The following is a 57671-nucleotide window of genomic DNA, read 5'->3' as shown; positions in this document are numbered from 1 at the left end:
TGGCTAAGCAATTTCATCGCCTTAATGCCCTGAGGAGTCACCGGCACCTTAATATAAAGATCTTTATCGATGGCTCTCAGCGCTTTTGCCTCTTCCAGCATAATCTCAGCGGTTTTGCCCATCACCTGCACGTGAAGCAGTCTTTCCTGACCGATAATCTCGCGAATGCTAAGAATAATTTCCTTAAGAGGCTTGTTCTCTTTAGCCACAATAGACGGGTTGGTCGTTACACCATCCAGCGGATATAGGTCTACGGCCTTTTGTATCGCTGTCAGGTTTGCCGTATCCAGAAAGTAAATCATGTAAATTCTCCACTCAATCTTAAAACTATTTCTTAAAACCAAATTCTTGCAGGCAGCGGCTAATGGCGGCCTTACTTTCGGTAAAGACGATACCTTGCTCTGCAAGCTTAGAAGTCTCTAAGCGCACATCGCGGGTTTTAGGTGCATCACAGGCTTCGAGGATCTCGCCCCAGCGCACTTCCTGCCCCATTTCCGTCAGGATATGACGGGCAATGTCAAAGCGGCTGTCCGGGTTATGCGCCCCCGTATGATAAGTGCCGTAAGGGATGGCAAATATCTTCTCAAACTGATCAATCAGTTCGTGAATGTAAGTCAGGCCGCGAAACTCATTGCGACGCTCTTTCATTTTCTCGCCATTCATCAATGCCTGTAGTGTGTTCCACACTACGTTCGGATTAATGCTGGTGTTGCGCTCAGGCAGGCCAAACATCCAGGTAAACCTGAGTATCCAAAGCTCGGGAAGAATGCCTTTCAGCTCATGTTCCGCTTCCAGTTTGTTCTGGCCATAAACCGTATCCGGAACCGGAGTGTCCGACTCTTTATACGGGCCGCTCTCTTCATTGCCGTTAAACACCTGCTCGGTACTGATAAATACCAGCTTTGAGCCATGTTCCTTACACGCTTTAGCGATATTAATGGCGCCCTGCACATTCACCTTGTGGGCAATGTCCGGATGCTGATTACAGAAGTCAGTCACTGCAATCGCTGCTGCGTGAATAACATAGTCCGGTTTCACGTCAGCAAAGGTTGCAGAAACCTGTTTAGCATCGGTGATATCTAACTGCTCTACGTCGGTAGCGGTAATCTCATACTGGCTCTGATACCGGTTAATAAAACGGGTACCGAAAAAGCCATTCGCTCCGGTGATCAGTATTTTTTGTTTCATCATTAACCTCCGATGATGACGTTATAGCCGTGGGCTTCCACATGCCTGCGCACGGAAGCGATCTCATCTTTTGCCGGAACCGCCACCTCTTTCATGGCGTATTCCATATTCAGTGTCTGATACTTACTTGCGCCATACTGATGAAACGGCAGCAAGTGAACCTCTTTAAGGCCGAACGGGGCAATAAAATTCAGTACCTTGTCGACATTAATAATATTCAGGGTGTAACCGGGGATCAGCGGCAGGCGCGGAATCACCTTTACTCCCTGCTCCGTCAGTTGGCGGAAGTTATCCAGAACCCGTTGCAGGTTGATACCGGTGACCTGTCTGGCCAGCTCTGCATCCATGATTTTAAAATCAAACAGCACTTCATCACACAACTGCCCTATTTTGAGTAACTGGCTGGTACTGCCCTGACCCGATGTTTCGATAGCCGTGTGATAACCTAACTGGCGCAGCTTGGTCAGAAGCTTGATAACAAAAGGCGCCTGACTCAGTATTTCTCCGCCGGAGAGGGTCACTCCGCCGCCGGAAGTACGGTAAAACACATCATCTTTAGCAATGGCACTGAGCACTTCCTCCAGCGTCATATCTTTGCCGACAATTTCTACCGCACCGGTCGGACACTCTTCCACATCCATATCGCAGTGATCGCAGTGGATACACTTAGCCTCACGTTTGATGGTATGAGACTTCAGCGAGCGCGATTCCGGATTTGCACACCAGGGACATTTCAGCGGGCAGCCCTTAAAAAACACTACCGTGCGTATTCCTTCACCATCATTGAGTGAGTAACGCTGGATATTGAAGATATGCCCGCTATCCATAACTGAATCACAACTCATGAGCAGTTCGGTGAATGATGTCGTCCTGGATCTCTTTCGACAGCTCCACAAAGAAGGCGCTGTATCCGGCAACCCTCACCACCAGCCCGGCATAATCTTCCGGCTTCTGCTGTGCTTTTCGCAGCGTGTCGGCATTGAGCACATTAAACTGAATATGCTGTAACTTCAGCTTCATAAAGGCACGCAGGAAGTCGCCCAGCTTGTTCAGCCCCTGAGCACCTTCAAGGGTGGACGGAGTAAACTTCACGTTCAGCAGGCTACCGTTTGACAGCAGATAGTTATCCAGCTTGGAGACAGATTTCAGTACCGCCGTCGGTCCCTGATGATCCTTGCCCAGCATCGGAGACAAACCACCATCAGCCAGTTGCTCACCCGACAGACGGCCGTCAGGTGTCGCACCAACAACTGCGCCTAACGGAACGTGAGCAGATACGGTATAAGAACCCGGAGTAAACTGTCCGCCACGGGGGTTCTGATACTGCTCCACTTCTTTGCAGAACAGACGAAGAAGATCGGCACCTATGCTGTCCACTTCATCGATATCATTGCCGTACTTTTCATACTTATGCATCAGACGGGCACGGATCTTACTGCCCTCTGCACCTTCAAAGTTGTTATCCAGCAGCTCAATAAACTCTGCAAAGCCGGCTCTTTTTTCTTCGAACACAAAGCGTTTCAGAGCCTGAAGTGAATCGGACAGGTTGGCGATACCAATACCCTGCACGCCGGAGAAGTTGTAACGACCACCGCCGTAAGTAATGTCTTTTCCGTTTTCGATACAGTCACTGATAAAGGATGACAGTAAAGGCACCGGTGCCCAGTCACGATGGCCGATATCACAGATATTTGAGCCTTCCACCATCAGCCTCACATAGTGACGGATATCGGTTCGGATCTGCTCCAGTAATTCATGGTAGCTGATGTTTTCTGTATGCTGATTTCGCTTCAGCACCAGCTCCATCACCTTAAGCAGGTTAAACATGGCAATATCGTGCAGGCCATAGGTTTTGCCCGGAATAGAGAGCTCAACACAGCCGACTACGGAGTAGTCCCTTGCATCTTCCAGCGATACCCCGCGGTTAAGGAAGGCCGGCACCACTACTTCATCGTTAAAGATCTGCGGAATACCGGTTCCCAGACGAATGGTCTCTGCGGTTTTGTACAGAAATTCCCGGTCGATAAACTCGTTTACCCGCACACCACAGATTAGGCTGAGGCAACTGAACACTCTGATAGGCATCCAGACATAGGGTAGACAAAACATTCACCGCGCTCTGACCCGTTTCATTCAGTCCGCCCAGCAGAATGGTGTAGCCGGTCGGGAATCCGGCAAAAAACTTGGCACTACTGGATGAACGCAGCAGTACGATGTCGTTTGTTTTGATCCAGAGACTTTCCAGATACTCTTTCAGGAAAGCAGCATCCTCGCCCTGTTGCAGTGAACGCTGATAGAAAGGCAGCATATACTGGTCAAAGCGCCCCAGAGACAGGGAGCTGGCGTTGGATTCATACTGCAGGATAATGTTCATGTACCAGAACAGCTGACACGCCTCAACAAAGTTATCCGGGCGTTGGCCGGCGATTTTGGCCGACACCTGAGCAATATTCTCTAGCTCTTGCTTTCTTTGGCTGTCATTACAGCTTTCGGCCATCTCTGTTGCCAGTTGCTCATAGCGGCGGATATGGCGGCTGGAAGCTTGCAGTAATATCAATACTGACTGATAAAACGGGTTTTCAGGATAAGAGGCCACCAGCTTCTGCATCTCGTCCGTTAACTGGTTCAGACCACTGCTTAGCAGGCGGTCAAAATCGATAATGATATGCCCCTGACCTTTGTCGGTCTGGTTAACACTAAACACCTTCTCGCCAACAGCCTGTTTAATCTCTTGCGGGATCTGGCTGTTAATAAAGTCTTTCATTGAACGCTCAGACCAGTAAGGCAGAAGCTGTTCGCGGTAAATAGTTTTGTCCTGCTCCGAGATAAAGAATTTGTCCTGCGGACGAGTGTCAAAACTGTCCAGCTCTTTTTCAATCCAGTATGGGTCCATCTCAGGAGACACGATACCCGCACGTGGTTCAATGGTGCGGTTACCGGCAATAAGTTCGTCGTCACGGATAGAGATAGCAACATTATCCAGAATGTGTGCCGTCGCTTTGGCGCGGCGGATCAGAGTATGCTCTCCTTCCGTCTGCTTGTGACTTTCAGTATATAAAAGCGCTCTCTCAAGGGAGATGGCTCTTTTGGCATTAAACAGTGCCGACTTTAATTTTTCGATTCTGGCTGTGCTCATGGCAAGCTCCGTTCTATGTTTCTGTTTTATCTGTTGAGCAGTGTTGCCTAAAGGCGAGTTTATTATTTGCCCCGGCTTACCGGGGCAGGCTAACGGGCATCTGTCGCCCATTGCTTTTTACATCAGATTATGTGCACCTTAGATTATGCAGTAGCAAGGTGTGCTTCAATTTTATCCATTACCGCAGCAGCGCGTTTTACTGCATCGCTGACACCAATGCGAACCACCATTTTGCCTTCGAATCTTTCCTGATTCTTGATGTCGATATCTTTGGTCAGAATCACCACATCAGCAGAAGCAACCTGTTCAGCCGTCAGCTCGTTTTCAATACCGATAGAGCCCTGAGTTTCCACAGAGCAGTTCCAGCCCTTCGCTTTAGCAGCCGCTTCGATAGCTTCTGCCGCCATATAAGTATGAGCAACACCTGATGGGCAAGCTGTTACAGCAACAACATTTGTCATAATAATCTCCAAAATAAGTCAGATTCTTAGTAATTAGGGTGGGTTACCAGCCTGTACCGGAATGGCTGATAACCCGGATTAGGAAATGGCGTTTAGCCGATAGAGATATCCAGATCGATATCGTCAGAAGCGTTCTCCTTTGGCGCTTCAACCTTACGGCGGGCTTTCAGGAAGTTAACCAGCAGAGCCGTGACCAGAGAACCGACCGCCAGTGCAATCAGGAAGCCAAAGCGACCTTCTACTACCGGCAGAACAATCAGACCACCCCATGCAGCGAAACACTTCACACCCAGCAGGGCAGCGGTTACAGCACCACAGGCAGTACCGATCATGATTGAAGGCAGTACGCGAAGCGGATCAGCAGCAGCAAACGGAATCGCACCTTCAGTAATACCCATGGCACCCATCAGGATAGAAGCACGACCTGCTTCCTGCTCATCAGCACCATACAGTTTTTTGTTCAGGAAGGTCGCCAGACCCATACCTACAGAAGGAGTCGCTACCGCGACCGCAGAGATACCTGCAACGTTATAGATGCCTTCACCAACACACAGGATAACGAACGCATAGGCCACTTTGTTAACCGGTCCGCCCATATCAAAGGCGATCATCAGACCCATTACAATGGCAAGTACGACGATACTTGAATCCTGCATACCTTTAAGGAATTCAGTCAGGGCAGCTGTACCTGCGCCAATCGGCTCACCAATACCCCAGACAATAGCACCGGCAGTAATAAAGGTACCGATAATAGGGATAACGAAGATAGGCATAATAGAACGGGCAAAAGCGGGAACCTTAATCTTCTTCAGATAGTGAACAACGATACCACCCAGCAGACCGGCAAAAATAGCGCCGAAGAAGCCGGTGTTGTACATGTTAGCACCAATAAAGGCGGCAATAGCAGACGGGGCAAGGGCTGAGCGATCAGCAATAGAGTAACCGATATAAGCGGCCAGAATAGGGACCATCAACTGGAAACCGGCAACACCGATAAAGAAGAGATCGTGTAGCCAGGTACCCTCTTCCGGCACGGCGCCTTCACCATAAAGCATAACCGACGCAGCAAGTAAGATACCGCCTGCTACCACAAACGGGATCATATGAGATACACCTGTCATCAGATGAGAACGGGTGTTTTTCAGTATGGAAATGATGTCATTCATAACACTGTTCCTTAAAGCACAAAGTTTAGTTAATAATTAAGCTTCAAATTGTTCACGTATACTCGCTGCGCAGCGATTTTTTCTCTCCCGGCATGCCGGGCAGTAAACCTTTTGGGTTGTGCTGATAATATAGTGAGTAAATGTGCTAACCAGTTAGAGGACAAAACTTCTATTTACTGGACTTTTGTAAGATCACAACAGAAAAGTGATCCAAAACACAAAAAAGTTAATAAGCGCTCGAATAACAACATTAACACCATAATTGGTTGTTTTAATTAACTTTAATAGAAAAGCAGCTAAGAAAATCAAAAATAAAACCTGATCTCAGTCACGGAAAACATAGTAAATTTGATGAGATTCACACTTTATTTTCAATCTAACATTTATCCAGTAATTCGAAGAAATGTCCAATAGAGGGGCAAAACGATAAGCTCTATTGTGTATGGAAAGAAATCCAGAAGACGATGCCAAAGGCCAGTATTTATGAAAACTTTCTCCTTCTCATGCGAACTCCCTAATGGTGTTCACGCCCGTCCGGCAAGCCATGTTGAGTCTCTATGTAATGAATTTACCGCAGATATACAGTGGCAGAACGAGCGCACCGGTATTTCCGCCAACGCCAAAAGCGTCCTTTCTCTTATCGGGACAGACACCTTACTGGGCGACAAATGTCTGATTACTATTGAAGGTACAGACGAAGAGAGTGCATTGGAAAAAATCCGCAGCTTTATTACTAATGAGTTCCCTCACTGTGATGCACCACTGGAAACGACTGAAGCCAAGTCCGGCGAATTCGCCCCGCTGCCAAGAAACTTTAGCAACCTGCAACTGCCGGTCGTGCGTGGCAATGCCGTCAGCAGCGGTTTCGGCTTTGGTACCCTGACAAGAGTTGGTGCCATTAACTTTGATACCCTGACTGACTTACCGGCAAAACGTCCGCTGGCAGAAGAGCAACCTGCTATGGATAAAGGTCTTCTTCAGCTGGAAAAAAGCTTTGAACTGCAACTTAAGACCGCAAGCCATACTGAAGCAGAAGTAGTAAACGCTCACTTCTCTATTGTTAAAGATGCTGAGTTTAAGCAGACCCTGAAAAGTAACCTTGTCGACGGCCGCAGCTGTGCTGACGCAGTCATTGCCACTGCCAAGCACTTTGGTGAGCAGCTACAGAAATCCGCCTCTGCCTACATGCGCGAACGCGAACTGGATATCCGCGATGTCTGTTTCCAACTGCTGCAAAGCCTGTATGGCGAAGAGAAATTCTCTAACCAGCTTAGCCTGACTGAGCCAACCATCTGTATTGCTGACGATCTGACACCAAGTCAGTTTCTGGAACTGGACAAGAGCCTGCTGAAAGGTCTGTTACTTACCCACGGTGGCAGCACTTCTCACACGGTTATTCTTGCCCGTTCATTTGCTATTCCTACTCTGGTTGGCGTAGATGAGAACCACCTGAGCAGTTTCCTAGACTCAGAAGTACTGATTGACGGTAACTTAGGGCTGGTTGCCACTGAGATCACCGAACCACTGCGCCGTTACTACCAGCAGGAACAACGTGTTGCCGATACCATACATCAACGTCAGAGTGAGTTTATCAATCAGCAGGGTAAAACCGCCGATGGAAAAACACTGGAAGTGGCTGCTAATATTGCTCACTCCGTCGAAGCTCAGGCCGCTTTTGATAACGGTGCCGAAGCCATTGGCTTGTTCCGTACCGAGATGCTTTATATGGATCGCACTAGCGCACCTGATGAAGATGAGCTGTACAACATTTACTGTCAGGCAATGGAAGCAGCTGATGGCAAATCCATCATTATCCGCACCATTGATATCGGTGGTGACAAGCCGGTGGATTATCTGAATATCCCGGCAGAAAACAACCCATTCCTTGGCTACCGTGCCGTGCGTATCTATGAAGAATTTATAGATATGTTCAAAACCCAGCTTCGCAGCATTCTGCGTGCATCGGCGCACGGTGCCCTTAAGATTATGATCCCGATGATCTCTTCCCTTGAAGAAATCCTCTGGGTGAAAGACTTGCTGGCAGAAGTACGTAAAGAGCTGCGCGCCGAGCACATCGCCTTTGATGAAAAGATCCCGCTAGGCATTATGCTGGAAGTTCCGTCTGTGGCGTTTATTATCGACCAGTGCTGTGAAGAGATTGATTTCTTCAGTATTGGTAGTAACGACCTGACTCAGTACCTGATGGCGGTTGACAGAGATAACGCCAAAGTCACCAAGCACTACAACAGCCTGAACCCTGCCTTCCTGAGAACACTGGATCACGTGGTTCGTGAAGTACACAGACACGGTAAATGGATCGGTCTGTGTGGCGAGCTGGGTGCTAAAGGCTCGGTACTGCCTCTGCTGGTTGGCCTTGGTCTGGATGAAATCAGTATGAGTGCACCAAGTATTCCTGCCACCAAAGAGCGCATTGCGAAACTGGACAGCCGTGAGTGTCGCCAGTTACTGAACAAAGCCATGAACTGCCGTACTTCTCTGGAAGTGGAGCATCAACTGGCTCAGTTCCGTATGCAGCAATCTGATGCACCGCTGATTTCTGAACAGTGCATTACGCTGGACAATGATCTGCGCAGTAAAGAAGAGGTGATTAAAACTCTTTCGGACAATCTGTTCCTTGCAGGCCGCTGCCGTTATCCGCAAAAACTGGCCGATGACTTGTGGGCGCGTGAAGATGTGTTCTCTACCGGTCTTGGCTTCGGTTTCGCCATTCCTCATACCAAGAGTGAGCATATTGAGCAGTCGACCATCAGCGTTTCCCGCCTTGCCAAGCCAATACAGTGGGGTGATGAGGAAGCTCAGTTTGTGATTATGCTGACCCTGAACAAGCATGCTGCCGGAGACCAGCATATGAAGATCTTCTCTAAACTGGCACGCCGCATTATGCATGAAGAGTTTCGTAACAACCTGATGAGCGCCGCCTCAACACAGGAAATCGAAACCATGCTGAAATCGGAACTAGAGATATAGCAGACACGCGTAGCAGACGCGTGTAACTAATGCGAGGGACAGGCACATAAACAGAACAGGCGGTGATATTCACCGCCTTTATTTTGACCGGGAAACAGATTATGACTTCATTACTTGAGCAGATTTTACAGCAGGAGCAGAAGCTGCAGTTCAGCCACTTTTCTCACCAGAGAGCATGGCAACTGGGCTGCGCCATTAAACAGGCCGCAGAACAACGAGATGCCAGCGTGGCTATTGATATTACCGTGAACGGCTTAACCCTGTTCAGCCACGCAATGCAAGGCACAAGAATTGATAACCTTGAATGGATTCGACGCAAGAAAAATGTAGTAGACCGCTATCAGAACAGCTCATGGTATGTGGGTAACTACTACAAAAACAAAGGCGTACCTTTGGCAGAAGCCTCATTGGTGGACGGCAAAGAGTTTGCCCCATATGGCGGCAGCTTTCCGCTTGCCATACGACAGGTGGGCATTATTGGCAGTATCTCGGTTTCCGGCCTGCATCAGGCAGAAGATCACCAACTGATTGTTGATGTACTGGAACAGTTTCTGACAGATCAGGAAAAATGCGCCCAGTAATTCATAATTTCAGTTTATGGAAACTATAATAAATCATAATTTCTATTTTAGTTTCAAACCTCTATTCTGATCAGATACCAAACCTTATGGTCTGCACCGGCTGAGTGCTCTCTCAGCCGGTCGTTGCTATTAGATTCAGAGGACAAGATGAAAGCCATTACCTACCAGAAAGCCCGCGATACCTTCACCCTGAGCGAACTTAACGTACCTGAAATTGAACAACCTTTTGATGTACTGGTAAAAGTTCACGCCGTAGGGCTCAACCCGGTTGATGCCAAAATACATCTGTGGAATGGTATGGTGCCCGATATGGATGACAGATTTGTCGCCGGGCTGGATGTATCGGGTGAAATTGTTGCCCTTGGCGACTCTGTTACCGGCTGGCAGATAGGAGACAAGGTGCTTTACCACGGCAATATGCGCCGGACACATGGCGGTTTTGCTGAGTTCGCAGTTCAGGACTCCCGCTCATTGGTTACTCATCCGCAAACCCGTGCGGAAGTAGCAGCCGCAAGCCCATGTGCAGCATGAACCGCCTATCGCGCTCTGTTTGACAAGCTTTCAGCAGACAAACGCAGCTCCGTCTTTATTGCCGGAGGCGCGGGTGGTGTCGGCAGTTTCGCTATTCAGTTGGCAAAACTGGCGGGTATCAGCACCATTATCACCACGGCTTCTGAAGCCAATCATGACTTTCTGAAAACACTCGGTGCCACCCACACTATTGACTATCGTCAGGGCAAAGTCGCTGAACAGGTTATGAAGATCACCGGCGATCAAGGCGTAGAGATCGCACTGGATTGTGTCGGTGGTGATAACGATATTCTTTGTGCATCGGTACTGGGTTATGAAGGCGAAATGGTTGAACTGGTTAACACGGTCAATCCGCAAAACTACAACAACGCTTTCCTGCAGGGATTAAGCTTCCACCAGCTAAGCCTTGGGTCAGGGCATGTGAATGGCGCAGCAGGCAGGGCAACGCTTTTTGACAGCGGCACTAAAGTTTCCGCACTACTTTCCGACGGCTCACTACAAGTTCCTGAACTCACGGTAATCTCAATGGAGCAGATTGGTGATGCCCTGCTGAAAATGCGGGATCAACGCACAGTAGGCAAAATCGTCGCTAAGTTTATTTAGTCGGTTTCACTCCCCTTCGAGGGAGTGAGCTACTTTTTCTCTTCAGCAAGAAAAAACAGCTCCATCCTCGCGAAGAACAAATCACCCCAACATCTCGTTTCGATGCTCCGCGTCGAAATGCATACCTTATGTTGAAGAGAATTACCGGAGTTTAGGTATGGCAAAATAACCTTGGTAAACTGACCGTACTTTTTGGAAGAGTTCTGATTGTCAGTTTGCACGGTTATGGACAGAACTGAACATGCTATAGCTCTGGTACTCCATTTGGTACTCGCATTACAATGTTGTAAATATGCATTTCGATTCATTGGAAACAGCGAAAGCCTTAAGTTTTACCATACCATGACAGTTTGTCCCTTCTAATGTACAATTAACTTCATGAGCCCCCTTAAGGAACTACTTCTATGGCATCAGTCTCGAATCCATCTCCACGGAAAGGCAAGTTCATCCCAAACCTTGAAAACTACAAAACAAGCCTCAGTTATGAAGGTATAACGCAAAAAAACAAAAGCAAAAATCATTCTATTTCTGAACTGAAACGCAAATATGCGCGATAAGTACGGTGCGAATAACGATAAGTACTGCTACCAGGATACTGGTACTTTAATCAATATTCTGAATATACGTGACGCTGAGGAATTAGAAGAGGCAGAAGTCGCTTTTACCACAGAAAGATATCGCACCTACCAAAGCGACATCAACGAACTTAACCAGCTAGACTTTTCTCACTTAAAACGCTTACATTTATATCTATTTCAGGATCTCTATTCGTGGGCAGGAAAAGTGCGAGAAATCGATATTTCAAAGGGTAATACTCGCTTTTGTACCTTTTCCAGAATTGAACCAGAAGCAGAGAAACTGTTTAAGATTATCCCAACATTAAGCAACATCGCTTCTACAGCAGAACTAATAGAAAACTTAGCAAGCCTGTTTTGTGAACTCAATTTACTTCATCCGTTCAGAGAAGGTAATGGCCGAACATTACGATTCTTTTTTGAGGAGTTACTCTTCGTTTTAGGGTATGAAGTAAGGTGGCCGCAACTAACTCAGCAAGACTGGATAGATGCAAATGTTGCTGGAGTATATCTCGACCTTAAACCACTAGTCGCTATTTTTGAAGAAGCAATACTTCCTCAATGAAATAATGCTTCAATGCGTAAGTGGATTCTATTACAGCAGCCAGCAAAACAATCAAAAAGCATTCCCATAAACCTACGAGAATGCTTCATTCTCTATAACTACTTTTCTACTCCTCTTCCTGCTTTTTATGGTGATTAAGCAAGGTAAGCAGGAAAAGACGAGTTTAATTGTTCAACTCCCGATATTTGTCCATATTGCTGTCAATTGGCTAGTCGTCTTGAGGTGTATTTCTGATGGTTTTGAGACGGGTTTAGTTATTAAAACGAACTCTGGTATGCATTGCCACGCAAAACATGGCAACGAGAGCAGAGAGGGCTCTCAAACTCAATCAGTTTTGTCGTGTCTGAGCCTTTCGCCAGAAAGGCGAGTTACAAAACGGTTGTGAAGAAGCCAAAGCAAGACAACTCACTATCCACCATTTTTCATAATATCTAAATCTATTGGCTTATCGCTGACTCTGTTTCGTCCGCTACGTTTAGCATAATAGAGGCAGCGATCGGCTAAGGAGAGCAAGTCATTACTGAGTACGGTTTCTGAGCTGTGTCTGATACTGCTAACACCTACAGAAATGGTTACATTGAGTGATGATTTTTCATGAACTACTGTTAACTCTTCAATGGCTAGACGCAACCTGTCAGCCATAGTTAACGCATCATCATGGGCGGTGTTAGGCAATATTATTCCAAACTCCTCCCCTCCTAACCGGCCAACCATATCAGTGGTGCGGATAAACCCCTTCATCGCTTCTGCAACGGCTTTAAGAACTTCATCACCTACTTCATGACCGTACAGATCATTGACGGCTTTAAAGTTATCCAAATCGACCATACAAAACGACAACGGTGTTTTATAACGTTTCGCCCGTTCTATTTCAGAGTCGATGATCGCTAAGAGCTGGCGCCGGTTGGCTAAAGAGGTCAGTTCGTCTGTTGTTGCTAAACGTATCAGTTCCTGCTCGGCTCTCTCTCCTTCAAGAAGAAGGCTAATAAAATCAACGGTACGTTCGATTAAATGGATATCTTTTTTACTTGGGGCGGTTGGCCTTTGGTGATAAATCGCGAAAGTACCCAACAGCCGCCCTTTTTTACCAAAAATCGGCTCAGACCAACAGCTTGCTAAATCATGCTGAGCCGCCAAGCCTTTAAAATCAGCCCAGAAAGGATGCTCTTGGATATTTTCTACTATAACGCGCTGCTGCCGATAGGCTGCGGTGCCACATGAGCCTATTCCATCACCTATGGCAATGCCATCAATGGCCTGACTATAGGCTTCGGGCAGAGACGGGGCTGAACGGTTAAAGAGATGTTTTCCTGACTTATCCAGTAACAATATGGAACATTGTGTTTCAGAGCTTAATAACTCAATATCTTTAAGGATCTTATCTAACGTCTCACTTAAGGGAGAACCCTCTATTGTTGACTGCATTGCATTGGAACGAATATCTTCAATAGAAGAAAAGAAAAGCTTTTGAGTAATATCAGAAAGTAACAGTACGTGACCTTCCATTTCACCACGATTTGTTTTAATAGCTCCAACCATCAATTGAACAGCATACTTCTGGCCATTTTTGTGTTTACACCATAACTCTCCCTGCCAGCCTCCGCTCTGCGCTAAGCTGTACCAGATCTCTTCAAAAGAGGTGTCACTATGAAAGCCGGGCTCCACTAAATCATAACGTTTACCTACGGCTTCTGAGCGGGAATAACCTGTAATCTCTTCAAACGCACTATTTACATCCAGTATCTTGCCATTGCTGTTTGTTATAACGATGCCTTCGGTGGCGTTGGAAAATACACTCGCGGCTCTTCTGAGTTTTTCTGCGTTATGTCTTAACTGGTTATTTCGATGTAAAAGCAGGGAGAGTAAAAACACAATGATGACTATCGTTACCGCTATCACCAACAACCCAGCCAGGTGCTTGTTCCAGATATCATAGAGAGTAAACTCAGGTGCTTGATCATAAGGAGAAACCCTTAGTGTACGTGCTAAGGTATCTACCTCCTGATAATCTGCCGGAGGATTAAACCCACCAATATTAGCCGCACGGGCTGCCGGATGACTGATATCTAAATCTAACAGCGCAGAGGCTACACGCCTGACATCAGAATCTGATAGCTGCGGCAGTGCAAGTAACGGCCACTCAGGATATAAGCTTGTCGAGTGGGCAAATGGAAATGCCGGATTCATTTTTTGATTAATCAGCTTGATTTGCCTTACGTCCAGTGCACCACTTTGAGCCATACTCTCAATGACACCGCTGCGTACGAAACCAACATCTGCATCACCTGTTAACACGGCATTTATCACAGCATTGTGTTTTTTCAGAAATGAAAACCTACCCCGTAACTCAATCCCTTGCTTATAAATTTCATAGATCTGAGCCTGATAGCCCCCTAAAGATCTTAAATCCGCTGCAGCTATATGGACGTCGTTAAGATCCTCCAGCGTAACTATCTGTTGGTTGTCCGCTAGCGTCACTATTACACCGCCAAAGGAGCTGACCGCTTCGCCGGAACGGAGAACGACCTGAGTGAGCATTGCACCACTGAGTTTGTGCGTGGTACGAAGCTTAATATAGTGGCTCGGATTGGTTAGCAATAGATCAAGGCGGTTTTCCGTAATGGCATTCTCTATCTGATCACCTTGATAGCTTAGAGGAAGAACACGCACTTCTCTGTTTTTCAATGCGTTAGTCAGATAATCCGCCAGAGGCTGATAACGTTCCAGCATCTGTTCTTCAGGAAGGTAAGCCAACACACCTAAGGTAATAGGCTGATTTGCCAGTGCTATTTTGTGCATCAGGCAAATTACAGCAATTAAAATGAATTTTACTACCTGACTCAAAGGTTGTTGGCTCCATAACCGGTTTGAAACAAAGGTTGTATTATACGAATAGTTAACATAGAAACATCTAAAATATAGTACATTCCTTAAATTATTAGCAAAAAGCCTGCCAATGACGCTCGGTAAAGAGATTTATCGTTTTAAGTTGAGGTTTAATTACCAAAATATAATGTGCAGTTTAATTAGTGCACCAAATGACTACGAGTATAGACGATATTTGTCCGGGGGATTCTGGGCTGCCATTGGCGGAAGAGTAAGGAGGCTCAGAGGTAAGTCTGAGCCCGGATAGACACTCCCACGCAGAGCATGGGAGCGATTGCTTATAAGCTTAATCCCCCATTACTGTGCCTTCACGACGGGGATCGGCACCGCCAATGAGTTTGCCGTCGCTAAACACAACACCGTGCAGGCCGGAGTTAAGGTCACGGATATTGACCTTAAAGCCCATCTTTTCCAATGCCGGTTTAAAGCTGGCGGCATCGCTGTCCTGCTCCAGATCATAGGTACCAAACCGGTTTACCAGATGGGGCATATTGATGGCGTCCTGAATATCCATTCCCCAGTCTAAATGAGCAATCAGAGTCTGGGCGACATAACCGATGATTCTTGAACCACCCGGAGAACCGACCGCCATATAAGGTTTACCCTTTTCCATCACTATGGTTGGTGCCATTGAAGAACGTGGACGTTTACCCGGCTCTACCCGGTTAGCAACGGGGTAGCCATTTTTATGGGACGAGAAGGAGAAGTCCGTCAGCTCATTATTGAGGATAAAGCCGTTACTCATCACCCTTGAACCAAAACCATTTTCGACAGTGCTGGTCATAGAGATGATATTGCCTGCCTTATCGACTATCACAATATGAGTGGTACTTGGTAGTTCAATGGAATCATCATCAGCCAGCGCGATTTTGTTGTCCCACGGTGGATTACCGGCAGATACCTCAGTCAGAGCCTTGCCTTTGATAATCAGCGATGCACGTTCAGCCAGATAAGCTTTATCAAGTAACCCTTGCGGCATTGGTACAAAATCACTGTCCGCCATGTAGCGGCCGCGATCAGCGAAGGCCAGTCTGGATGCATCTCCAATGATCTGCCACGCTACCGGATCATTTGCACCCATCCCTTTCAGATCAAAATGGCTGGCGATACCCAGTATCTGACCGACTGTCAGCGCGCCCGAGCTTGGAGGTCCCCATCCCACAAATATCGTACTGATGATAACCGGCGCAAACCGCTTCTCTCTCTTTTACCTTATAGGTAGCAAAATCTTCCATTGCCAGAAATCCGGGGTTATCACTGATTCCGGTAACCTTTGCGACGATATCTTTGGCTATCTGACCGCTATAGAAAACCGATTCACCCTGTTCCGCCAGCATTCTCAGAGTCTGCGCGTAAGGTTTGTTTACCAGCACACTACCTTCTGGGCGAGGCAACCCCTGCGCAGTAAAGAAGTAAGATCGGGTATCGGGATACCGGCTTAGTCGTTTTTTATCACGGGCAATAGCTGATGCGAGACGTTCTGAAACCGCAAAGCCTCCGTCAGCCAGAGCGATAGCCGGTTGCAGTAGTTCTGCCCAAGGCTTTTTGCCATATTGCTGATGCATAGACGATATTAGTTTCACCGTTCCCGGAGTGCCTACTGAGCGACCACCTACAACAGCATCATAGAACTTCAGTGGTTTACCGTTACTATCCTGAAACAGTTCAGGCTTCGCCGCCAGAGGGGCAGTTTCCCTGCCATCAAAAGTAGTGAGTTTGCCGTTTTCTGCATTGTAATAAACCAGAAAGGCGCCGCCTCCCAGCCCTGATGACTGAGGCTCCACCAAACCCAGTACGGTTTGCACTGCCACCAGCGCATCAGCAGCGGTTCCGCCGTTTTTCAGTACCTTATAACCGGCTTCAACAGCAAGGGGGTTAGCCTGCGGCCACCATAAAAATCATCAGCCGTAACGCTCTTTTTCTGACTGATTTTACTGGTGAATTCTGGACAAGCAACACTGTCAGCAACATCCGCTGCAAAAGAGAGTGGAGAAATAAAGGCCACAGACTTAACGTCATGTTGTTTTTTTAATCATAGAAATCCCTGTGATTGTACTGTGAATGACAACAAGATAACAAGCTGTTGAGAAGCCGTTACTACTGCAGGTTTTAGGGCAGGCTGACAAAGCCTGAAGAAAACTACTCTAACCTTTTGAAAAATAAAAAATCGACCCAAATGCATATTTTGTGAATCTTGTTGTAATTATGTCTGTGAGTGAACCAAAGCCCAAGACAGCCTGCTAAGTACGCTTTGTCACTATTATCAAAAAAAACTAAAAAGTGTTTATTTAAATCGACCAATTATCAACGCGAAAAAACAAGTTAAAGTAGCCCTCATTGTGACTGACAACATAAAGTCCGACGACTTCCAAGGAGAAAAGTATGACTCATCAAATTATTCAAGATCTAAACAACCGTTACACCACAAAGAAATACGATCCGTCAAAACGTATCTCTGACACAGATATGGAGGTTATCAAAGAGGCATTGCGTCTTTCCGCTTCTTCGATTAACTCACAGCCGTGGAAGTTTATTGTTGTAGAAAGTGACAGTGCCAAACAACGCCTACACGATAGCTTTGCTAATAAGCACCAGTTTAACCAGCCACATGCCAAAGAAGCGTCTCATACTCTGCTTCTTGCTTATGATCCGAACTTTACCAAACAGAAATACGCTAAGCGTGTTGATGCTGAAGTAAGCTCCGGCCACCTTCCTGCAGATCGCTATGAAGCCATGCTGGATGGGGCTTACTCATTTGCAGAAGCCAACACCAATGAGCAAGGTTTTAACGGCAACTGGACCAAAGCTCAGGTCTATCTGGCACTGGGTAATATTCTTCATGTGCTGGCACGTCTTGGCATTGGTTCTACCCCGATGGAAGGTATCGACAGCGAGCTCATCGGTGAACTGTTTAAAGAAGAGCTGGACGGTCATATTTGTGAGGTAGCGCTGGCAATGGGTTACCACGATGAACAGCAGGACTACAATTTCGGTCAGCCTAAAGCCAGACTGGCTCAGGCTCAGGTGATTGAAACTATCTAGCTCATATAGGGTTAAGCTGATTCATCTTGTTCACTAGCGTGATTCAGCTTGGCTCCCGGCCGGTTGATTGCTTTGCTGTCATCCGGGTTGTACAGTGAGCAGCTTTCCAGTGACAAACAGCCGCAGTTTATGCAGCTTCCCAACTGATTCTGCATCGCCTGAAGGCTGCTGATTTTTTCTTCCAGCCTTTGCTGCCAACCCGCTGCCAACGCTTCCCATTCCTCTTTTTTCGGAGCCTTATCCTTTGGCAGAAATGCCAGTGCTTCTGAAATCTCCCCCAGCGTCAACCCCACATTCTGTGCCGCCTTTATCACCGCAATGCGACGCAGTACATGACGACTATAACGACGCTGATTGCCCGCATTACGGCTACTGCTAATCAGCCCTTTCTGCTCGTAAAAATGCAATGTGGGTACACTTACTCCGGCTCGTTTCGCTACCTGACCAACACTTAAATCCATCTGAAAACCTTGAATACGCCTTTACCTAAAGCTTACTTTAGGAATAAAGCAGGTGATTGTCTACTCTCCCTTACTAACTGTTAACAACATTAATATAAGATATTAATAATTTAGAAAAATGTGAAGTTAAAGACAGATTAGAGATAACAGCTTTTTATAATGAAACTGAATGCTGAGCAACACGGAGATATTCATGCGCGTTAACAAACCTGTGACCACAACAGAACAGATGTTTAGATCGTCAGAAGATTTGGTGTCAGTTACCGATCTGAACGGCAAAATTCGTTACATTAATGATGCTTTTTTAGCTATTAGTGGCTTCACTTCTGAAGAACTTATCGGACAAGATCACAACATTGTCCGCCACCCTGATATGCCTGAGGCTGCATTTGAAGATCTCTGGGGCACAGTTAAACAAGGCGTTGCCTGGCGTGGTCTAGTAAAAAACCGTTGCAAAAACGGTGATTATTATTGGGTTGAAGCCTTTGTCACCCCCGTGTGGAAAAAGGGTGAGGTGATTGGTTATCAGTCTGTCCGCTCTGAACCTTCTAGGGAGCAAGTCCAGCAGGCAGAAGCGCTATATGCCAAAATGAGTCAGGATCGAAATATCAAACTGCCTAAGCTAGGCCTGCTGAAACGATTCTCCTTTAAAGCCCAGTTTAACTTTATCTCACTGGTTAATATCGCTGTTCTGGCAACCGCCGTTTTCTTCAGCATTGTCGATGACCATGCGGTATTAACCGCATTTCTGACTCTGTCCATATTGCTCACCGCTATTGGCTGGTGGCGCTCCATTGCCGGCCTTCTTGAACCTTTGAATGATATCAGAACCAGGCTCAGGGAAATGGCCAGCGGCGACTATAACCAGAGCATTGAAATCGACAGCATGAATGAAGTAGGCCGGACTCTGGTTGCGGTTAAGTTACTGCAGGCAAGGAGCAAAACCATTCTCGGGCAGGTTGTCTCTTCTACTCAGGATCTTATTGCCTCAGCGGATCAACTGTCATCGGCCAGCTTCAGTATGCAAAAAAATATGGACAATCAGGCATCCCACACCACTCAGGTTGCAACGGCAATGAGCGAAATGAGCACCACGGTGGAAGAGGTATCAAAAAACGCGGTTAACTCTTCCGATACAACCAATGATGCCACCAATACAGTAACCGAAGGCGACCATGTAGTATTAGATACATTGCACTCAATGGAAGCCTTTTCTCAGGAACTTACCCAGACAACAGAACAGATTAAAACCCTCTCGGCCGACAGTGAGCAGATCAGCAACATTACTGATGTGATCAGCGGTATCGCCGATCAAACCAACTTGTTGGCTCTGAACGCAGCTATCGAGGCGGCCCGCGCAGGAGAACAAGGCAGAGGTTTTGCGGTGGTTGCTGATGAAGTGCGGGGACTGGCGGTGCGCACTCAGGAAGCGACACAGGAAATTCGTAGTATGCTGGATGACTTGTCTAAAGGCATTGTCAGCTCAGCTCATACAATTGAAGCCAACAATCAGGAAGCTCAGAATGCACTGGCTAAGGTGGCATCCTCCCGGGAGATCTTCGCCAAAGTGGCAGAGGGGATGACTCAGATTAACGATATGAGTACTCAGATTGCGACGGCAGCAGAGCAGCAAAGCCTTGTTGCTGTTGAGATGAGTCAAAGTATCGAAACCATCAGCGAGCAAGCCTCACTGACTCAGTCAGAAGCCAATGCACTTCAGCAAAGAGCGGAGACCATCAACTCAGGAGCAATCCATCTGCAAGGGCTGTTAAGTGATTTTGATTTGGGCAGATCAAAAAATGTCGATTTTTCTAATGCAAAACAGGCACATCTGGCCTGGAAAACAAGGGTTCGTTCTTACCTGAACGGTGACACCAGTGCTATCACTCATCAACAGGCCTGCTCTCACCATGAGTGTAAATTAGGAAAGTGGTACTACAGCGAAGGAAAGCAGCAGTACGGCAACTATCAGGCTTTTCAGCAGATGGAGCAACCCCATGCCCGGCTACATGAAACCATTAAGCTTATCCTGACTGAAACGGAAAAAGGTAACCACGACAAAGCAGAAGAGCTGTATAGAGAGGTTGAGCCCCTGTCCCAGCAAGTGGTTAACCACCTTAGCAGTCTGGAACAAGAAGCCAGTAAACGCGTAGCCTAACCACTTGCTGAAATAGAAAATGCCGTCCAGCCGGACGGCATTATTGTTTCTACTGCAATAAGTTCTGCCTGATCGCCTTTAGCTCATGATCATCTATCTTCAGCACATTTTTCAGGTAGTTATCAAATGAGCCAAATTCAGTATTAATTTGTTTGAGTGCCGCCTTCATCTGGCTCTGATGAGCACCGACAGAAGGGAAAATCGCTTTAGGTGCCGTATTTCTCATCTCAACAATGGCTTCGTAGGTATACAAATTAGTGGTGAGATAGTCATTCATCACGTCATCAACTGTAAACCCGAGAGCTAACAGAGTGATTGCCGCCATATAGCCGGTTCTGTCTTTTCCGCCCGCACAATGAAAGGCGATCGGATAGTTATCTTTTTCCGCCAGCAGGTGTAAAAAGCGCGATGCCTGGGGGATAAACTTGGTGGCAAAATCCTGATAACGCTCAATGCGGATTTTTTATAAATCAACGCCATAATCCTGCATTAGTTGATCAATCTTGTGAAACTCACCGGCATACCATAGCGGCCGGAGTTGCTTTGCTACTTCAATAGGCATCAGTTTTTTAATATCAGCGGGATCCGATCCGATTGGCAGGTTTACTTGCTGTTCAAGGGTTGGAATATGTTTATTGGGGCTATCTGTTATTTCATCATAAGATCTAAGATCTATCAGGGTTTTAATACCTAGTTTGCTCAGTTTCTCCATATCCTGAGTGTCAATTTCACTAAATTGGTCAGAACGGAAGAGAACACCGGATTTAAGAGTTAACTGGTTTGATTGTGGGTTGAGTTGGCGAAAGTTATGCAAGTTTTGATAGTCATGACGAACAGAAATACTGGCACACTTCTCCGGTACTTCAATGCCAAGTTCGTTCTCACAATTATCATCAGATGCATTTACCTGATTACTTAAAAACATGGTCAGTATTGCCGTTAATGTGATTGCTGGTTTCATCATTTTTCCCTGAGAGTAAGTGACCCGTTTATTCTCCCGCTGCCGCAGAGGGAAATCTTGTCATATGATTTATAAAGTGTGACAAATTGTGACTTTTTGCCTGCGCAGATTAACAACACCCCCTTCAGGTGTTTAACTAAGGTAAGACGCGGGGAGTGATATGAAAAAGCTACTGATAATAGAAGACGACATTAAACTGGGGCAGGTTCTGCAAACCAGTTTTAAAAACTATGGGTTTGACTTGCTACACGCTACCCACGCGGAACAAGGTATAACGCTGCTGGAACAGCATGATATTCAGTTGGTGATTCTGGATGTGATGCTACCGGGAAAAACCGGCTTTGATATCTGTAAGGAACTAAGGGCACGCAATGACCGCTATTCGGCCATACCCATTATTATGCTCACTGCCCGTGGTGATGTGGTGGATAAGATCATAGGGCTGGAGATCGGGACCGATGACTACCTTCCCAAACCCTTTGATACCCGTGAACTGGTAGCTCGCATCAACAGCCAGTTACGACGCAATGATTTTTATGACTCAGCTGATTCTGCCGTTACAAAAGGTATTTTACTATCAGGAGATCTGATGCTGGATCAACAAAAACAGCTCGCCACTCTCAGCCAGCAAGACCTTTGCCTCACCAGCATGGAGTTTGCCCTGCTTGAGCTGTTTATGACCTCGCCTGGCTTGCTGTTTAGCCGTGATGATCTCACCAGCAGCCTGCGTGGTATAGACAGCGAAATATACTCCCGCGCAATTGACACACTTGTCTCCCGACTGCGCAACAAAATCCATGATATCGACAAACCTTCCCGCTATATTAAAACTGTCTGGGGGCGGGGTTACATGTTTATCGGCAATATCACAAAGGAGTGACCTGTTATGTATCCCGCCGCAAAATGGCAGCAAAAACTTTCCATTCGTATAACTGCAATCTTTATCGCCAGCGGCTTACTGACCATAACCCTGTTTCTGCTGATCGTGACGGTCGCCAAAGGAGAGTTTGAGGAAGAGAATCAGCAACAGATTTATATTACTGAAGTTCTGGCAAAAGCGTTGGTGGAAGAGGTAGGAGTTCCCCCCTCAGAAGAGAAAATGCGGCAGTTTATTAAAGCCTTTCCATCGGAGCTTTATGTCTCCGGGCCCGATTTTCAATGGCGCTCCGGAGAAAATAACATAGAGAAGTCGGACAGAGTTGTAGTGGCTCCCCTTACTGAAAATCTCACTTTTGTAGCCTATCAAGATATTAAGGGGTTAGAGTATATCTCTTCCGGCCATACCTTCACTCTGTTTGAAAAAGAACAAATATCCTTTATCGGTCGTTATCAGAAAGAACTGATGGCTCTGGCTGCTCTGGGCGTTCTTGTTCTGACTTTACTGGCCGTAAACAAATCCATTGCTCCCTTGTACCGTATCCGTGCCGGAGCCAACAAAATCCGGCAGGGTAACCTAAGCTATCAAATCCCCCGACAACCGACTGTGGAGTTCAGTCAACTGGCAGAAAGTATAAATGCCATGTCCAACGCTCTTAACGAACAACTTGATGCCAAGCAGGAACTGCTTCTTGCCATCAGCCATGAACTGAAAACTCCGATTACCCGAGCCAAAATCCAGTTGGATCTTATCGAGCCAGATAGCCTGAGAAAAAGCCTGCAGGACGATATGGATGAACTTAGCCAGTTAGTCACCCATATTCTGGAAACTGAACGACTTAATAAAGGCCACCAGAGGCTCAATCTGGAACACTTTTCTCTGTCGGAGTTTATGCAGGATATGCAGTACGAAATCGGTCACCACTCCCCACAGGTTCAGTGGCAGATTTGCCAACAACCGTGCTATCTGGAAGGTGATCCGTTACGGTTAGAACTTGTTCTGAAAAACCTGATCAGCAACGCACTTCGCCATGGAAAAGAGAAACCGATACAGGTAACACTGGATAGCGAAGCTGACGGAGCCTTTGTTCTTAGTGTGCAAGACCATGGGGAAGGCATCTCTCCCCAACATCTGCAAAGAATCACCGACCCGTTTTACCGGGCTGATAGCGCTCGACAACGAACCACCGGTGGATTCGGCCTTGGCCTGTACCTGACTAAGTCCATTGTGGAGGCACACGGTGCAACACTTAGTATCAACAGCATTTTGCAAAGGGGAACCGAAGTCACCGTACGCTTTCCGGCTCAGCTAGCTGAAACAAAGGAGGACTCTCACTGAACCTGAAGGACGCTGCTTATTGCTTATCGGGACACACACCATTAAAGCTCACACCATTAAAGCTGCCTGTTTCTAACTAAAACACTTGAGATGGTGAATGCCGTTCCCGCCAGCAAACAGACAGACGCTACCGCAAACAGGTTGTGATAGCCGGAGTAGTAGTTATAGAGCAGTGACATGCTGTAGCCAGAGAAAGCCTGAAGGGCGGCGAAGATAAGCGTTGCCAGCCCCCAGTATTGCTTATGCAGATCGGCTCCTACTAATTGGTAAATAGAGCCGGACACCAATGCTACAATACAGGGCAGCATAGCCCCCACAAAAAAGGACGAGAACAGATAGCCCGCTGTTGTCTGGCAAAATAGCGGGGTTGCAATCGCTACCGTGTTCAGGGCGAACGCCAGTATCAGAGAGTAGCTCCAGCCCAAATGGTGAGTGATCACTCCCAATATGACTGGCCCAAAAATCGCACCGAAACCAAACACCATCCACTGAACTGACGCAGCAGTAGTACCAAGTTCCAGCTCGCGTGCCAGATAATCCACCCAGAACACCGTATGGGGAACATAACCCATGGCCTGAAGTGCATAAGCCAGCAGAACGAAAAGAAGTGCCTTGTTAGCGAACAGTGCTATTCCGGCAGATTGGTTAACCGGCGTTGCTTTGGTGGTCAATAAGTTATAACGGCTCACCACTGAGCGTACCGGGAAAAGCAAGATAACAGCAACGAACCCCAACAGTAACCAGACAGATGAAAAGCCAAGCCGATAAGACAAATAACTCACTGAAGTTGATAGTAAAATCCCTAATCCTAAACCCACAAACAGCAAGTTTCCGCTGAATGCCTGTCGCTCCTTGGGCAAAAATGAAAGAACGGTGGAGGGGCCGACAATAATAAGAAATGCACCACTGATACCGGCCACAAAGCGCCAGAAAGCAAACCAGCCAAAATAACCGGGAAGTGCGCAAAGAAGGTAACTCAGGGAGATGGCAAAAACGGATAGGCTTAGTATCTTACCGACCGACAAGAATCTCAGGATACGATTGGTTAATAAAGCCCCGGCAAGATAACCCAGTAAGTTCGCCGTACCAATGTATGTCGCATCACTGTCAGAGAACCAGCCGGACAAAATCATCTCCGGCAACATAGCAGTAAATGAAAAGCGGCCAATACCGAGCCCGACAAATGTCGTGGTAATACCCAAAAAAAGTAAGGGTATATCGTCCTTTTTAATCATGCGTTACCTAAATCATCCTTGATTTATGGGTATTCAGCAGAGTTTGTTTAACTCTCCGCCTCTTCAAATATCACGTTATAGTTCTCTGTATAAGTACAGTTAGGCTGCCTGCTGCAGGTAAAGAAACGGCGCCCTTTATGGTCACCCTTGGTGGCGACTTTAATCACCATAGGGCTGCCACATTTTTTACAGAACCTGACCTCTTTTTCCGGCTCAATTAAGTCAATATGCGATGCCAGCAAACGTCTTAAACGACTTACCTGATAGCTGTGTTTTACCGATGCACCTATCAAGGGAATACCCGCCGAATGGCAAATGTGTATCAACAGTTTTTCACGTTCAATCTTTGGCTTGGTCAGCTCTTTATCATCATTAAGTTCAATGACCACTTTGACTTCTAAAGTGCGGGGATCGCAAACAACAAAATCGAAATAACCTCTGGAAATGTAACTGTTAGCATTCGTCCACTGCTTTTTGTCCGTCGTTTCAGGAGCTATCACATTAGCTATACTCACCTTTGACAGAACAATGCCCTGCTCACCTACAGCGGTGATCAGGCTGTTATAAAAAACCGATTCATTAGCGTTCAGTAATGGTTTCTTATGCTTGTAATCACAATCTTTGTAACTCTTCTTTTTGCCATATTTAAGATTAACGAAATAAAACAAGATGGCCAGAGGCACAATAAGTATTAGAATTTTTTCCATGGAGTTTCAGGCTTTTACCAAGACGTTTCTGACTTATTATTAAACGATATCAGCTTAGCATGCCATTGCAAAACCCGTTTATGAGAAGGCGGGAGGTTTTTATTTTGTCACTGCAAGGTTTGGGGTCAGCCACAACCAACTCAGTCGTCGTGGCTGTATACTCAGCTAACTTTATGCTTAGCTCTTAAACAAACAGATTCATAACCAGCATAGCACCAAATGCATTCAGTACAGAGATGGCAATCATCACCGGAATATATCGCCCTTCTGTTCCTATAGGCCCCATAATGCGTCCCATATACTGAACCTGAGAGCCCATCAAATAGATGGCAGGAGCAAGAATCGCAATATGTACACCATTAAGAATGCCCTGATCAAATAGAGTGATAACCACACCAACGGCGCCACCCATTGACATCCATGCCCCGATAAGCACTGCCGCAGCTTCACCAGGTAAACCAAAAATTGCCATTACAGGTGCAAACAAGCTGCCAATGACATCAAGCAGACCGGTTATTTGCAACGCCTTAATGATAACAAATGCCATTAATACATTCGGCACAGTGGAAGTGGTTGCTATGGTCCAGCCCTTTCTGGCACCTTCTACAAAAATGTCCGTTACCATCGGCTTTTTCGCTTTAACACTGCTCATTGTGCTGCCTCCTGATTTAGTTTGCCGCTGTCTTTATCATCTTTCTCATCTTTATCATGTTTTTCCGCTTTTCCTTCTGTGATATTGAGGTAAATACGGAACAGATTTGCACCAACGAACTTAAACACAAACATAATTATAATCGCCAACCCCATGGAGCTTGTCACTGCAATAGAGCCATCAGCAAGAGTAAGGGTAAATAACACTGCACCTGAGGAGAAAAAGTTAACAATGGTCGCTCCAGCCGTGAACTGAAACATGGTAAACACATCCGTTTCACGCTTTGTCAGGCGCTTTTCATCTTTTAATTGACGCGTCATTGCAGCACCTGCATCTGTGCTCTGTAGTGAGGCAATTAAGGCAAGACCAGAACTGCCCGGTATGCCCATTAATGGCCGCAGCAGAGGAGTAAGGAGTTTACGGGCAGCATCTAATGCACCATAATGTTCAAGTACATTAATCACACCTAAAGCAAACATCACCGTTGGGATAAGGGTTAAAGCGAAAATAAAGCCGTCACGGGCACCGCTGCCGCCTTTGCCTCGCAGATACGTTGTTGAGGTTTGTACTCCCTCTGTAGTCTCTTTTACATCGTAAACGACCTTCCCAAAAGAGCCGTTTAAGGTGGTAAAATCAAGCACACCGTACCATTGACTGGACTTCATTAAACCAGAGAAGAAAACGATAGCAAAAGCGAGGGCCAGATAACTTCCCCAAGTTACTTTACGCTGTTGTTGTATTGGATCAGACATAAATCACCTATGTTGTTTATATGAGATAACGCACATAGGATCTTCACTCAAAAGCAGATTTATCTGTAATGATCAGAATCAATTGATCACTAAAGCCACAATTACATAATAAACTAATTTTATATATTGTGATTTTCTACTAAAACAGTATTTATATCTAAACGACTGACCATTGATAGAACTTATTGATTTAGCTACTCTGCGATCGGGAACAAAAAATAAAGCTATTACCTGTTTATACATATAGTGGCTCGGTCACTGACAGCACCATCGATACATTCAATCACAAAGGGCTCATCCGCACGATGGAAACAATTAACGCAATTAGGACAATTAACGAGGACATATATGGTCACTCCAATCAAGTAAAGATTGAAGGTTTGTTGATTACAAAGCCATAGTCGTTTGTCCGTTACATAAGATTCACCTGATTAATGGTATTGGCATCAGTTAAAACGACAATTAACGGGGACACACACCACTGCAGCACATAAGCAATTAACGAGGACATATATGGTCACTCCAATCAAGTAAAGATTGAAGGTTTGTTAATTACAAAGCCATAGTCGTTTGTCCGTTACATAAGATTCACCTGATTAATGGTATTGGCATCAGTTAAGAATACGGTCTTTTGACATATATCCGGCGTCTCTGTTTCGCTTTAGTGCGAAGCGCCCTAATGAGATTCAAGAGCCCTGTTTGCCTGTTACACACACTATGCTTTCACTATCAAGCAGTTGTCCTCGACGAGGTTCTAAACAGGGCGAATGCCGTTTTTTCATTAACTGTGTTGCTACCGTTTCCTGTTTGTTGTCTGGTTTTCAGTATTTTGTGTTGCTAACTAAGCACATGCTTTAGAAGCTTGGAACTCTGTTTTCGTTGCTAATACCACCCAGATAATACGAGCAAGCTTATTAGCTAAAGCTACGGTACATTTACATGGGTGCATACGCTCTTTTAAGCCATTCATCCACTGGCTGAGGCGGTCGTCTTTGCCCGAGCTTCTGCTTAGTATTGCTCGCGCTCCATGAATGAGAAGCTTTCTGAGTGTCCGGTTTCCCCGTTTGCTGATTTTACCCAGCCGGTTGATATCTCCACTGGCGTATTGTCGAGGCGTTAATCCAACCCAGGCGGCGAACTGGCGGCCATTTTTAAAGCAACCAATGTCATTGATATAAGCCAGAAGTGCTGAGGCCACTATCGGCCCAACTCCGGGAACATTAAGCAGCCTTTGATAGTCATTTCGCTGGGCAAGAAGATGCTGTAATTCTATTTCGATGTCTTTAATCTGCTTAGAGCATAAGCGAATATTAAGCGCAATTCTGGTGATAAAACCACGCGAGACAGGCGTCAGTTCATTGCTGTTATCTTCTAAAATTAAAGGTAACTGACGTTTTATATGCGCAATGCCCTTGGGAAGTACTTCACCATACTCGGCAAGTAATCCCCTGAGCTGGTTCATCCAAGCACCACGCTGCTTAATGAGTAACTCCCTGATTTTATGAAGAGACTGAACATCTTGTTGCTCAATCGATTTGATGGGAACAAAACGCAGTGTTGGCCGGAATGAGGCTTCAGCGATTGCCAGTGCATCGTTGTTGTCGTTTTTATTGCCAATAACGAACGGCTTCACCGCAAAAGCAGGAATACACTTAACGGTATGGCCGAGCTTCTGAATACGACGCCCCCAAGGGTTGGAAGAGTAGCAGGCTTCCATAACGACCAGAGTCGGTTCGAACTGTCGTAGCTCATGCAGCAAGTTAGAGCGTTTTACTTTCTTGTTGAACAAGACTGTTCTTTCGTTACTGAGTGCGCAAATTTGAAAGACATTCTTTGCTAAATCGATACTAATAACACTACATTTCATAATGGTCACTCCGTTAGATTGTCGCTGTAACACTTCAATCTTGGCACATTGCGATGCCGGTTGCGGAGTGACCATCTCAACACACACCACTGCAATTAACGGGGACACACACCACTGCAGCACATTATTAGGCTTCATTACTAAAAGAGTAATACCGTAAAACAGTAGATTGGATAAACGTTAACTAACCTTTTAATATATGCTCTTTATGCATTCATTTCCTGCAAAACATTCATTTTACTCATAGATTTGTCTGCAATATATTCACTCCGGACAAATAAGACATTCTATATATGCCTTTCATCATTAAGGAAAACGAGCAGCCCTCAGAGCTAAGCTCGCCTTAATTGAGTTTAATGACAATTTAATAGGTAAGAAGATGACGATTCCAACAACCAAAATGTTAGAAGCTTGGAAAGGGTTCACTGCCGGCGATTGGCAACGCGAAGTAAATACCCGTGATTTCATTCAGAGCAACTACGCTCCTTATGAAGGTGATGAAGCATTCCTGGCTGGGCCTACCAAAGCAACTCAAGCTTTATGGGACAGTGTACTGGAAGGGATAAAAGAAGAGAGTCGCTCTCATGCCCCTCTGGATTTCGATACAGATCTTCCATCTACCATCACGTCTCATGACGCTGGCTATATTAACCAAAATCTGGAAACCATCGTCGGTTTGCAGACCGATAAACCTCTTAAACGGGGAATGATTGCCAACGGCGGTATCCGTATGGTTAAAAACTCCTGCGAAGTGTATGGACGTACCCTGGATCCTAAGATAGAAAAAACCTTCACTGAATATCGTAAAACCCATAACAAAGCCTGCTTCGATATCTATAGCAAAGATATTATTGCCTGTCGCAAATCCGGCATTATCACAGGTTTACCGGATGCTTACGGCCGGGGAAGAATCATTGGTGACTACCGCCGAATCGCCCTTTATGGCATTGAGTATTTAATTGCCGACAAACAACAACAGTTTGATTCAACTCAAGCCTTTATGGAACGAGGTGAACAACTGGATAAAACCTTACGTCTGCGTGAAGAGCTTGCCGATCAAGTTCAGGCCTTAAAAGACATTCATACCATGGGTTTAAAGTACGGTATTGATATGTCTTATCCGGCCACAACCGCTCAGGAAGCCGTGCAGTTTACTTACTTTGGCTACCTTGCTGCCGTGAAATCACAAAACGGTGCTGCCATGTCTCTCGGCAGAACGTCAACTTTCCTTGATGTATTTATTGAGCGGGATCTTGCTAACGGAACACTGGATGAAACACAGGCACAAGAACTGATCGATCACTTTATTATGAAGCTGAGAATGGTTCGCTTCCTGCGTACTCCGGACTATGACTCACTCTTCTCCGGGGATCCTATCTGGGCAACGGAAGCCATGGCAGGCATGGGGGTAGACGGCCGTACATTAGTGACGAAAACGACCTTCCGCTATCTTCATACACTATACAATATGGGCCCGGCGCCTGAGCCTAATATGACGGTGCTGTGGTCAGAAAATCTGCCTGAACCATTTAAACGCTATGCAGCCAAAGTCTCAATTGATACCTCATCGGTTCAATATGAAAATGATGATCTGATGCGGGCTGATTTTAACAATGATGACTACGCAATTGCCTGTTGTGTAAGCCCGCAAATCGTCGGCAAACATATGCAGTTCTTTGGTGCCCGCGCTAACCTTGCTAAAGCATTGCTGTATGCTATCAATGGCGGTATTGATGAGAAATCAAAGGTACAGGTCGGCCCTCAACGTGCACCAGTTACTGACGAAGTATTAGATTTTGACAGCCTGATGCCTAAGTTTGATCAGGTACTGGAATGGCTTGCCACACAATATGTTACCGCATTAAACATCATCCATTACTCTCACGACCGCTACAGCTATGAAGCCTCGCTGATGGCATTAATGGATAAAGATGTATACCGCACAATGGCGTGTGGTATTGCCGGCCTTTCAGTCGTTGCCGACTCTCTTTCAGCCATCAAGTTTGCCGAAGTCCGCCCTGTCCGTGACGATGATGGTCTGGCTATCGATTTCGATATCAAAGGTGAATACCCGACGTTTGGCAACAACGATCCTCGTGTCGATGACATTGCGTGTGAACTGGTAGAACGTTTTATGAAGAAAATTCAGACCAAGCATACCTACCGTGAAGCCACACCGACTCAATCGATTCTGACCATTACTTCGAACGTTGTTTATGGTAAGAAAACCGGTAATACCCCAGACGGACGTAAAGCGGGAATGCCATTCGGCCCGGGTGCAAACCCTATGCATGGCAGGGACCAAAATGGTGCTGTTGCCTCATTAACGTCTGTGTCTAAACTGCCGTTTGCTTATGCCAAAGATGGTATCTCATACACATTCTCCATTGTGCCTGATGCATTAGGTAAAGATGACGACAGCCAGAAAAGAAATCTGGCCGCTTTGATGGATGGTTACTTTCATCATCAGGAAGGTGACATCTCTGAAGCCGTTGAAGGTGGCCAACACCTGAATGTGAATGTGATGAACAGGGAGATGTTACTTGATGCAGTTGAGCATCCGGAGAAGTACCCGCAGCTAACTATCCGGGTATCTGGCTATGCCGTGAGGTTTAACTCTCTCACTAAAGAGCAGCAGCAAGATGTGATTACCCGGACATTCACCAACAAAATATAAATAAACTTAATACTGCCGACCAAGGGCTGCTGATATTCAGCAGCCCTTTTTTCGGTCAGTCACACTCTGTCTCAAAGTGCGCTCTCTTCTGCCTTGGCGTCACATTGTAATGCCATGTAAGAGAACAACCTGAACTCTCGATGCATATGGTAGCTTATCAGAGCTGGCGATGAGATAACCATTATAACTATATGGATAAACAAGATGAACGAATTTAAACTTCGGGTGGCAGGAAGCATTGGAGCAATGATAGCCCTTATCATTATTGCTCTTTGCTCAATTGCTTACTTCACCTTTCAGGAAGAGAGTATTGCACTCAACAAATATGTGCTGACAGAAAAGAATGCCACCGTAGAAGAGCATCTTCAGCAAAAGATCAACGGCTACAAAAATACGCTTTCAGGTGTCGAGGCTAACCGGTCTGATATCACTTCAACCGGTCTTTCTGATAAAGCTGTGACTCAGTTAGAAATGTTATACCGGACTCAAAGCCAATTTATCGAAGGCGCCTATATCATCACTCTTGATGGCGATATCTATAACAGGAAAGGAAAAAAGCAGAACTTTAACGTAAAGGCGCTGGGACGTTCATATTACAAAGCGCTATTTAATCAGGGGAAAACCTTTTATATCTCTGCACCTTTTCAATCTGCTGTGACAAATAATGAAGTTGTCACTATGGCGTACAAAACTAACAGTGAAATTGCCGTTATCACAACCGTCTATCTTGAATCTCTGCTCGACTTTTTAGTCGGTCGTGACGATATCTTTTTATATACTCAAGAGGGCACAATATTAGTTGCGCCTTACAAGCAATTGTTGGGTAGGGACATATTTCAAGAGAGAGCTATCTATAAGAACTTCAGTGCCAACAACCCTGAGCTGAGCTATGACACCGAAGTAGATGGGGATACCGCAAGTTTCACTGCATTCTGGACAGAACTAGAAGTAGCCGGATGGCAATTTGTAAGTTTTATCAACAACGATGACATAGAAAAAGGCGCCGATAAGCAACTGACCACATCTGTTATCGTCGGAGCGTTGAGCCTGATGCTAGCGTTAGCAATACTGCTCTTCACTTTAAACAAACTGGTTTTAAAGCCGGTAGGCGGAACTCCGAACGAAATTGCAACCTTAATGGAGAAAATGGCGTCAGGTGATTTTACTCACCGGATAAAACACACGGGAAAAGAAACTGGAATTTACTCATCCCTTATCAAGTTATCCAATCAATTGCTTGAACTGATCCAAAATACGCGTTCGATTTCTGATAGTGTTTCCTCTGCTTCTGAGCAGCTCAATGTCATCATGAATGACAGCAAATCCAACGCCAATGACGAACTGTCTCAGGTAGAGCAAATTTCTACCGCAATCAATGAGTTATCTTCGACATCACAGGAAGTCAGTCAGCAAGCCGTTGCTGCAGAAGAAGAGGCAAAAAAAGCGCAACACAATGTGAATGTGGGCCAGCAAAACCTTGAGAAGAACATCAAACTGACCAACGAAATAGACTCTTCCGTCAATGAGAGTGCCAGCATAGTTAATGAACTTCGTCAGTTTGCCGTCGAAATAGGTTCCGTTATTGAAGTCATTAACTCTATCTCAGAACAAACCAACTTGTTAGCACTCAATGCCGCTATTGAAGCTGCAAGGGCTGGTGAACATGGACGAGGATTTGCTGTAGTTGCAGATGAAGTCAGAAATCTTGCTTCAAAAACACAAGACTCAACAGTGAGCATTCAGGAAATTATCGAGAAACTACAAAAGCAATCGGAACGGGCACATGACAATATGTCGCAAAATGTTGAACTGATAGAGCAGTCGGTACAACTGGCAGAAAACATAAAGGTCTCATTCGACGATATTTCAGCATCTGCAGAATCCATATCAGCAATCAATACCATGGTTGCCACCGCAGCGCAGGAGCAATTCTCTGTAACTGAAGATATTTCAAAAAACACCACTTCTGCCTTTGACCTTGTTCAGCAAAATGTAGCGGGTGTAGACGAAACTCTTCAGGCATCGTCTGAACTGGCTAAACTGGCTGAAACTCAAAAAAGTGAACTGGACTTCTTCACCGTATAAGTCGTCAGTGACCCGTTGACCTTTATAACCTGATTCCGGCATTTTGCTTACATAAATGCCGGTAATCAGGTCATTTTGTAATCCCGTGTAACAAGGTAAACAGACCTTTTCATATATATGCTAGGTTATTGAGGCTTGTTGCTCAGGCCTTACATCAAACCAACCGCAAAGGTGTTATATGTTGAAACGCAATGTTCTATTGGTAGCATTTACCAGCATCACTTGCTCCAAGGCGGTGATCGCCGCAAACGAGTCTCTGGAAAGTTGCTCACGCTTTTTACCGGCCGGAACCACCTATGAAATAACCATCACAACCCGTGTAGATAAAACCGGTGAATCTCCGGCCTTTGACGGAAACCTCAACATTGACTGGAGTGAAGAAGAGCTGGATTCACTAAAGTTTGATATCTCTGAGTTTGTCAAATGTACCGCCCCCTTAATTACTTCAGAACCCGAGTTTAATGAGTAGAAAAGCCATGCTAAACAAACCGTTAAAAACCACTTCACTGTTTGTCTGCTTATTACTGCTGTTCCATTCCGGACTGGCTCTTTCAGACTGTCGCACCAGCGACATCATTGAGCATAGGAATCAGGCCATGCAAGCCAACAAAACAGGTGTCATTTCTGATGCGGAAGCCATCCTGTCAGGTTATATGGCATCTGATTGCAGTTTCTACGATATGTCTCAGAACGATGATTACCTGTTAAATCACGGCTTATGGTTAATCAGCGACCTTATGTTATACCGATATAAACTCAACGATCCTATAGGTTGCCTCTCCCTTGGCAATGAAGTTTATGATTCCTGGATGGTGAGTGAACCCTCAAGGCACAACGGACAAGTAGAAAACGCATTACAGACTAACCTAAAATTGTGCAAAAACGCCCTTGCAAAGCAATACCATGCCCCGGAATCCTGTCCGGTGAAAGGTTACGAGCATATGTACGCGTTTCCGGCTAACTGGAAAGAGTCCGACGATCTCTATTTTGAGTTTGAATGTATCTCTTTTGTAGAAAACTCAGAGAACAAACTAGGTGGCCAGCGCGACGGAGAAAAATACCAAAGTGAAGGATTACACTCTTTAGCCAAGTTTGATGTTTTGTTTGTCAGCCAACTTAAACCCGATACAACTGAAGGTATAGCTTCAGACATAGGCTCGGCTCTAAAGCAGTATCAGTTGGATAAGCTCTATATTACTTCTGAAGGTGGAGAACTCTGGGGTGAGGAGTACTGCTACTCATTTGAGCTGAGATTTGCCAGCCAGCCGGGAGAGCTTCTGCTGGATGGCAGTGCCTTCTCTTGCAACGGTGGCAATGCCGTTATATCAGAAAAAAATACCATTCAGCTGGAACTGCCTTTCAGGGCAAAAATCATTCGTTCAGATATTCATGCGGTAAAATAGTCCTTCTGTTTGAGCCGAGTAAAAGAAAACCCTTTATCAGCACTGCGCTAATAAAGGGTTTAGTTTTAGTCACTGTTCAACAGAGTCAGGATTTCGCTTTAAATAACCGCCCAGTCAACATGCTCTTAAAGTGCTCTGCCGGCGTAACTCCTGTCGTACACAGATAAACGTGAACCGCAATAAACAGCAGCATGACATGTGCCACACCCACATGCACCATCACAGTCAGAGTCTTGCCCATCAAAACCGAAGATTTCAGCCGGAAGCAGTTCGTTAAAGAACAATCCGATACCCGATAAAATCAACAACGGGAACGCACCAAACACAATAGACAGGTAACCCATCTGTTGTAGCGGGTTAAGTCGCTTATCCGGATTGTGTCCAGCCGGGTTTTCTTCCCCTTTATGGATTCCTTTCAGGTAGTAAGTGCCCTGCTTAATAGCATCAGCGATAAAATTCTTACGTGGCAAATACTGTTTAATCTGACCTGAGAACAGAAGATAAAACAGATACAGCAACCAGAACAGACCTAATGCAGCACCAAGTATGTTGTGAATGTACTGAGAAAACTCAAAAGCAACCAGCGAAAAGTGCATTGAAAGTCCGCTAACCAGCAAGGTGACAAACACAATTACATTGGTGTTGTGCCATAGCCTGATACCTGTAGGGAACATAACCGTGTCTGTTTTTTCCAGCTCGATGTTTGCTTTTTCACCCAGTTTACGCATACGCAGGTGCAGACCTAACAATGCCAGTATTGCCAGCAAAGCAACACCAAGCAACGAATCCATCCAGCCAATACGGGTAGCTCCGATCAGGTAACGACCATTCAACAGTTTCTGGTTGATAAAGCCGTATGGCGAGTCAGCCTTATCTGAGCGCTGCTCGATGAACTGTGCATTTTTCTTGATCAGCTCGCTGTCGTCGAAAATGCCTTTATCTAACATAGAGAAAGCTTTTGTTTCATTGCTGTATTTGTATAGAGTTGAAGTAAGTGCACTGTCGTCATTGTGACAAAGCTTACAGTCTGAAACGGCATCTTCTGCAGAAGTAATGGTGTGGATCTGAGTTCCTTCACCGGCACTATGACAGTCAACACAGCGAACGGCCTCAAAGTGCTTATTTTTCTCCGGCAGGAACCAGTGCCCCATCTCCTGATCCAACAGCTTTTTATCTGTCAGTTTTTCGTACCCTCTCAGGTCGTTGTGACAGGAAAAACAGGCTTCATTTGAATCATGAATACTGGCGACAATATCCTCCGCCCTTTCCGGAAATTTAAACGAATGAGCGTTGTGGCAGGCCTGGCACTCAAACTCATGCCCGAACTTTTCAACAATGGTTTTAGTGTGGTGACTGGCCTCAAGCTGCTTATCTATCTCACCGAACACTTCGCCGTGACAACTGTCGCAGCTTCTGCTGGCCATATTGTCCTCAAACCGGTGAGGAGCAGTTTCAAACGCACTGTTATCAGCCCCCTGATGACAACTTTGGCAATTTTGAGTCTGGTGAACAGAATCATTGTAATGAAGGGTATCAACATAAAGATCAAGGCTGCGGCCCCGCTCTGTTTTCCACTCACTGTTAATACTGTCGCTAGCGTGACAGGAGAGGCATGACTCGTTATCTGTTGCAACCTGAGCTCTTAACTCTCTGGCCTTATCTTTAAAGTCCTGAGACTGCAAGGAACTGGCCTGAGCACAAAAAGTCGTCAGCAGAACAAACACCACCACGCCAAATGTTTTACTTATTAATTTAAACATTGGTTACCTCAGAAGCGGTTATGGTGTTTGAAAGCCAAACTGGTGACAGTCACTACAAACCGATTTAGATTTGCCATGTTCAATATGGCATGAATCACACGGCAACTCGGTTTCCCAGTGCGGAGAGTTATGGGGATTAGGCTCCATCTCATGGGTCAGCTGTGCCACATCTTCCGGGCTGCCATGACAGTTAGCGCAGTTTGACGTGTCCGCCGGTGTTATAGGTTCACTGGAACCATGGCATAAGGCACAGCTTTTACCGTTCTGGTGAACTTTTTTGTGATAGTCCTTTACCGGCACCTTGCCAAACACCTTATCATCCATAAAATCAAGCAAACTTTGGTGAACAGCATTTTGCTGCAATGACTTATCCGCTGTAGTTTGAGTATTCTCCGCGTAAACATTCGATGACAAACCTAAAATCAGAGCGAATGCAACAAGCGGTTTTAAGAGTTTTTCTAAGTTATTCATTATTCAATATTCCCGACAGAAGAAAGTTAAACCGGCTTATTCGCCGCAACACTGTTTCCGGCAATTCGCCCCATAACTAGCCCATCAGTTATTGCACAGCTACCCAAACGACTGGCACCGTGTGGGCCACCAGTTACCTCTCCGGCAGCATATAGCCCGGGAATAGACTCGAAAGTTTCAGAGTGCAAAACCTGAGTTGTTACATCGATTTGAACACCACCCATTGTGTGATGTACCTTCGGCCAGGCTCTGACACCATAAAAAGGAGGTTTAACAATTGGTGTTGCTGTGGAGACAGGCTTACCAAACTCAATATCATTGTTGTTACTGACATAATCGTTATAGTCACTGACGGATTTCAGCAGCCTTTCCTGCGGTATTTGATAGAACTCAGCCAGTTCTTCTAAGCTGTCGAACTCATTGATCACCTTATATTTAAGGCCACGATCAAGGGTAGGACAGGCTTCTGCACCAACACTGTCGACAAGAATGATGGGATAATCTGGTTCGCCGTCATTTCCGGCGCTTTTAATAATTGCGGTTGCCCGGGTTTTACGGTCAGCCAACTCGTTAACAAAACGCTCACCCGTTGCACGGCCAACCATAATGCCGTAGCGGAAACCAGACTGAATATTAAACATGGAGGCGACACCAAACCCGCCCTCATCAGGCGATGCCCACGGGCCAAGCTGGATCTGCCCCATCTGCACCGGTATTGCTCCGATACGAAATGCAGCACGCATCGCTTCACCTGTAGCGCCAAGCTGGTTGGTACTGTCGATATCACCACTCAGACGGGGATCTTGTGCGGAGCGGAAATCTTTGTCGCGGCTAAAGCCGCCGGACGCAAGTACTACACCACGCTTTGCCTTGAAGTGCTTAACAATCCCGCTCTCTTCGTCCGGGAAACGGTAACCGTCTTGCACCTGAACACCAATCACACGTTTATCATCGTTGGTGATAAAGTTCAGCATCTTACATCCGGTGCGGATAATCACGCCTTCTTTACGTGCTGTACGGACAAGGGGACGAACGATACCGGAACCTGAAGCGTTGTGGGTCAGGTACGTTCTGGCAACAGAATGACCACCTAACCAGGAAAGTTTAGGTTTAAATTTGGCTCCGCAATCAATGACAAAATCGTAGGCGTCACGCGAGCCTTCTGCAATTGCCTGTGTCAGTTCTGCATGGTTAATTCCGCGACCAGCGGTCATCATGTCCTTAACCATCAGCTCTACGCTGTCTTCAACGCCCTCTTCTTTTTGCAGTTCACTGCCTGCAACCGCGAAAAGACCACCGTTAATGGTTGAGTTGCCTCCGGGAACACGCATTTTCTCGATGATCATAACATCAAGCCCTTTACGCCGGGCTTCAATGGCCGCAGACAGTGCCGCAAAGCCACTGCCTATAACCAAAACATCGAACGTTTTGTCCCATTCAAAATTACTATTCAGTGAATCTGCTTTAACGCTGGTACTGAACACCATTGAGGTCACTGCCGCCGCAGCGGTTCCCGTGAGTAGCTTTCGCCGGGATAGACCGGTTTGAGAGTGATTATCTTGACTCATTTTCAGTGCTTCCATTTATTGTAAAAAAATAAATCTGAGAAGCATCATGAGATGACAAGCATACCCGGGTTTAACGACAGAGATATCAGTAAATATCTCATGACACTTCAATATACGGAAAAAGGCACTTGGTTCTAAATAATGCCAAGTTCCCGGTAATTGTTATAAACGTGTCGACAAAGTAGGTTAATTAACCATGATAGCTATGTGGGTATAATACGCTCATCTACCACTTTATGACTAATGACCTTTTTACATTTCAAACATGAACAATACGCATAAATGATCCGAGTCACATTCAAGTTACGCATTAATGATTGTTGATGCACCGTTTGCTTAATAGGTCGGAAGTGATCGTTAGTCACTTTTTGTAGATTGTTGTTATGATTCTTGTTCCTAAATAAGTTAAATAAAAAAGGCACCAGTATTAACTATAGAAATCCAATAAGGACATACACCACAGCATTAAGGACAGCATTAAGGACATACACCACAGCATTATCCTGAACCTGATTGCTTCGGGCGGTGAATTCTCAGCCCACAGGAGTATCTAACAGGGACATACACTACAAAGTATGAACTTAGTATTATCCTTTGATATATCGGTCGTATTCCAACTGCGACCCCATTGCCGTTGAAAATCAAAAGCGTAGTTTGATTTAACGAGGACATATATGGTCACTCCAATCAAGTAAAGATTGAAGGTTTGTTAGTTACAAAGCCATAGTCGTTTGTCCGTTACATAAGATTCACCTGATTAATGGTATTGGCATCAGTTAAGAATACGGTCTTTTGACATATATCCGGCGTCTCTGTTTCGCTTTAGTGCGAAGCGCCCTAATGAGATTCAAGAGCCCTGTTTGCCTGTTACACACACTATGCTTTCACTATCAAGCAGTTGTCCTCGACGAGGTTCTAAACAGGGCGAATGCCGTTTTTTCATTAACTGTGTTGCTACCGTTTCCTGTTTGTTGTCTGGTTTTCAGTATTTTGTGTTGCTAACTAAGCACATGCTTTAGAAGCTTGGAACTCTGTTTTCGTTGCTAATACCACCCAGATAATACGAGCAAGCTTATTAGCTAAAGCTACGGTACATTTACATGGGTGCATACGCTCTTTTAAGCCATTCATCCACTGGCTGAGGCGGTCGTCTTTGCCCGAGCTTCTGCTTAGTATTGCTCGCGCTCCATGAATGAGAAGCTTTCTGAGTGTCCGGTTTCCCCGTTTGCTGATTTTACCCAGCCGGTTGATATCTCCACTGGCGTATTGTCGAGGCGTTAATCCAACCCAGGCGGCGAACTGGCGGCCATTTTTAAAGCAACCAATGTCATTGATATAAGCCAGAAGTGCTGAGGCCACTATCGGCCCAACTCCGGGAACATTAAGCAGCCTTTGATAGTCATTTCGCTGGGCAAGAAGATGCTGTAATTCTATTTCGATGTCTTTAATCTGCTTAGAGCATAAGCGAATATTAAGCGCAATTCTGGTGATAAAACCACGCGAGACAGGCGTCAGTTCATTGCTGTTATCTTCTAAAATTAAAGGTAACTGACGTTTTATATGCGCAATGCCCTTGGGAAGTACTTCACCATACTCGGCAAGTAATCCCCTGAGCTGGTTCATCCAAGCACCACGCTGCTTAATGAGTAACTCCCTGATTTTATGAAGAGACTGAACATCTTGTTGCTCAATCGATTTGATGGGAACAAAACGCAGTGTTGGCCGGAATGAGGCTTCAGCGATTGCCAGTGCATCGTTGTTGTCGTTTTTATTGCCAATAACGAACGGCTTCACCGCAAAAGCAGGAATACACTTAACGGTATGGCCGAGCTTCTGAATACGACGCCCCCAAGGGTTGGAAGAGTAGCAGGCTTCCATAACGACCAGAGTCGGTTCGAACTGTCGTAGCTCATGCAGCAAGTTAGAGCGTTTTACTTTCTTGTTGAACAAGACTGTTCTTTCGTTACTGAGTGCGCAAATTTGAAAGACATTCTTTGCTAAATCGATACTAATAACACTACATTTCATAATGGTCACTCCGTTAGATTGTCGCTGTAACACTTCAATCTTGGCACATTGCGATGCCGGTTGCGGAGTGACCATCTCAACACACACCGTAAAGTATGAACTTAGCATTATCCTTTGATATATCGGTCGTATTCCAACTGCGACCCCATTGCCGTTGAAAATCAAAAGCGTAGTTTGGGCTTACTTTCTCAATTCGGTGATTTCCTATGACAACAGCAAGAAAACAACTCGTTTCTCCTGAAGCAACACCCTACTATCATTGCGTTTCCCGCTGTGTCAGACGCAGCTTTCTATGCGGAGAAGACCCAGTAACTCACAAAAGCTACGAACATCGTAGAGCGTGGATTGAGCATAAAATCTATGCATTGTCGCAGGTATTTTGCCTTGATATTTGTGCTTATGCCGTGATGAGTAATCACTATCATCTTGTTCTTCATATCAACCGAGAAGAAGCCTTAGAGCTCTCTGAAAGCGCAGTAGTTGAACGCTGGCAACAACTTCATAAACTCCCTTTTCTAGTCCAAAACTGGTTGGCAGGAAAGCTGAATAGTGATGCCGAAAAACAGACTGCATCTGCGATTATTGAAAGCTGGCGGGAACGCCTTTGGAACCTGAGCTGGTTCATGAAGGAGCTGAATTTCGATATCGCCTGTCAGGCAAATCAGGAAGATAACTGTAAAGGGCACTTCTGGGAAAGTCGTTTTAAAAGTCAGGCTCTGCTTGATGAGCAAGCCCTCGCAGCCGCCATGACTTATGTCGATTTGAACCCGCTTCGGGCAGGGATTGCCAAAACACCAGAGTCCTCTGAATACACTTCCATCAACGCCAGATTAGAGGCGTTGAACAATCAACAAGAAACAGCTCCATGCCTTTATCCTTTTATCGGTAACCCAACTAATAAAATGCTCGAGGGCATTCCTTTCCGGCTTATGGATTATATAGAACTGGTCGACTGGACTGCCAGACAATACCGCGAAAACAAAGCTGTTCTGGACTCCTCTCTTCCACCAATTTTACAACGTCTCAACATCAACCAAACCACATGGTTAAAAGCGTGCACTAAGCTAGAGCGTTTTCGCAGCACCGCAGTTGGGTGTACATGTCAGGCTGAATCCGCAAAGGAAAAACTCAATAAAAAACGAGTCCACCTGTTTAGGCTGGATGGGTAACTCTAACTCCTTCACTAAACAATCAGGAAGCTTTTATTACATATCTAACCCAAGATCCGTCTATTTCTATTCACCTGGTAAATTTGTTCAAGTTTATTATTCGCTTGCTTACTAACAGCCCATTTAGAATGTATTTCCTTGCCAGTAAGCAGAACTCAATAATGGTTCGTTCTATTTTCTTTTTTCTAGTGCCTGTCCCTGCTACCCCTCTCATACCCCTCTCACAAATCCAACCAATCAGAACAGGCATGATAAGACAGGGCCATACTGTTATCTTGAAAATAAAGGCCCTGGAGATGTACCAACAGGGCTATGAGTTTTACATTTCTGAAAATGGTGTGTGGAGACTGTAATTTAATTTATCTGTACTAATTCAGACCTTATCCTTTAAGCCAATTCCTATCCCGAACCAGAACACACCAAATCACAACCCTAATACCGCAGGGTTTAACAATATACTGTCGTGGCTGATACCGTTGGAATTTGCTGTTTCCGATCGCGAGAGAGGGCTCTGTGGGTGGGTGAGCTAATTCAGGGAAGAGGGACGCCACTCGGATGAGTGGCGTCTTGTAGACTTAAAAATCATTAAGTTGAAATAACCCATCAGTTTTAGAAGCATAAATAGACTCATATTGGCATGAAAGAACAAAATCAAATGAGGTTTGATCAGCCAAAGTGATAATCATATTTTTAACTTCTTGCATTGCCCTAGCGGATGTTGGGTCAATATCAATATATCCCCGAACCCCAACTTTCCAACCTAATTCTTCTAAACCTTCGGAGAGAATCTGCGTGTTCTCCAAATCATTAGTAAAATAAACAGAAGAGTTCAAGCTGGGTAACAAAGCTTTTAACCCATCTTCCACTTCTTGAATATCGTGATATGAGCTACAAACTAAGATTTTTTTAAGCAAAGTGATTGTAGTTCCTTGCTGTAATTCTAAATTTAGTACCATTGACATTTTAAAACCTCTTTAAGATCACATCTTTGCCATCAATGATATAGAGCTCCTTAAGACCATCTACTGGCTTCTCATTTAAGAACTTCAAGATATCACTAGAAGATAACGGTGAATCCGAAATATTTAATACAATATCAGGAGCTTGATGACCAACTTTATAAGTCATGTTATCCCATATCGTATTAGGATTTTTAGATTTGGGTGAGTATACATCAGCTGGCCTACCTCCTATCGAAATATCAGGGTTCCCTCCTTTTTTACCAGTGTTTGGAAGGTGCTCAATTTCCAATCCGTGATTAGCCAATAGTTCTGCTGATTCGTTCTGCCTATCTATTGCTCGAATCATATCTGGATTTGCATTGGCTGGAGGTGTTTCAGGCTCACCTCTAAGAGAACCTTTCTTTGGGTTGAGTGCAGTACCATTCTCAATTACGTTATCAGTGGGTAACTCCTTGATTCCACTTGTAGTGCTCTCTTTGACTTCATCCCCGATCTTAGACATCTGATTCAGATCTTTTACGGTATCAGCTTTATCTGCACCTTTGACTACATCTTTTACTGCACCAACTACCTTGATGGCTATTTTATTACCCGGAATAGCTTCTGTCGCAAGACCTACACCCAAGTCGGTGGCTAATTCTTTCGCTTCATCCATCCTACCTTCGGACAAGGCTTCTTCTAGCTTATATGCTTCGTACGCTGTTATCCCCTTATCTATCAACTCTAAAGCTAAACCAGCGACCACTATAAGAGGAATAGCGTTATCACCATTATTTTTATCTAACTGATCAAACACAGCATTGTTATTGCTTACTGTTTTACCCGAATTTCCAACATGGCTGTTAGTACTCGCCATGCTTCCATGACCATTAACGTCTAATGCGGTATCCGTGTAGTCAACAAAGTCTGAGCCAATGTTCTCTGCATAGATCTCTCTGTCCTGTTCAGAGTACTTGTTCACATCTCCAGATTGATCATCAATAGCATGGCTCATTTCATGACCAGCTACATTAACTAAACCTTCTGTATCATAGATATTGTGGTCATTGATGTACGAATCACCTGTCTCCTCTGAATAGAAGCCCTGACGAACATCATCATCCTTCGCGATGATCTTGTTGTCATAACCCTCTGCGTCATACCCCAGTGATTTAATCGCTGCATGAGTGAGTTGATCCAACATCTGTTCTTTAGCTTCTGCTGGAAGGTCAGGGTCTTGCAGTTTTGCCGCTAAGCTTGGATCATCTGCAATGCTCTGTTTAACAGCGTTGTATACGCTAAGCTGTTTACCTGTTTCATCGAAGAAGTCGGTAATCCCAACTCGTTCAGTGGTAATAGCTCTCTCTAAGCTTTCACGGAACATATCGGTGATCAGAACATCTTCAGCTATCTGATTTCTGCCCTCTTCGGTCAGCAAACGGTGATCTATAGTGACATCAAAATCCCCCTGCTTACGGTCAACAGTGAACAGGTCCTTTTCTGTATGTTCGGTGTCGCGATTTAGAGAGGTGGTGTCGTCGGAGTTTTCTGAGTCCAATGCCATTCGGCACGATAGTCAGGGATTCCATAGGAGAATATTGCCAGTAGGGTTAGTTGATTAGATATTGAAAGTGCTGGCGTGGTGAGAACTAAGCGCTACTGTCCTTAGTTGGTTATTACACCTGATGAACTCGTTTTATTGATGCTACGACTGGCTCTGCGGTCTATAGACGGTCTTTCTGGGATAGTTCATCGCTAGGCATTACAAGAATTTGCAAGAGTGCATTGAGCCGTGATTGTTGATGCCTTAGCATAGGCAAGGTCTGCCGTTTTTACACAGAGGTAATAAAGTGAAATACCGCTACGGTCACGCTGCGGTATTTCAAAGTTATACTATCTTCGCAATGATCAAAAAGCAGGTTAAGTTCTTAACAACCGAACTCTTACCCAAAGTTTGATACTATCCCTTTAGATTCAAGCTCTTCATTAATTAATTGGAATGTAAAGTTACGAACATTGTTTTCTTTCCGCAAACCTTCAATCATATCTTGCAAGGTTCGACCCGATTTATCGCTGCCAATAATAGTATTAACAGCTTTAAGCTTAGGTAAAAATGGCGTTGAACGAGGATATTGGATCAGCTTGGATTGGATTTCTGCCAAAGGGCCTCCAGGAACAATGTTCCAACAAACTACTAGCATATTTATTGCGTTATTTAACTGTTTTGCTAACGGGTCCCATCGAGCTAGAGGAGTATCACCATTACCACCTCCTCCTTTCCCATTGGAAACCAAAGGATTAAACAGCGGTAGAGGAGCTAAATGAGCAAGCTTCAAAAAGTGACTTGCAGCATGGGAGCCGCAATAGAAAGTACCTTTATCACTAGGATCTGTACGCGATACATAATCAAAACAGTAATAACTATCAGAGAGAGTATCTCTAGTACAACTCATTTTCACTTGTCCATTTAACAATTTAACATGTGCCACTGGACGAATATTATAGTTCTCAACAATGCGTGTTCGACTCTCTGTTCCTCGACACTTCATAGAATACCTCTTTTTTCACAAGACATTGAACAATAAACATTTTTCAACTACAAGAGCAATGTACTATCTATGATGTTCAATGCCAAGCTTCCTTACCCTTTCACGCAACCGTTGTTGTGAACCTGCGCAATAGTTATCTAGTTCATTAAAATCAGCATCATAAGCTGGAAGGTTTTTTGCTAACTTAACTGTCTTAGGTAAAACATTCCAGCGATCCTCCACACGCTCAAATTCAATGACTTCTTTACGTTCATCCGTATAAACCAGCTTAAACTCAGCTACCGTTTCCATTTTTCCTTCTTTTAATTGCTTAAGAAAGAAATGCCGGTCGAAAAGAAGTGAACTCAAGCTAGGTTCGGGACTTTCCATAGATATAACCCATGTAAGAGGCAGAGAGTCGCATACTTTCTTATTCAGTATGACGCCGTTAACTTCCCCACTTTCATTGACGCTAAGACTCAAGGTAATTTTGGGCTGTTCAAAGTCTAACCCTAGATCTGCACCGTCAAGAACATATTCCGTATTGTTCGACCATGTACCTGAAAGCAGCTCCGTGTCATACAAGTATTCCTTCTTAAATTCTTTATATGAATTAGGTATGCTCGTTACATTTTCTAGAAAGCCACTGAAGTTAGTTAAGAACCCCAAACAAAAGACAGCAAAATACTTCAACATTGAGATAACTTTATCATTCATAACTGCCGAACCAATCCTTATAAATCTATACCCCCAGAACCATACCAATAAAATCATTTTCACAACAGTAAGTTACAACAAAAGACTCTGCATTTTATCTACACATTGCATGTTTCATACACAAGCAGAATATACCTTCACCCGAAATATCTCGATCATCAAGAATATATTAGAACCTAGGTTAATCACGACTTAAGGAGTTCTAATGACAACACCTAAAACCCGTAAATTCCGATTCACCAACAGCATCATTAAAACCCTGCCACCCCAAGATACCCATGCTAAATCCGCTTCCTGTGAGTACTCAGATACTGAAATAATCGGGCTTCGGTTGATGGTCTCTAAATCCCATCGAAAATCGTTCCTGCTGCGTTATGTGTCCCCCATCACCAAGAAAAAATCCAGTATTGGTCTGGGGAGTTGGCCAGAGCTGGAGCTGTCCGATGTTAGGCAAAAAGCCCGTAAATATAAGGTACAAATTGCCGAAGGTATCGACCCCAAACTAGAAAGGGATAAGCAGCATCAGGAGCAGATACCGACTCTAAAAAGGTTCTTCACTGAGACCTTTCTGGAGACGAAGAAAAACGGCGGTAAGAAGACATGGCACGATGATGAGGTCAGGTTTCAGCTCTGTAGTGAACTGCACGATAAACCGCTGGATACCATCACAGGGTTAGACTTACAGCAGTTGCAAACTCGGCTGCTCAATACCAAGCATCATCAAGGGGAATACTATGCTCCAGCGACTGTAGACAGGGCTTTAGCCTTGGTCAAATCCATCCTGAAACAAGCCTATGTGCTTCTCGATATCCGCTACATTGGTGATAAAGTCACTATGCTCAATCCCGATAACCGTCGCATGGGGTATCTCAATGTCGAACAGACAGCAGCACTGATTAAAGCCAGTCGGGAGTATTACTGTCGGATCAAGGGAAACTACATCGCCTTGCTGTTTCTGATGGGATGCCGAAGTAATGAATTATTGGCAAGACGCTGGTCTGAAATCTTTCTATCTGAAGGCAAGATGATAATTCCTGAAACCAAGAACGGTACTGAGTTAACCGTTTATTTAACACCACTAATGATAACCCTGTTTAAAGAGCTCAAGATGTTAAGGCAACCCAATAACCCTTATGTCTTTCCAAGCCACAAAGCAGGCATTCATATCTCACCCCCTCGCAATGCTTTCGCCTTAATTAAGAAACGGGCAGGCATAGAAAACCCGGAGCAATATTGCTTCCACCATGCCAGACACAGTGTGGCGACTAACCTGCTCGATAGCGGTGTGGATTTACTTACGGTGCAACGTCTGCTCAACCATAAAGACATCAAAAGCACTCAAATTTATGTGAAACACTCTGAGCAAAAGCTAAGAGGCGGCGCAGCCGTACTCTCTAACCTCATTGAATCCCAGTCACCCTTACTGGAACACCATCAACAATAATCTGGAAACCCACCATGCAAATAATTAAAAGCTATACCGAGCTTATAGAGCTTGATTTACCCATAACGCATAAAGACAGCCTCATCACTCATTTAGCCGAAAGCTTTCAAGGCAAAACCAATGAGCTTAAGAAAAACTGGGAGAAAGTAGGCATTACTCTGATTCTTATCGATGAGGGTGATACCGACCATGAGCTCTCTCTTATAGATGGAGAGTCACTTTCCCTGATTGAGTACGTCATAAGCTACCCCGAATACGTCCTTATTTTAGAGCCTTTCGTTATAGGGCTGGCGATTCTCAATGACCATGGTTCAGGCTGCTATCTGGTCGGACACACCGATAGCGAGACAAGTGCGGTTAAGACACTGCTTTCTCAGGTCACCGCCTAGCTCAATTCATTTAGTTTCAGCCCACACTACTAACCAGAGTTACCCAAGACACTCACCCTAATCCCATATTTTCATCACTATCACCACAGGAGTATCATCATGAACGCTAAAACCAATGCGAAAAAGAACACAGATACCAAAGAGCTGAACCCATTCCAGCAGATTGTCCATAGCGCAGAAGCTGACAAACTCAGCCCTAAGGCCACAGGGAAAATCAAGTATGAAGTGGCTCTCCACCAACAAGAGAAGCAGCTTTATATTCACCTCGTAGAGCAAACCGATTCAGGGCTGTTCTCTAAAGAGTGGATACCGATTGATTCCGTCTTAACCTTAATCGAAACGCAGAAAGACAACGCCTTTAAAAGTGCGGTATTCAGGCCATTGTTTAAAAGCGGCAGCAGCAACAATGTATCCTTCTTTTCCAGTGTTACGCGAGACTTAGGTTTAATCGTAAAATCGGATGCTTCCATCTTCCTTCATCAGGTCAGCCCTGACTATGCCGCCAAGAAGAAAGCACTACTGGCAATGGCAAAGCCCTCCACCAAGAAGTAAATAACCCCCTCCCTCAAGCGCCTGTCCATTACACAAAGCTTTCTCCAAAAGACCGTCAGAAGACCGTAGCGTCGATTTCAAGATTTAAATTGCTCATTACCCCAAAACACAAACCCAAGTGGTGACTGGCTTAATGGGGTGTTTTGACGTTAATCGGTAAGCAAACAACCGCGGATTTAAAAAATCTGGCAATCTGATGGAAAGAAAAAGCGAGTAAATCCCCCTATTGCCATGTTGTTAGCAATAGGGGGGTTCCGATGACAGAGTCTGGAGAGAAGTAATAGACGTAGAGGTTTCTCTGCAATCAGGAACATCCATCATCAGGGAATAACTTCTAATTCAGCGCCAAGAGCGCACTTAATTCTATGTTTAGCAATCGGACTCGATTTTTAGTCAGTTAGCCATGAACCGTTACGGGATAACGGCAAACTCACCATTTCAAATTGAGAGCGATACACGGTAAGGAAAATCATAACCACACCAACAAAAATCCAAAGATTTAAGACCCGCAGAGAAATGGCAGCCTCATTGCCATAGCGACAATGAGACAACAGTACCGAACACGGTACAGGCAACATAATTCATCAACTCAACCAAAGAGAGATAAGGCGACTGACTCATCATGCTAAACCAGTCTGTCAGGGTGATGTTTTTCATGGGAAACCTCTACTCAATATCTTATTTAAATCCGGCCTCCTGTCGGAGTTATTTATTAGTTAGTGTCCACGCGGTAAAAACTGGGGCTATTTTCAACCTTCCGATACCCGATAAGGGTTTTCAGTTTCACCCAAACTGCCATTTTCAATACCCGCCATAGAGTAAGCAAATCTCAGTTCATAGTAGAAACAACAAGCAAAGCAGTAGGGGAAACGCTTCACAGGGGCAACAGTATGCAACGGTTAAACGTCAGAGTGGTATATGGCTTCCAGAAGGAAGCATAAATAAGATAAAACGGAAGCGGGATTCTACTGGCAACGTTCCAGCGAGGCGTACAATTCTCTAATCAACTCAAGTCGTAAACTGACAGGGGACAAAACCTCTAATCTCGGCATCCAGCATTTTAGTACGGGCACAATCTCACTTAACTTGGATACCCGACTGGAAATCAGCAAGCTACCATCACTCAGCTCTTTCAATAGCTGCTGGTTAGGCAGAACAGTGGCATCAAGAAAGTGCGGTGCAATCTCCCTATCAACCTGCACAAGCACATCAGCATTATCCGCAGTTAGCCATTCCATGCCTTGCCTGTAGATCTCCTCGTGAACCTTTCGACTGGGTTTATATTTATCCTCACGTCGGTGAATCTGTGAAATCTTAGCCAATCGATACGAATAAAGCTGTCCTGAGTGAACCGAAGCAAGATACCAAATACCTCCATCATTTACGATTCGGTACGGATGCACCTGCTCGAAACATTTTCCATCATGGATAAGGTCGATGACCGAATGGCTGGTAATGACATCAATCAACTGCTTAAACAGAGTATCAAATTGCTCTGGAGACTCGGAGCGTGGATTCTTAAACAGAACAACAGACTGAGCATTGGATAAGTAGCTAACAGGGAGCAAGGACGTTAAGCCGATGTCGTTCAGCACCTTGTTTATGTTCCCATTACCATTGGCTCGAAGTGCTGGATCTAACTTGTAACCTTCATCACTGCGGATAATCGGAGCGTTTATCAACCTTTCATTAAAGTCACGACGAAGGGTCTTTTCACTTACCAGATACTCATCAATCAAAGACTCAGGACGCAGCACTTCACCCATAAACAAACGGGTCAGGATATCTCCAAGTCTTAAAGCTAACTTTGCACTCTTATCACTCATGGCAATAGCGTAACGGTCTTGATGGACAGGTTAAGGGAATACCATTTTTAAACGCCTTAATCCGTCACGCACTCAGATTTGCCATAGGTTTCATAGGGTAAGACCAACAAGGGCTTTCACCATTTATTCAACTTTTTCACTATCACGGACAGCACCTGTCCACTCCATCTTCAATACTATTCAACCTAGTAAGCCATACCCGCAGCAGGTGTGCTTACTTCAATCAATAAGGTAATAACAATGAGAAAAACAGCAGTACAACTTCTAGCAGTAATCACTATTTCAACAATGTCACTTCAGGTTATGGCGTATGGCGGGGGTTCAGGTGGTCGTGGTGGTTCTCCATCGCTGACCAAAGAACAACTAGAGCAACACTGGAACGGCAAAGCAGGTGAACAATCTACTCCGATAGCAGGGATCATTGCTCACTGGAAAGCCGATGTGTGCGGAACCTTAAATGGTCAGGTCAGTGATGAAACAAAGTGTCCAGCAGACTCACCAAAGATGTCTCAATAAATCATAAAGCTTGTTGCATGTACTGATAGGGCTGAACTGGGTTATTTTAGTGGGGACTCTTCTAATCAAGTAAAGCCAATGGTTCATGCAACACCTATACAGGGCAGTTCCAGTAATGGTACTGCCCTTTTTCATATCTGGAAAACAAGGAAATAACCATGGGAAAGAATAAGCAAAATCACTTCTACCCTGAATCTCCCTCACTACCCAAGGACAGAAAAGAGACGGGTTTTAGAGCAGCTCAACTGGGCGGGGCCATTGGACTACGCTTTGGAGGGCCTTACGGGTTACTTGCAGGCACAATCGTGGGCTTTGCCGCTGGTATACTGATTGATGAGGTGTTGGACGATTAGAAATGACTGAATCGAGCAGAGGAAAAATCTCCCTCTGCTTTCTTTTTTTGCTGTTATCTGTGCACAGGAACTCCCAGAATTGAGCTAAATAGACACGGCTACGTAGAAAATAGGGTATGCATTGCTATTCAATGACCAGATGTGAATGTAACAAGCCGGCGTGCGCATGCAATCACACTTAAACACTATGTTAGGTTTTAAGCTCTCGAATCTGCATTTTTCTAAAGAATAGTTTGCGGTAGAGCATGATCATCATAAGGTTATAGATCACTACCGCGGACACCTGCGGAGAAAGAAATATACTTCCTACCACCTGCGCGACATAAAAAGCCATCAGTTTCTTGTGTGAAATTTGAGGATCAGCTTGAAGAATTTTGATAACTTGCCCATCGATGCTTAACCTACAAGCAACAACTCCTCTCATTAAACTGATCATTTTGAAGTCAACTTTAAAAGCATCCTCCCCTATTTGAAACTCATGCGTCGAGTTTAAAGTATAACGAAACTTCTCAGATAAAGCCTCTCCATTGACTTTTATAAGTTCCTTTCCTGAAAGACTTCCTATCGCTTGTATTTCATACTCTAAATGTGAAAATAAGAACTTATAGCCCTTCGTATATTTCGAATTCAAATGTAGCTCCTATATCAAAACTCCACCCCCAACCTTGAACTAAGAATGCCAAGCGTTGGGAATCACTCTAAATGATTTGTATGTCACAAATTTCTTTGCATATCTCGTAGCTTCATCGCCGTAGAGCAGAACTCTCTTGCAAGCTTGCTAGTGTCGTCTGAGTACTTTATCCAATACGATTCAGGAATATCAGGGTTATAGCGACGAAACTCTGGAATATTAATATAATCATACCCACCAATAGCACCAGCTGATTGTTGTGAAAAGTGTCGTATGAACTTCCATGCTTGCTGAAGAAGTTGAGCTCTTAGACCTTCAAGCTCGGCATTATTAAAATGGTAAACTGGATCATTCTCATAATATATCAGGTCATTGAATGGCTTAATGACGCAATCAGGAACATACCTACCAAATGGCTCATCATTAATTTTCTGAATTACATCATAAGGTAAGATATTATTAAGAAAATCAAAAACTCGACGATCTTGCTCTGAATATGAGCTTATGGAAGGCGCAACTGCACTTGGATTTGCGAGCATAGCATAAGCAAAATTCTCAGCTTGAACTTTCCACTCTTTCAGTTGTTCAACAGTATAAGTAGAAAAATCAGCATCAATCAAATTACCATGATTCCTGCACATCCAAATTCCGTTATCTAAACTTTTTCTTTGTTCTGGCGTCATATTTGGATCATATCTAGGCCCATTTTCGGCAGCAGCACAAATATGTGCAGCTATTCCGTTATTAATTTTTTTCTCAGGATCTGTGTTAGAGGGACCTAGCGTAAACTGCCCACAATAGGGAAACGAGCAGCGCCAACCTGCTCGGTCAGCCAAAATCCGTTTCGTACCCTCAGAAAAATTATCTCTTCCTTCACTCATGTTGCCTCACTTAATTTCTTGTAACATAACGCTTTCTATATAGTTTTAGTCCGCATATCACTCTCGAATCTTTCCAACAGCCACTGAAAGCGATAATGACAAAAAACATGATAAGCACTTGAATATTATAAACATTACGTAATTTGAGTTAACTTAGCAACTATAGAAAGACAGAAAAGGAAATCACAGCAGATTTCCAACAGACATATGATACAAGGACTCGTTCCTTCAGCTAGCCCTCACGCCTTACCTGTTCTGTCTTCCAGCAACAAACTCAAACCCTGATTATGGCAATACAGTAGTGTTGCTGAGTTTCAATCTATGATGATGTACTGATGATTAAGTCTCGAAACTATGGCTGCCATCGAAAGCTAATCGGCGGCAATGATATTGCCATAGACTGAGTTTGAGTTTTCTCCGTATCCTACTGCTTTAAAGGGTTTCTGAGCAATCACGTATACGAAGACCATAATCTGCATCGTTTCTTTTTGGATAAAGAGCGGGGTCTATCAGCATCATTCCGATATGTAGCCTCATTACAGCCGATATCTGCCACTTTCTACAGTTGCAAACCTGCCTAAATATCAAGCAATCCACCATTACTAACGCAAAGTTGAGTAATTTTTTATAGAAAATTTCAATTATTTTTCCAGATTTTCATTGTTCATAACTCCACCATTTGATGAATATTTAGACACATGTTTCGCGCCTTATTTAAGGGAGAAAACGACCGGCATTTTTTTGCGCCTTGAGGAAGGTAGTTCCCCATTTTAGTTTGTGGCTCAGAGTGTTTATAAAATCACCTTATTTATACTTTCATCATATTTAATGCATTGTATTAGTTGGTATTTTCTACAAGTCAGACGATTGTAACTCCTTGAGTGTTGATATATGTTTTAAGAAGACATTCACGAAAATGGAGCGAATAAAATGTCCAACAAAGGTTTATTAAAGTCCTGCTCGGGAGACTACCGAAGCCCGGAAAATATCTCTTCAGCGCATCAGGCTGGAGGCAAATATGTGTTTAAAGACAAACATAATCGCGTCACTGATTATTTCACCTTAGGAGGTAAGAAAGAGATCACCGAGGAGCAGGCTCAGGAGTATATCGAATCTATCGTGGCTCATGCTGAAAGCAGTAAGAACCCGATGATACAGCTACCGAACAATAACTATGTAAGGCGTGAATCGGTTGTGGCTATTGAGCAACATACCGGAGAGCAGTTCTGTGGCCTGATTATCCGGGGACTGGATAACCATATCATCGACTTTCTGAAAGTAGAGGATATCGCTCTGCATCAGTTGATAGCCGATGAACTGGCGCAGGCGCTGGAGCCTTTACCCAAAACCAAAAGACACCGTCCTGACTGGGGCACTCTACTCACCAACCAAAACGCTATGGAGGCGTAATACGATGAACACCAATGAAATGAACACCCTGACTGGCAATATTGAGAAGGACTTTAGCCTGCTAAGAACCAAGGGCGCGAACGCCTTTATGCTGGCTCTAGAGCAGAATATTGAAAAATACGTCGAGGAGTTTGGCCCACTGGATAACGCGGCTTATCTACAAAACTACTTCGCTAAAGCCATGCGCAGCGCTAAGAAACCGGATGGCAGCAAGAAAACTAACTTTGGCTGGACCGAAGCCTTTAATAAAGTGATTCTGGCTTTTCGTAAGGTTTACCATATCGAGGTGGTATTCACTTTAAAATAACTCCTTTTGCCTGCGTGCGCTCTATTATTGCCTGTCTTTCTTAGCTCTCATCTTTACCCATATATTGCCCTTCATTATTAACCGTCATTCGTAGCCTGTACTCCCGAGACAATGCACGTCTGAAATTGGCGTGCATTGTTATGTTTACTCCTAACCGTAAAGGTAAATACGATGCAACGTAGTGATATAACCACCCAATTCCAGCTCAACAAATACAGCGATAATGAAATCAGAGAAGCGCTTGTTGAGACGTACTGCCCTGACTCTGTCCATAGCAGAGATGAAGTCATTGCCGATTTTCAGGCGTTAATGCATAACCCGGTTAAAGACGTTCAGTTAGTAGATAACGAACTGGCTGAGTTTATGGACACCCGCACCTTAGCCCCCTGGCTGGCCCGAAGAGGCAAAGGCCAGCATTGCAGCATTGCCATGGACTCGGAATGGGAATATAACCCCGAGCAAAATGGTAATGACATTCTTTGCTACTCCTACAGTATCGATGTGGATGGCAAGCGATTTAATGGCGTTATCCATACCGACATGGCGAAGTTAATCAAACACTGCCGGGATAATGGCTTATCCAAAGAAGAGGAAATGCGACAGAGAAAAGAACTTAGTGACAAGGGCTATAAGCTCTCTTTTGAGGACTTTATCCGTGACATACTGATTGAAGGCAAAAGCCGTGGACTGTTTGATAACTGGCCGGAATACACCACCGTATTCGCCCATTTTATGAGAGCCGACATCGCATCTTTTAACGAGTTCTGGAACATTGGCAAGAGCAATAAGAACCACAAAAATTCTCTGGAGGTGGTTCAGAACACCGTCTGCTCTGTTGGTGCCGACTATGGCCTGAAGATTGATACTACCGGACAGGGCCGGTACAAGCTGGAAAACACTCGCTTCTTCGATAAGTCCAATAACGCATTCGAAACTAAACTGGTCTTCAGAGACACCTGCCTGTTAGCCCCGAACAAGGCCAGTCTGGATGCACTGGGTGCCATGCTAGGCTATGAAAAAGAGACTCTGCCACCGGGTATGATTGAGCGTATGAGCGACCTTTATTGTGAAGATATTGCCACTTTCAACCGTTATGCTCTGAGAGATTCGGATATAGCCTTGTCGTACGGATTGCAGCTTGAATCCTTCGCCTTAAAAGAGATGAATCAGGACTTACCGGATGGCATTGAACTGGGCGTAAAACGTCTGCCTGCAACACTGGGCAATATGGCGGTCTCTCTGCTTAAGGCGACCTGTGGCAGTACCCAACGAATGAACGCCTTTCTGGGTCTGGAGACGCGTAAAACTCAGTACTTTAATCCGAAGACAGGCACTATCAATACCCGCACTGATACCTGTCTTACTCCCGCTCGTGAATTTACCAATCAACTGGCGATTTCAAGCTTTATGGGCGGTGCCAACTTCGGCAGTCATTACGGCCCGACTGAGATAGGCGACTACTACGATTATGACCTTAGTGGCGCGTATACCAGTGCGCTGGTTGACGTACTTTTTCCAGATTATCAGAACGCATTCAGCTCTACCCGTGTTGAGGATTATCTGGGCCATACCATGGGCTTTGCCTATGTCCGATTCTGCTTTGATAAAGACGAACCTTATCCCTGCATTCCTTGCAGAACAGACATGAGGGGCATCTATTACCCCCGTTCAGGACAGGCGTATCTGACCGCACCTGAAATTGCCGTGGCGCATAATATGGGATGCAAAATAGATATCCAGTTCGGAACGGTTATTCCATGGGTGAAAGGCTCTGAACCTCTGTTTAAGACTTTTACTGCAATTATCCGGGACCAGCGTGCTAAGTATGAAAGCCAAGGCAATGAGCTGTACAGCCAGCTGATTAAAACCCTCGGAAACAGTGTCTATGGCAAAGCAGCTCAGGGGCTTGTCGAACGCAACGTTTTTGACTCCAATACCGGACTGAGTAAGAAAATCCCCTATTCCCCCATCACCAACGCACAACTGGCCAGCCATGTGACCGGTTTTGTCAGAGCCTGTCTTTATGAGCTGATAATGTCGACCGCTCGAAAGGGCTATTCCATTATCAGCGCCACCACAGATGGCTACCTTACTGACTGCCCTCAGCATGAACTGGATCTAAGTGGTGCTAACTGCCAGCGCTTTTTGCAGATATGCCGTGAAGTGGGTGACGGTGAGATGATCAAGCTCAAACATCATGTTCGCCAGTTGATTGCCATGAAAACCCGGGGCCAGTTAACGGCAGAGCCCGGAACGACCAAACCTGTATGCGCTAAAGCCGGAAAGAAGGCTCCTAAAGGCGTGGATGAAAACAGCTGGATGGTGAAGACCTTTCTGGACCGATATCCGGGCCAGCGCCTTGAAGAGAGCCATTTAGCCTCACCGCGTGATATGTGGAGGGACCATTTAGATCTGATTTCTATTTCAAGAAACAAGCGACTTAATCTCGAGTTTGATTTTAAACGCTGCCCGATCAACCCAAGAATGGTGAAAGTGCGTCATCCTGAAACGGGGGAAACCGTTGAACATCTGGCCTTTGATACCCTTCCTTGGCCTACGGTAGAAGATGGCCTGTTTGCCCGCACCTACTTTGATGAATGGCGGGAGAACCACTGCCTGAAAACCCTGCACGACTGGTATAGCTGGATGGACTTTTACAAGGTTAAGAAGTTTACCAAGGGCACCGGACTAAAATACACCAAGGGCGGCTCGCTGGAGCTTTTTCGCTTACAGATGCTACGAGCCATTACACAAGGCAAGTGGGGACTGCCTGAGCACCCCGCCAGAATCCCTAAAGGCTTCTATGAGGATCTGGCAGAGCAGTTAACAGAAGCTGGCTTTGAGACCACCAAGAAAGACTGCGCTAACGCCAGAGCGAAAACACGCAAAGTGTATGAACAGCTATTGCCTGTTACTCAACAAATCATCCCACTACTGGCCTGGCTGGTAGAGCATCACCCTGATGTTGATATGGCGCTTATATTCCACCCCTCTGAACTGGAAGAGGCAAAGAAATTGCTGCTGGACTAGCAAACGAAAACCGAAAGCGGCTTAGTTTTCAAAGACTGAGTTAACTTGCTGATTTTTAACTATTAAACAAGTTAACTCATTTACTGATAATGGCAATGTAGTGGAGCGATTGCTGATTAAAGATACTGTTATCAGGCTAGGTACGAAATCGAGAAAACACATTACCTCAGCCTAATGCAATCCACCTAAACATCTGTTTCTATTCTAAATCTGGACATTTTTTCTCTGCTCCATTCAACAGAAGTTGCTTCGTTA

The 57671-nt window shown here is 45.0% G+C and carries 46 protein-coding genes and 3 pseudogenes (1 of these 49 only partly in view); 21 read left to right on the top strand and 28 right to left on the bottom strand.

The window, feature by feature from the left end; translation table 11 throughout:
- The 7 genes from PK654_RS16575 to PK654_RS16545 all read right to left on the bottom strand — a co-directional run.
- Positions 1 to 302, bottom strand: partial view of a fructose-6-phosphate aldolase gene (locus PK654_RS16575; RefSeq protein WP_271700073.1) — the 5' end (the start) only. Its footprint begins 376 nt before the window's first position; 302 of the gene's 678 nt are visible here — the first part of the coding sequence; the start codon lies at positions 300 to 302; its stop codon lies off the left edge, out of view.
- 25 nt (positions 303 to 327) lie between these two features.
- The gene (locus PK654_RS16570; protein WP_271700072.1) at positions 328 to 1191 is read right to left on the bottom strand and encodes an SDR family oxidoreductase; all 864 of its coding nucleotides are present in this window, start codon (positions 1189 to 1191) and stop codon (positions 328 to 330) included.
- Positions 1191 to 2033, bottom strand: coding sequence for a [formate-C-acetyltransferase]-activating enzyme (locus tag PK654_RS16565; RefSeq protein WP_271700071.1), 843 nt, complete (start codon positions 2031 to 2033; stop codon positions 1191 to 1193). Before PK654_RS16565 ends, PK654_RS16570 begins: the two co-directional genes overlap by 1 nt.
- Complete coding sequence (locus PK654_RS16560; RefSeq protein ID WP_271700751.1) at positions 2023 to 3231, bottom strand: pyruvate formate lyase family protein; 1209 nt, start codon at positions 3229 to 3231, stop codon at positions 2023 to 2025. Before PK654_RS16560 ends, PK654_RS16565 begins: the two co-directional genes overlap by 11 nt.
- Positions 3143 to 4324, bottom strand: coding sequence for a pyruvate formate lyase family protein (locus PK654_RS16555; RefSeq protein ID WP_271700069.1), 1182 nt, complete (start codon positions 4322 to 4324; stop codon positions 3143 to 3145). Before PK654_RS16555 ends, PK654_RS16560 begins: the two co-directional genes overlap by 89 nt.
- A 143-nt stretch (positions 4325 to 4467) precedes the next feature.
- On the bottom strand, positions 4468 to 4785 hold the full coding sequence (locus tag PK654_RS16550; RefSeq protein ID WP_271700067.1) for a PTS fructose-like transporter subunit IIB: 318 nt from the start codon (positions 4783 to 4785) through the stop codon (positions 4468 to 4470).
- Positions 4786 to 4877: 92 nt separating this feature from the next.
- On the bottom strand, positions 4878 to 5951 hold the full coding sequence (locus PK654_RS16545) for a PTS fructose transporter subunit EIIC (RefSeq protein WP_271700065.1): 1074 nt from the start codon (positions 5949 to 5951) through the stop codon (positions 4878 to 4880).
- Positions 5952 to 6434: 483 nt separating this feature from the next.
- On the opposite strand from PK654_RS16545, the gene ptsP reads away from it, so the two are divergent.
- From ptsP to PK654_RS16525, 4 genes and pseudogenes are all read left to right on the top strand, one after another.
- Positions 6435 to 8939 (top strand): phosphoenolpyruvate--protein phosphotransferase, encoded by a 2505-nt coding sequence (gene ptsP / locus PK654_RS16540; protein WP_271700064.1) that lies wholly within the window; start codon positions 6435 to 6437, stop codon positions 8937 to 8939.
- A 101-nt stretch (positions 8940 to 9040) separates the two neighbouring features.
- Positions 9041 to 9520 carry a heme-degrading domain-containing protein gene (locus PK654_RS16535; protein ID WP_271700062.1) on the top strand — a complete coding sequence of 160 codons (480 nt, stop codon included), beginning with the start codon at positions 9041 to 9043 and terminating at the stop codon, positions 9518 to 9520.
- 147 nt (positions 9521 to 9667) lie between these two features.
- Positions 9668 to 10654, top strand: a pseudogene (locus tag PK654_RS16530) (zinc-binding dehydrogenase).
- 546 nt (positions 10655 to 11200) lie between these two features.
- The gene (locus PK654_RS16525; RefSeq protein WP_271700061.1) at positions 11201 to 11794 is read left to right on the top strand and encodes a Fic/DOC family protein; all 594 of its coding nucleotides are present in this window, start codon (positions 11201 to 11203) and stop codon (positions 11792 to 11794) included.
- 408 nt (positions 11795 to 12202) lie between these two features.
- Here PK654_RS16525 and PK654_RS16520 read toward each other — a convergent pair whose 3' ends face one another.
- A complete protein-coding gene (locus PK654_RS16520; RefSeq protein WP_271700060.1) occupies positions 12203 to 14593 on the bottom strand; it encodes a diguanylate cyclase in 2391 nt (796 codons plus the stop codon).
- 373 nt (positions 14594 to 14966) lie between these two features.
- A pseudogene (gene ggt / locus PK654_RS16515) lies at positions 14967 to 16685 on the bottom strand (gamma-glutamyltransferase).
- 377 nt (positions 16686 to 17062) lie between these two features.
- On the opposite strand from ggt, the gene PK654_RS16510 reads away from it, so the two are divergent.
- Positions 17063 to 17722, top strand: coding sequence for a nitroreductase family protein (locus tag PK654_RS16510; RefSeq protein WP_271700059.1), 660 nt, complete (start codon positions 17063 to 17065; stop codon positions 17720 to 17722).
- Between the two features lie 11 nt (positions 17723 to 17733).
- On the opposite strand, the gene soxR is transcribed toward PK654_RS16510, so the two are convergent.
- Entirely contained in the window at positions 17734 to 18183 is a 450-nt protein-coding gene (gene soxR, locus PK654_RS16505) for a redox-sensitive transcriptional activator SoxR (RefSeq protein ID WP_271700057.1), read from the bottom strand.
- A 193-nt stretch (positions 18184 to 18376) separates the two neighbouring features.
- Between soxR and PK654_RS16500 the strand changes: the two genes are divergently transcribed.
- Positions 18377 to 20341 (top strand): methyl-accepting chemotaxis protein, encoded by a 1965-nt coding sequence (locus tag PK654_RS16500; protein ID WP_271700055.1) that lies wholly within the window; start codon positions 18377 to 18379, stop codon positions 20339 to 20341.
- Between the two features lie 49 nt (positions 20342 to 20390).
- Here the strand turns inward: PK654_RS16500 and PK654_RS16495 are convergent.
- Positions 20391 to 21266: pseudogene (locus PK654_RS16495) on the bottom strand (tyrosine-protein phosphatase).
- 196 nt (positions 21267 to 21462) lie between these two features.
- Here PK654_RS16495 and PK654_RS16490 point away from each other — a divergent pair.
- Together PK654_RS16490 and PK654_RS16485 are read left to right on the top strand one after the other, a co-directional pair.
- Positions 21463 to 22182 (top strand): response regulator transcription factor, encoded by a 720-nt coding sequence (locus PK654_RS16490; protein ID WP_271700053.1) that lies wholly within the window; start codon positions 21463 to 21465, stop codon positions 22180 to 22182.
- Positions 22183 to 22188: 6 nt separating this feature from the next.
- On the top strand, positions 22189 to 23517 hold the full coding sequence (locus PK654_RS16485) for a sensor histidine kinase (RefSeq protein WP_271700052.1): 1329 nt from the start codon (positions 22189 to 22191) through the stop codon (positions 23515 to 23517).
- A 56-nt stretch (positions 23518 to 23573) separates the two neighbouring features.
- Here PK654_RS16485 and PK654_RS16480 read toward each other — a convergent pair whose 3' ends face one another.
- The 5 genes from PK654_RS16480 to PK654_RS16460 all read right to left on the bottom strand — a co-directional run bounded on the left by PK654_RS16480 (position 23574) and on the right by PK654_RS16460 (position 28730).
- The gene (locus tag PK654_RS16480) at positions 23574 to 24752 is read right to left on the bottom strand and encodes a YbfB/YjiJ family MFS transporter (protein ID WP_271700050.1); all 1179 of its coding nucleotides are present in this window, start codon (positions 24750 to 24752) and stop codon (positions 23574 to 23576) included.
- A 47-nt stretch (positions 24753 to 24799) separates the two neighbouring features.
- Complete coding sequence (locus tag PK654_RS16475; protein WP_271700049.1) at positions 24800 to 25459, bottom strand: DUF2726 domain-containing protein; 660 nt, start codon at positions 25457 to 25459, stop codon at positions 24800 to 24802.
- Between the two features lie 184 nt (positions 25460 to 25643).
- On the bottom strand, positions 25644 to 26111 hold the full coding sequence (locus tag PK654_RS16470; protein ID WP_271700048.1) for a YjiG family protein: 468 nt from the start codon (positions 26109 to 26111) through the stop codon (positions 25644 to 25646).
- The gene (locus PK654_RS16465) at positions 26108 to 26863 is read right to left on the bottom strand and encodes a nucleoside recognition domain-containing protein (protein WP_271700047.1); all 756 of its coding nucleotides are present in this window, start codon (positions 26861 to 26863) and stop codon (positions 26108 to 26110) included. The genes PK654_RS16470 and PK654_RS16465 overlap by 4 nt, the downstream gene beginning before the upstream one ends.
- 841 nt (positions 26864 to 27704) lie before the next feature.
- The gene (locus PK654_RS16460; protein ID WP_271698813.1) at positions 27705 to 28730 is read right to left on the bottom strand and encodes an IS110 family transposase; all 1026 of its coding nucleotides are present in this window, start codon (positions 28728 to 28730) and stop codon (positions 27705 to 27707) included.
- Positions 28731 to 29109: 379 nt separating this feature from the next.
- On the opposite strand from PK654_RS16460, the gene pflB reads away from it, so the two are divergent.
- From pflB to PK654_RS16440, 4 genes are all read left to right on the top strand, one after another.
- Positions 29110 to 31407, top strand: coding sequence for a formate C-acetyltransferase (gene pflB / locus PK654_RS16455; RefSeq protein WP_271700046.1), 2298 nt, complete (start codon positions 29110 to 29112; stop codon positions 31405 to 31407).
- Positions 31408 to 31611: 204 nt separating this feature from the next.
- Positions 31612 to 33492 carry a methyl-accepting chemotaxis protein gene (locus tag PK654_RS16450; RefSeq protein ID WP_271700045.1) on the top strand — a complete coding sequence of 627 codons (1881 nt, stop codon included), beginning with the start codon at positions 31612 to 31614 and terminating at the stop codon, positions 33490 to 33492.
- Between the two features lie 178 nt (positions 33493 to 33670).
- Positions 33671 to 33961, top strand: a complete 291-nt coding sequence (locus tag PK654_RS16445; RefSeq protein ID WP_271700044.1) for a hypothetical protein — start codon at positions 33671 to 33673, stop codon at positions 33959 to 33961.
- Positions 33954 to 34895 (top strand): hypothetical protein, encoded by a 942-nt coding sequence (locus PK654_RS16440; RefSeq protein WP_271700042.1) that lies wholly within the window; start codon positions 33954 to 33956, stop codon positions 34893 to 34895. Before PK654_RS16445 ends, PK654_RS16440 begins: the two co-directional genes overlap by 8 nt.
- A 125-nt stretch (positions 34896 to 35020) precedes the next feature.
- Here the strand turns inward: PK654_RS16440 and PK654_RS16435 are convergent, their stop codons facing one another.
- From PK654_RS16435 to PK654_RS16420, 4 genes are all read right to left on the bottom strand, one after another.
- Positions 35021 to 36655, bottom strand: a complete 1635-nt coding sequence (locus tag PK654_RS16435) for a cytochrome b/b6 domain-containing protein (RefSeq protein WP_271700041.1) — start codon at positions 36653 to 36655, stop codon at positions 35021 to 35023.
- Between the two features lie 18 nt (positions 36656 to 36673).
- Positions 36674 to 37126: a cytochrome c3 family protein gene (locus PK654_RS16430; RefSeq protein ID WP_271700039.1), complete on the bottom strand. Its 453-nt coding sequence runs from the start codon at positions 37124 to 37126 to the stop codon at positions 36674 to 36676.
- Between the two features lie 26 nt (positions 37127 to 37152).
- Complete coding sequence (locus PK654_RS16425; protein ID WP_271700038.1) at positions 37153 to 38694, bottom strand: flavocytochrome c; 1542 nt, start codon at positions 38692 to 38694, stop codon at positions 37153 to 37155.
- A gap of 1002 nt (positions 38695 to 39696) precedes the next feature.
- A complete protein-coding gene (locus tag PK654_RS16420) occupies positions 39697 to 40722 on the bottom strand; it encodes an IS110 family transposase (protein ID WP_271698813.1) in 1026 nt (341 codons plus the stop codon).
- A 206-nt stretch (positions 40723 to 40928) separates the two neighbouring features.
- Here PK654_RS16420 and PK654_RS16415 point away from each other — a divergent pair, with 206 nt between their 5' ends.
- Positions 40929 to 41891 (top strand): transposase, encoded by a 963-nt coding sequence (locus tag PK654_RS16415; protein WP_271700037.1) that lies wholly within the window; start codon positions 40929 to 40931, stop codon positions 41889 to 41891.
- 575 nt (positions 41892 to 42466) lie between these two features.
- On the opposite strand, the gene PK654_RS16410 is transcribed toward PK654_RS16415, so the two are convergent.
- The 4 genes from PK654_RS16410 to PK654_RS16395 all read right to left on the bottom strand — a co-directional run bounded on the left by PK654_RS16410 (position 42467) and on the right by PK654_RS16395 (position 46077).
- Positions 42467 to 42853, bottom strand: coding sequence for a hypothetical protein (locus PK654_RS16410; protein ID WP_271700035.1), 387 nt, complete (start codon positions 42851 to 42853; stop codon positions 42467 to 42469).
- Between the two features lies 1 nt (position 42854).
- Complete coding sequence (locus PK654_RS16405; RefSeq protein WP_271700034.1) at positions 42855 to 44396, bottom strand: hypothetical protein; 1542 nt, start codon at positions 44394 to 44396, stop codon at positions 42855 to 42857.
- 379 nt (positions 44397 to 44775) lie between these two features.
- Complete coding sequence (locus tag PK654_RS16400; protein ID WP_271700033.1) at positions 44776 to 45381, bottom strand: hypothetical protein; 606 nt, start codon at positions 45379 to 45381, stop codon at positions 44776 to 44778.
- A gap of 63 nt (positions 45382 to 45444) precedes the next feature.
- Positions 45445 to 46077 (bottom strand): hypothetical protein, encoded by a 633-nt coding sequence (locus PK654_RS16395; RefSeq protein ID WP_271700032.1) that lies wholly within the window; start codon positions 46075 to 46077, stop codon positions 45445 to 45447.
- A 205-nt stretch (positions 46078 to 46282) separates the two neighbouring features.
- On the opposite strand from PK654_RS16395, the gene PK654_RS16390 reads away from it, so the two are divergent.
- The 3 genes from PK654_RS16390 (at position 46283) to PK654_RS16380 (ending at position 48462) form a co-directional block, all read left to right on the top strand.
- Complete coding sequence (locus PK654_RS16390) at positions 46283 to 47521, top strand: site-specific integrase (protein ID WP_271700031.1); 1239 nt, start codon at positions 46283 to 46285, stop codon at positions 47519 to 47521.
- 14 nt (positions 47522 to 47535) lie between these two features.
- A complete protein-coding gene (locus PK654_RS16385; protein WP_271700030.1) occupies positions 47536 to 47910 on the top strand; it encodes a hypothetical protein in 375 nt (124 codons plus the stop codon).
- A gap of 99 nt (positions 47911 to 48009) precedes the next feature.
- Positions 48010 to 48462 (top strand): hypothetical protein, encoded by a 453-nt coding sequence (locus PK654_RS16380; protein ID WP_271700028.1) that lies wholly within the window; start codon positions 48010 to 48012, stop codon positions 48460 to 48462.
- Between the two features lie 525 nt (positions 48463 to 48987).
- Here PK654_RS16380 and PK654_RS16375 read toward each other — a convergent pair.
- Together PK654_RS16375 and PK654_RS16370 are read right to left on the bottom strand one after the other, a co-directional pair.
- Positions 48988 to 49119, bottom strand: coding sequence for a hypothetical protein (locus tag PK654_RS16375; protein WP_271700026.1), 132 nt, complete (start codon positions 49117 to 49119; stop codon positions 48988 to 48990).
- 308 nt (positions 49120 to 49427) lie between these two features.
- Positions 49428 to 50288, bottom strand: coding sequence for a helix-turn-helix transcriptional regulator (locus PK654_RS16370; RefSeq protein ID WP_271700025.1), 861 nt, complete (start codon positions 50286 to 50288; stop codon positions 49428 to 49430).
- Between the two features lie 240 nt (positions 50289 to 50528).
- Here PK654_RS16370 and PK654_RS16365 point away from each other — a divergent pair, with 240 nt between their 5' ends.
- Complete coding sequence (locus PK654_RS16365) at positions 50529 to 50804, top strand: hypothetical protein (RefSeq protein WP_271700023.1); 276 nt, start codon at positions 50529 to 50531, stop codon at positions 50802 to 50804.
- 158 nt (positions 50805 to 50962) lie between these two features.
- The gene (locus tag PK654_RS16360; RefSeq protein ID WP_271700021.1) at positions 50963 to 51157 is read left to right on the top strand and encodes a hypothetical protein; all 195 of its coding nucleotides are present in this window, start codon (positions 50963 to 50965) and stop codon (positions 51155 to 51157) included.
- Positions 51158 to 51347: 190 nt separating this feature from the next.
- Here PK654_RS16360 and PK654_RS16355 read toward each other — a convergent pair whose 3' ends face one another.
- Positions 51348 to 51788 (bottom strand): hypothetical protein, encoded by a 441-nt coding sequence (locus tag PK654_RS16355; RefSeq protein WP_271700019.1) that lies wholly within the window; start codon positions 51786 to 51788, stop codon positions 51348 to 51350.
- A gap of 83 nt (positions 51789 to 51871) precedes the next feature.
- The gene (locus tag PK654_RS16350) at positions 51872 to 52669 is read right to left on the bottom strand and encodes a hypothetical protein (protein WP_271700018.1); all 798 of its coding nucleotides are present in this window, start codon (positions 52667 to 52669) and stop codon (positions 51872 to 51874) included.
- Positions 52670 to 53599: 930 nt separating this feature from the next.
- Between PK654_RS16350 and PK654_RS16345 the strand changes: the two genes are divergently transcribed.
- The 3 genes from PK654_RS16345 to PK654_RS16335 all read left to right on the top strand — a co-directional run bounded on the left by PK654_RS16345 (position 53600) and on the right by PK654_RS16335 (position 57416).
- Positions 53600 to 54079, top strand: a complete 480-nt coding sequence (locus PK654_RS16345; RefSeq protein WP_271700016.1) for a hypothetical protein — start codon at positions 53600 to 53602, stop codon at positions 54077 to 54079.
- A gap of 4 nt (positions 54080 to 54083) precedes the next feature.
- Entirely contained in the window at positions 54084 to 54386 is a 303-nt protein-coding gene (locus PK654_RS16340) for a hypothetical protein (RefSeq protein WP_271700015.1), read from the top strand.
- A gap of 171 nt (positions 54387 to 54557) precedes the next feature.
- Complete coding sequence (locus PK654_RS16335) at positions 54558 to 57416, top strand: DNA polymerase (protein ID WP_271700013.1); 2859 nt, start codon at positions 54558 to 54560, stop codon at positions 57414 to 57416.
- Positions 57417 to 57671: the final 255 nt, after the last annotated feature.

The organism is Vibrio sp. SCSIO 43137, assembly GCF_028201475.1.
Classification (GTDB): domain Bacteria; phylum Pseudomonadota; class Gammaproteobacteria; order Enterobacterales; family Vibrionaceae; genus Vibrio.
Note: the sequence above shows the minus strand (reverse complement) of the source record. Positions and strands in the feature narration are given on the sequence as shown.

Coding starts and splice junctions, on each gene's coding strand:
- PK654_RS16425 (WP_271700038.1), bottom strand. CDS start 38,694: ATGAGTCAAGATAATCACTCTCAAACCGGTCTATCCCGGCGAAAGCTA.
- PK654_RS16405 (WP_271700034.1), bottom strand. CDS start 44,396: ATGGCATTGGACTCAGAAAACTCCGACGACACCACCTCTCTAAATCGC.
- PK654_RS16550 (WP_271700067.1), bottom strand. CDS start 4,785: ATGACAAATGTTGTTGCTGTAACAGCTTGCCCATCAGGTGTTGCTCAT.
- PK654_RS16430 (WP_271700039.1), bottom strand. CDS start 37,126: ATGAATAACTTAGAAAAACTCTTAAAACCGCTTGTTGCATTCGCTCTG.
- PK654_RS16400 (WP_271700033.1), bottom strand. CDS start 45,381: ATGAAGTGTCGAGGAACAGAGAGTCGAACACGCATTGTTGAGAACTAT.
- PK654_RS16535 (WP_271700062.1), top strand. CDS start 9,041: ATGACTTCATTACTTGAGCAGATTTTACAGCAGGAGCAGAAGCTGCAG.
- PK654_RS16475 (WP_271700049.1), bottom strand. CDS start 25,459: ATGGAAAAAATTCTAATACTTATTGTGCCTCTGGCCATCTTGTTTTAT.
- PK654_RS16490 (WP_271700053.1), top strand. CDS start 21,463: ATGAAAAAGCTACTGATAATAGAAGACGACATTAAACTGGGGCAGGTT.
- PK654_RS16435 (WP_271700041.1), bottom strand. CDS start 36,655: ATGTTTAAATTAATAAGTAAAACATTTGGCGTGGTGGTGTTTGTTCTG.
- PK654_RS16460 (WP_271698813.1), bottom strand. CDS start 28,730: ATGAAATGTAGTGTTATTAGTATCGATTTAGCAAAGAATGTCTTTCAA.
- PK654_RS16500 (WP_271700055.1), top strand. CDS start 18,377: ATGCGCGTTAACAAACCTGTGACCACAACAGAACAGATGTTTAGATCG.
- PK654_RS16395 (WP_271700032.1), bottom strand. CDS start 46,077: ATGAATGATAAAGTTATCTCAATGTTGAAGTATTTTGCTGTCTTTTGT.
- PK654_RS16420 (WP_271698813.1), bottom strand. CDS start 40,722: ATGAAATGTAGTGTTATTAGTATCGATTTAGCAAAGAATGTCTTTCAA.
- PK654_RS16375 (WP_271700026.1), bottom strand. CDS start 49,119: ATGAAAAACATCACCCTGACAGACTGGTTTAGCATGATGAGTCAGTCG.
- ptsP (WP_271700064.1), top strand. CDS start 6,435: ATGAAAACTTTCTCCTTCTCATGCGAACTCCCTAATGGTGTTCACGCC.
- PK654_RS16390 (WP_271700031.1), top strand. CDS start 46,283: ATGACAACACCTAAAACCCGTAAATTCCGATTCACCAACAGCATCATT.
- soxR (WP_271700057.1), bottom strand. CDS start 18,183: ATGGATTTAAGTGTTGGTCAGGTAGCGAAACGAGCCGGAGTAAGTGTA.
- PK654_RS16415 (WP_271700037.1), top strand. CDS start 40,929: ATGACAACAGCAAGAAAACAACTCGTTTCTCCTGAAGCAACACCCTAC.
- PK654_RS16565 (WP_271700071.1), bottom strand. CDS start 2,033: ATGAGTTGTGATTCAGTTATGGATAGCGGGCATATCTTCAATATCCAG.
- PK654_RS16520 (WP_271700060.1), bottom strand. CDS start 14,593: ATGCACAAAATAGCACTGGCAAATCAGCCTATTACCTTAGGTGTGTTG.
- PK654_RS16570 (WP_271700072.1), bottom strand. CDS start 1,191: ATGATGAAACAAAAAATACTGATCACCGGAGCGAATGGCTTTTTCGGT.
- PK654_RS16440 (WP_271700042.1), top strand. CDS start 33,954: ATGAGTAGAAAAGCCATGCTAAACAAACCGTTAAAAACCACTTCACTG.
- PK654_RS16525 (WP_271700061.1), top strand. CDS start 11,201: ATGCGCGATAAGTACGGTGCGAATAACGATAAGTACTGCTACCAGGAT.
- PK654_RS16485 (WP_271700052.1), top strand. CDS start 22,189: ATGTATCCCGCCGCAAAATGGCAGCAAAAACTTTCCATTCGTATAACT.
- PK654_RS16335 (WP_271700013.1), top strand. CDS start 54,558: ATGCAACGTAGTGATATAACCACCCAATTCCAGCTCAACAAATACAGC.
- PK654_RS16345 (WP_271700016.1), top strand. CDS start 53,600: ATGTCCAACAAAGGTTTATTAAAGTCCTGCTCGGGAGACTACCGAAGC.
- PK654_RS16385 (WP_271700030.1), top strand. CDS start 47,536: ATGCAAATAATTAAAAGCTATACCGAGCTTATAGAGCTTGATTTACCC.
- PK654_RS16450 (WP_271700045.1), top strand. CDS start 31,612: ATGAACGAATTTAAACTTCGGGTGGCAGGAAGCATTGGAGCAATGATA.
- PK654_RS16480 (WP_271700050.1), bottom strand. CDS start 24,752: ATGATTAAAAAGGACGATATACCCTTACTTTTTTTGGGTATTACCACG.
- PK654_RS16510 (WP_271700059.1), top strand. CDS start 17,063: ATGACTCATCAAATTATTCAAGATCTAAACAACCGTTACACCACAAAG.
- PK654_RS16555 (WP_271700069.1), bottom strand. CDS start 4,324: ATGAGCACAGCCAGAATCGAAAAATTAAAGTCGGCACTGTTTAATGCC.
- pflB (WP_271700046.1), top strand. CDS start 29,110: ATGACGATTCCAACAACCAAAATGTTAGAAGCTTGGAAAGGGTTCACT.
- PK654_RS16340 (WP_271700015.1), top strand. CDS start 54,084: ATGAACACCAATGAAATGAACACCCTGACTGGCAATATTGAGAAGGAC.
- PK654_RS16445 (WP_271700044.1), top strand. CDS start 33,671: ATGTTGAAACGCAATGTTCTATTGGTAGCATTTACCAGCATCACTTGC.
- PK654_RS16380 (WP_271700028.1), top strand. CDS start 48,010: ATGAACGCTAAAACCAATGCGAAAAAGAACACAGATACCAAAGAGCTG.
- PK654_RS16370 (WP_271700025.1), bottom strand. CDS start 50,288: ATGAGTGATAAGAGTGCAAAGTTAGCTTTAAGACTTGGAGATATCCTG.
- PK654_RS16410 (WP_271700035.1), bottom strand. CDS start 42,853: ATGTCAATGGTACTAAATTTAGAATTACAGCAAGGAACTACAATCACT.
- PK654_RS16350 (WP_271700018.1), bottom strand. CDS start 52,669: ATGAGTGAAGGAAGAGATAATTTTTCTGAGGGTACGAAACGGATTTTG.
- PK654_RS16545 (WP_271700065.1), bottom strand. CDS start 5,951: ATGAATGACATCATTTCCATACTGAAAAACACCCGTTCTCATCTGATG.
- PK654_RS16365 (WP_271700023.1), top strand. CDS start 50,529: ATGAGAAAAACAGCAGTACAACTTCTAGCAGTAATCACTATTTCAACA.
- PK654_RS16360 (WP_271700021.1), top strand. CDS start 50,963: ATGGGAAAGAATAAGCAAAATCACTTCTACCCTGAATCTCCCTCACTA.
- PK654_RS16470 (WP_271700048.1), bottom strand. CDS start 26,111: ATGAGCAGTGTTAAAGCGAAAAAGCCGATGGTAACGGACATTTTTGTA.
- PK654_RS16465 (WP_271700047.1), bottom strand. CDS start 26,863: ATGTCTGATCCAATACAACAACAGCGTAAAGTAACTTGGGGAAGTTAT.